Below are 51,163 nucleotides of genomic sequence, written 5' to 3' on the forward strand. Positions count from 1 at the left end.
CTCACGGGCAGGGATGAAGCGCGCGGGGGCCGGCAACCCCGAGCTGTGGAAGCGCACCGCCTGCCACAACGGCTCGGGGAGGACGTGAATGCCGTAGCGAGTCCTGTGGTGATTCGAGCAGAGGACTTCCAAATTGCCCGGCCCTTCGATCCAGCGTTGGAAGGCCTCGTCGTCCTCGAAATGCAGACCCAGCGCTCTCGCGACCTTGTCCGGGTCGGCACTGGCGGCCTCGGAGAATTCCACGTACGAGTGGTGAAGCTCGGGCTCGCCACCGCACAGCTCGTCGCTGATGACGCATCGCCACAGCCCCTGACGCTTCAAGCGCCTCTTGGCCTGTTCAAAAAGGTGGTAATGGGGGTCGTGTTCTCGCGGGGCGTGGGCTTCGACATGCTGTGAGAGATGTAGCGTCAGCATCTGGTCATGTGCGGCAACCAGATGCTGAGTGGAAGAAACACCATCAGGCATTCTGGAGCCTCCGGCGTGTCGACAATATGCGGACACCACCGTAGGGCTCGGAAAAGTTCGTCAATAATGACGTGATTGCGCCTGAACTGCACCCCGGCGAAAGCCGGAACGTGCGCGCCTACCGCCCGAGGACTGGCTGCATGTCGACCAGAAACTCGCCGTCGACCTGGGCGAAGTACCCGACGAAGGGGAACGGCTCGGTCACGCCCCAGAGCTCGCCGAGCTCCTTGAGTACGGCCTGCGCCCAGTCGAGCAGCTGGGGCGGTAGCCGGTACTGGCCGGTCGAGACGACGATGACCGCCAGGCGCCGGGCGGGCTCGTAGACGATGTCCTCGACCGTCGCCCGCCACCAGGCCGACTGAGGCGCGCTCTCGGACGTGATCTCGGGGACGCGGAAGACCTGGAGCCGCATCGCGTCGGTGAGGAATCGTTGGTAGTCGGCGCCTGAGCGCGGTATCGCCATCAGGAGAGGGCTTCGGTCGGGCAGCCGGCCTCGACCAGGCGGACGACGTCCCCGTGGCCGGCGAGGGCTTGGTCGCGGTCGCCGAAGTACTGCCGAACGATCCGGGGTTCACCCGACACAGGCATGTACACGGCCGTGTCGAAGTTCGGGTAGTCCGGAACCGGGACGGGGACCAGGGCCCCGGACTCGGAGCGTGCCATCGCGATGGCCATCGTGACGACCGCGCATTCGCCGAACTCGGGGTGGGGCACCACCGTCTCGGCCTGGACGTAGGGCGTGAAGTCGGGGTGATACATGCCGGTGATCCTAACGATGAGGGCGCCCCCTGCGAAGGCGGGTCGCAGGGGGCGCCGTGCGGGGTGCCGACTCCCGCTCCCAGGGCGTGACCCGGATCTCCCACCGCGCACCCATCGCGGTGCCTGGTCCCCGGGGCCGGCAGTGGCTGAGGCCGGCAACTCATGCCGATGAACCTACAAACCGCCCAAACGGCGCACAACGGGCAAGTAGCCCAAACGGGTGAAGTAGTAACTCGATTCACTCGAATGGCCGTACGCAAGACAGGCACCGGCGTGCGAGGCTGACACCCCGGCCGGTGTGACACGAAGATGACTCACCGTCAGGAAGTACAAGCACGGCCCGCGCTTGCCACCACCATCGGCGCGGTCCCAGTTAACTCTCAGGAAAGGGCGCTATTTACAAGAAACTCCCAGGGGAATCTACACGCATCAACCCCAAGAAGCCGAAAGCGAACTCTTTGTCGTGGCTTCGACACGCAGCCCCCCCGAGAGGTCCAGACCTTCGGAGGGTTGTAAAAATTGAAACCATTAACCCCTAGCGCCTTAGCTCTGCGTGAGTACGATCATGCTCTATGGCACCGCACCCCACGCTGCGCCTGCTCGTCAACGGTGCCCTCAAGACCGAAGATGACGGCTCCATCCTGCCCGTACTCACCCTCCGACCCGCCGCCCAGAGCGATGCCTACGACCACGAGACCGGCCGCTGGCACCGCGCACTGGCCCTCGACCAACTACTCCGCTCCGGCTGGCTCGCCGGCGACCAAGACGACGCCGCCCCCACCAGCCCCCACCAGCACCTATGGCAAGCCACCTGGACCCCGAACCGGTCCATCACCATCTTTCACCCACCACCGCTGACCACCCTCTACGAGGGCGCCGGCCCCGACGGCGGCGAAGACAGCGAATTGTGGTGGCACGCCATACAAGAAACCGAGCGACTCACCGCGATACTACTCACTACACCGGGGGACAGCCTTGACGACCAAGACGAAGTAATCAGCGAAATCCTCAGCGGGCAATTCATGTGCATTGATATGCCCCTGCTCCGAACCTGACGCCGACCCACACTCAGCGCCTTCGCACACGCGGAGGACGGGCAGCCACCACTGCCCACAGAACGTCGCTCAATCGGGAGGAAAGTCGTGCCCAACATCGAAAAGGTCGTCAACGGACGCCTCGTCATCACCACCCAGCGCCTCGCCACCGTACCCGTCACCTGGCGTTACGACAAAACCGACCCCCTCGCGGTCAGCATGGTCTTCTCCGCTGACACCACCGACCCGGTCGAAGCACCCGAAGACGACCCCGCGTGCCGCTGCGAGATCGTGTGGACCTTCAGCCGTGAACTCTTCGCCGCCGGCCTCGACATCGCCAGCGGCATCGGCGACGTCCGGATCCGACCCACCATGGGCGAATTCGTGATCATCGAGCTGCGCTCCCGCGACGACGGTACCGCTGTCCTCGTCTTCGAACGCTCCGAGCTCCGCCGATTCCTCTGGGCCAGCTACCAGGCCATCCCGGCCGGCGGCGAGCCCGTGGACATGGACCAGGCGGTCGCCGAACTCCTGCGGTACAGCAAGTGACCGGCAACCCGGCCTCCCCCTGCTGCATCTGCTTCCAGTCCAGGCAGCTCGTGAAGCACCCGACGATCCCCCGTGCCTGGCTGGACCTCTGCGAGGGCTGCCTCCTCACCGAGGCCCTGGTCATCCTGGCCGACCCGAAAGCCGGACGCCACCTCCGAGCAGTCTGAGCACGAGCCCGGCCGGCGTGGATCGCCTCCCCGCACCGCCGGCCGGGCTCGTGCTCAGCATCAACGCGCCAACCTGCGCGACCGCTGCTCGGTCTTCACCAACAACCGCCCCAGCACAAAGACCGCCAAGGCTGGCCACACCTCCACGTACAGCAAGCACAACGTGACGACAACAACCAGCAGCCGCCAACGCTCCGCCCGAGAGAGGCGAGGCCACCACCGAGCCGCGAACATCCGCCAGTTCCGCCGAGCACCCACGGTCCACGGCCAGAACACCGTGAACGCGGCCACCGGAGCACCACCCGCCCACCACACGGCCTCGGCTACCCCCGAGGTCACGCCCACTGCAAGCTCGCCTCCAGAAAGCCGCTGGGCGAAAGCCAGCTCCTAGGCACCCTCGGCCTCCCCGGCGATCGTCTGCGCCAGCCGCCGCGTGAACGCCACAGGGTCGTGGTCGGCGAGCGCCTCCTCCACCCATGTGCGCTCCTCTTCGAGCGCCTGGTGCACTGTGGGAAACGTCTGTGCGACCCGAGCGTCGAACTCGTCGTCGGACAGCTCGCCCAGCGAGGGGTCCCAATCGTTCTTGTTCATGACCGCAGGATTGCACAACTCCTGTCATCTGTGCGGCAGTTCATGGATGACGGCTCGGCTAGCGCTCTGACCCCGTCGGCTGGAGAGGAAGCCGTTGATACCTTGGTGCCGAGCGCCCGCGAGTAAGGAAGACAGCATGATCAAGTGGTACGACCGGCGGGGTCGCCTGGTCGATACGCTCACAGCCACCCGGCTCCTTGACGACCAGGGCTACAAGCGAGTCGCTCGTACGAAGATCACCTCGACGGTCGACTTGACAAGCTACGACGTCTCCACGGTCTGGGTCGGGCTGGACTACAACTGGCTCGGACACGGGGTACCGCTCATTTTCGAGACGATGGTTTTCGGAGGTACCCCGGACCAGGACACGTCGTGCTGGCGCTACGCGACCGAGGACGACGCCCGCGCCGGCCACGCGGAGGTTGTGGCCATGATCGCGGCAACAGTGACGGACGAGGTCGTGATCGAGCTGCCGTCCCCGGTGTGCCTGGTCAAGTCGACGCCTCCAGGGCCTTGAGCCAGGGGACACGGGCGTTCGGCAGCAAGCCGGCCTCGTTGGCCACCAGGTCCACGCCGGCGCCGGTGCGCACGATGTCGAAGAGGCGGCTCTCCCGTACACCAGCTGCCGGCCAGAACCAGGTGAGCTGGAGCGCCTCGCCGGCCATCTGGGGAGGCGCCAGTGGGTTGTCCGTGTCGTAGGCCCGATACGTCACCTCGGAGACGACCACTGCCGCCACCACGTCGAACTCGCGGATCAGCCGCTCGATGTGCGCGACCTCGTTCTGCAGCGGGACACCGTCGGAGGTCGTCACGATCTGGTAGTTGCCGCTGGCCTGCACCAGGGCGAGCAGCTGGGGAGCCTTCTGGTCAGCCGGCAGCTGGAGGCGAAGCTCGCGAGCCTCGCCCAGGAGGCCCCGGCCGAAGCTCCGGAACTCCTCAGCGGTCATCGGTGGGGCGGTCGTCACCGCTCGATGGTCACACACGCACGTCGATAGGATCCAGCTATGCCGCCGATCTTCTTCAGTCAGAAGGCCGTCTTCTTCCCCTTCGGCACGAACACAGAGGGCCGCGAACTGCCGTGGCTCCTCATCACCTTGGGACCGAAGGCCAGCGTGCGGACCGCCGTCGCGACCAGCGGCGTGCTGCTGAACGACGGCTGGCAGCCGGTTGCCCTGGGCGACACCCCGGAGATCGACACCTGGTGCGTGCGGATCGTGGACGATGCGGTCTACATCCGGCAGCGTGGTCTGGAGCCGTTGCACGTCCACCAGGACCAAGCGGCCTCCTGGCGAGCCCAGATCATGCGGCAGAAGTCGCTCAGTCTCGTCTACAACCCGGTGAGCCGGCTGGGAGGGCAGCCCGAGAGCAGCAGCCAGCTCTATGAGATCCTGACGCACAGGCAGGCGCTCTGTGCGCGCGTCCCGCTCTCGTAGCTGCCGGCCACTGCCAGGGCTGACACTGCCAGCCGGAAAATTCGAGCTGCGTGTCGCCGGCACCAGGGCCCGAATTGCCCAGAAAATGCAATTAAGGGTGGGTGGGGGCGGATATGCCCTAGTTCATTTGTGAAATGTGACCAAACTCACATTGGCACAATGTCCCTTTTGCCCCCTCGTACTGCCGATTAACTTCCTAATCGGCAGTACGGATCGGCCCAAAGTGGACATCCGGAGGACCTATTCCGGAAATCGTTACATTTTGGGTATTGACAAGAGGGGATCACACTCAGTGATTTAGCTTAAATCGGATATTACGGGGCGCTACTGCCCAAAATGGGTCAAATCTGATAAGCCCGGCGCCCCTGGCATACGCCTGATCTCGCCCATGGCGGACATACTCCGTGGCCTAGACCTCTCCGCGCACTCGTCTAGACCACGCACGCGCCCGGCATATACCTCTGCCCGATATTCGCGCTCACGCGCCCGTGCTCCGGCCGGGCGCCCCCGCCCCTGCCTGCTAGCGATTTCCTGCTAGCAAATGAATATCTCGGGGAAATTCACAAGCTCGCAAGGGGGCTGTGGCAGGCGCAGGGGCCGCATGGGTAGCGGGCAGCCGGAGCGCACGCCAGAGCCTCGCGGGGGCCGCGTAGGCGTGTCTGTGGCCTATAGGGGAGTGGAGGAGAGGTGGCCAATTGGAGCACCCCCGAATTTCGGCACCCGGGGACGGCATGGGGGCTGGCTGGGAGGGTGGCGGTGGGCGAGGGGTGTCGTCTATGCCCTGTATGACCTAGTAGCAAATCGCGCTAGCGGGCCCATTTTCAAGATTCTTTAGGGGAATTTTTAGGCCCCTGAGCAGGCAACTTCCCGGGATGTCCTTTTTGCCCCGATGGTAGCTCGGCTGCCAAAGGTGCAAAGTGGTGCCCGTTCCACCCCGCACCGAACGCCAGCAGCACCGGCGAACGGGGCGGGACCCGAGAGGGGGCCCCGGATACGGCGGGGGCCCGGCAGTCCTCTCCCACATAAGGCGCCACCCCCGGAAGGGTGGCCGGAATATCGCAACACCGCCCCTCACGGGAACGGCGCGATAGGCCGAACACACCAGTCCCAACGGCTTATGTAAGTGACGCGAATTGCCGTGCGGACCCCACGCGATTACCCCCGTGAAAACCGGCGCTGACCGGCACTGGCGGGCGTACGGGCAGGATGCGGGTTAGAGAGTCTCTCGCCCCCTTGCCTAGGAAAGTGACAGGGCCGTGCGACATGTGCTGAATGAGCCGGACACGCTCCACAAAGTGTCCCGTAGTCGTTGGGTGGCGCTGGAAAAACTGGGGTGAGTTGTGCCTAGCGAGCACGCCTCACCTGACGTCCCGAACGCGTAGCGAGAGGGACCGTACTACATGCCTAGGGGCGGGAAATGCCGGTAAGCGCGTGAAACATCGCGTTGACATTTCCCGCCCGTAAGGTCGATCACTTCGGCCCTAGGCGCTATGACCTAGCCGCGTACACCTAGGAGAGGAGGGGGCGGTATGACCTATGTCGACCCCGTCGATTTTCCGGCAAAGCCCCGGAGAAAGCAGTTTGCCGCCGTGCCCGTTGAGGAGCGAGTGCCGTTCGTCAGCAATGAGCCGAACTTACCGGTTGTCCGTCCCGACGGGCGCACGGTCAAGCCGCACCGCAACACGAATCCCCCGGGCGCCAATACGCCCGTGCGGGATTTTCGCCTGGCCGATAAGGCCTCGATTGACGACATGCGCAAGAGCATGCCGCGCAACACCCGCGCGACCCCGGATGACCCCTATGTGCACGGCAAGGGGGCCAAGCCATCGAAGGACCGGAGTGCGCCCCGTGGTTCCGTGCGCCCGAAATCCGTGGAAATCGCGTACGCCCGTGGTGCTGGGCTGACTGCGAAGAAAACCATGACGGTGCAGCGTCGTCGCGAAATCGAGCAGTCTTCGGCCAATGCGCACGTGGAGACGCTGCGCGAGCGCGACCGCAAGGCGCAGGAAAAGGCGGCTGCCACCCGCTCGAACGCGAAGGAACGGCTTTGCGACGCCATCGGTCGTGAGCGTGAGGCGCTCACACGAGGGGACAAGTCGGCGGCCGAACAGGCACGTGCCGATATCCGCAAGTTCCGCAAGCTCAGCAAGGGAGGAAAGTAATGCACAGGCTGAACCGGATGCTTCACCGAAAGCGCCGCACCGTGCACCTGTCGCGCATCAACGCGCACCACCGGCGCGGGCTCCTTACTGCCAAGGACGCAGAGTTTGAGCGGTTCCTGGTCACGGTTCGATGGGGCCGCGATATGCGTGCCGCTGGCTTAGGACGTGCTCGGTAATGGCGGGGCGACGTCGCAGGCCCAAAACGGCGCTCGTCGAGCGACTGCGCGAAGCGTTGGTCATCATCCGCTGGTCCATGTCAGAAATTACTGGAGTTGAAAATGCGCGTGTGCATCGCTGACGCGAAGTGCGGTGGCCCGTTGCTGTCCGTCGTGATCTGGGAGTACCGAGGGGACAGTAGCGACTGCTTCTACGCCGAGGTTTGCGCGATTCACGCCGTTTGGCTGAGCGATCTCGGTTACCGCACGTTCGCCATGTCGCCGTGGTCCGACATCACCCGCCTGATCCCGCGCGAGACGAAGTGGGAATTTGAGCACGACAGCCGGGTTACCGGAGCGGACTGGACCGAGGTTTTCGAGGTCGACCGCTCGATCTGCCGCTACGGCTGCAAGGTTTACGCCCGATGGTTGAGCTCGGGGCTGGCACCCTCCGGCCAGGCGCTCAGCTTCCGCGTCATCCACAGCCGCACCTACGGCTGCAAGGTCGGCTGACGCTCGATGTAGATGGCTTCGCTGATCGGCCGGCCAGAGGGTCGGGCGGTCGGCGTGGCTGTGCACCGTGCATAGCTGAAGGGAGGGAACACCACCATGGTCGCCCCGCGAGTGACCGGCAGGCACCTGATCGTCGAGAACCTCACGCCGATGGAGGAAATCCCCGAGCTGTGGTTCGAGATCATCGACTACCAGCCCGCACCCGTCCTGAACCCCCGGCACATGGTTGACGACCAGGGCCGGGCCTGGGTTACGGGCAGCAAGCTCGTTGATCCGCTGACTTATCACAACGTGGCGTGGCCGTCGCGCGTCGAGATGCTCGCTGCACGGATCCCAGTCATGGACGGCACCGAAACGTCCACGCGTCACGCTGGCTGAAAGGCGCGCAATGACGGACAAGCCCGAGTGTCCCGTGCACTCAATTTTCTATCTGGATGTCGTCTGCGTGGCCGGTCGACGTGGACTCGTGAGCGAAACCGACGACAGGGGTCGTCCGCGAATTCAGGTAGAGGCGTTCAATGCCGACGGCGGCGGCTGGTCCTGGTTCAGGCCGGAAGACGTGACGAAGCTCCAGATCGAGTTCATCGGCATGCCGAACGAGGACCACTCCCCCGAATACATGCACCCGATCGAGACGTGGCAGGGAATCCCGCACGTCTACGACGAGTACCTGACGTGGGGCATGGACGCCGGATGCATGTACTGCGGCGCCCCAGAAAACCACCCGGTCCACATCCCCGACGACCAGCAGTCCTGACGACCCCTGGGGAGTCGCGCGTGGCGTGGCTCCCCTTTCGCATGCCCGAAAACAATCAAGGAGAGCAACGCATGAGCATTCTGGACAAGTTCTGGGAGTACGTCGAAGCCCAGCTGGAGGAGCTGAAGTCGGCGAAGACGGCGGACGACGTGATCCGAATTCTCGCGTCCCCGGGATGCACGGGTGACGCGTTCTTCGGAGGCGGCGGCGGTGACGAGACGGTGTGGGACTCGCTGTACGAGGCCGGCTGGAAGCGGGTGTGGGCCGAGGCGGATTACTACTGGTGCTTCGAGGCCCCCGACGGCTCAATGATCACCTATGTCGAGGGCGACGTCTACCGGGGCAACTCGCGGGCGGAGCAGGGCTGATGAGCGACGCCTACCAGGAGATGATCGACAAGTACCACGACATGCTGAAGGCGGAGGGGATGAACTTCACCCCTCCGCCCGCGCCTCGACGCGGGGGCCCCAAGGTCGGCGATCGGGTGAGCGCGATGCCGGACGGTTACAGCCTCGACGCGGGCGTGGTGGTCGAGAGCGCGTGGAGGCAGCGCGACATGCAGTGCCCCGCCGACCACCCGGCCATCAAGGGCGACTCCGATCACCCGGGCTGGCACTGGGGCTGGTACGTCACGGTGCGCTTCCGGGGTGGCAAGACGCGGGTGGGCTGGTGGCACTCGGACTGGGCCTACAAGGACTCCAAGACGGGCGTCGACCTGGCCAAGTCGTTCGAGCCGTACTGGGAGCAGATCGAGGCCGAGATCAAGGCCGACACGCCGGTCAGGAACGAGGACAGGGCGCTCCCACTGGATCGCTAGGCCGTTCGAGTGAATCAGGGCGGCTCGACCTGGGTGTGGTCGGGCCGCCCTTCCGTTTATGTGACATACCGACAATCACAAAGGGGCAGATGTTGGACGAGGAACCCGCGAAGCCTGGCTACACCGTCGTCTATGAGCGCTACAGCCAGAGGCATGGCAAGAAGCCGAAGCTGATCAAGAAGACCACTACCGAGCACCGTTGGTCGGACGAGATCGCGCCGACGCTGGTGGACGAGATGAAGAACAGGCGCGATCGATTCTCCGGCATGGAGGAGTTCGGCCAGGGTTCCTGCGACGAGTGCGATGGCACGAAGGCGGGACGTCCGTGCTGCACGCGCGCCGAACTGGACTCGTGCCGGCAGTGGATCGAAGGACGACTCGATGAGCTCAAGGACGGGGAGTCGGAGGACTTCCACCTGACCGTGCCGAATGGCTGGCTCAGCTACACGGTCACCTATCACGCCTGACCGGCGACGAGAGCGCGCGGGGATGGCACCACAACCCGCGCGCTGTCACCACCTGGTAGTCATCAATTCAGCGAAGTGGGAGGGGACTTCATGACTGAGCGCGTCGATTTGAAGATCGGCCAACGTTTCAGGCACAAGCTGCCGTACTCCGAGGCGTGCATGCACATGCAGGTCGCCGGGATGGTGATGGAGGTCGAGATCCGGGAGAAGTGCGCACAGTTGTTCAAGGACGGCCGCGAATTCTCCTGGCCGATCACCTGGGGCGAGGCCGGGATCTTCGTGGACTGGGACAACGGCAAGACGCCGTACGTCTACGACGCCGAGATCGTGAACGAGGAGAAGTGAGCATGAGCGAGCCGACGGAGCAGGAGATCGCGGAAGCGCGGGAGGTCGGGATCTCGCGGGGCTGGAACCACGCGAACTACATCAACGCGTACGGGAAGGACGGCACCTCAAAGGGGCCCGACTACCCGGGGTGGCTGACCCTGAAGGAGGGTCCATACGGCTTCCTCGTAGAGGATGGCCGTCCTCCGATTTCCCACACTCTCGCGCTGCGGAAGGTGTTCGACGAGGCGTGGAAGGAAGGCATCAAGCTCTTCCGCTCGAACAAGTGGCAGGACGGCTCCCCGATGGACAAGGACTGACTATGGCACGCGGTCAGCTGTACGTGGAGCGCGTGTGGACGGTCGAGGTCGACGCCTACAACTCGCGTGCCTCCTGGGGCGGTGCGTGGTTCGTCTACGCCTGCTCGGGGTGGGACGAGACGGACGCGATCAACCGCATTCCGCGCTCGCACGCGGCGCCCGAGGGCGTTCGGGTGCGGGCGCGGGGCGGTGAGTGCCGACACGCGCAGCCGTGTTTCGCGAACCACGACCCTCGGCCGCACTTCCCGGAGTGGCGGATCGCCGAGACCCGGGTGATGACGCGGATGCGGTGGGAGCGCCCCGGTATCAAGCCGTACGGGCGGGGCTGGAAGAAGTGGCAGCGCCCGTACGGCGCTGAGCTCCTGGACTCCGGGTGGAACGGAAAGGACGGATGGTCGTGAGCTGGGTAATGCACGAGTCGGGCGTTCTGGATGACGAGGGCCAGCATGGGGATGAGCAGCGCGGGCCGGCGTGCTCAGCGCGGTTCGTCAACGCGGATCTGCCGGGTGCGGTGATCACGGTCTACGCCTACGCCCACGCGCCGGAGCGCGAGAACACGGTGCGGGAGGACGGCCTGGAGTACGCCGAGTACGGGCCCGATCTGGACTCCCTCGGCGTGGAGTCGCTGATCGAGTACGCGACCGGGTGGGACCTGAACGACCCGGACAGCCAGCCGGAGTGGACGCGCGAGGTCTACGACGGGCTCGACACCTGGCCGCTCAATGGCGATGTGGACAAGGCGACGACGGTGGCCCGCGTCTGGATTCGATCGCTGGACCCGCAGCGGGACCTGCACTGGAACGGAAAGGAATTCTGATGAGCGAGTGGTTCGACTCGACGGCCGGCGTCGTGCTGATGAACCCGTACGACATCAAGGTCGGGATGCGCCTGGCGGACTGGCGCATCGCCAACGAGCGCCAGGAGACCGTGCTGACGCCGCTGTGGACCAAGAGCTACGACGTCGGCCCGCAGGGCGGCCCGTGGGGTCGCACGTCCGACGGCCAGCACCACAGCTGGAAGTCGTTCGGCCTCGACAGCGGAGTGCTGGTGTGGGTGCACCCGGAGATCCGCGAGGAGTTCATGCCGCCCTACCCGGGCGATTGGATCACCAACACGCCACCATCTATGTACGCGATGGAGTACCTCGACGGCTCGCGTGTGCTGCGAACCGAGGTGATTGGCGACCGGACCTACACCTTGCGCCGTAAGGCTGAACGGAACTGGGGACGAGCATCCTGGGTGATCCGCGAGGAGAACGGTCAGACGTGGTGGTCGCCGAGCCGGGAGGCGCACGACCTGGCCGAAGCTCAGTTCGACGCCATCGTGTCCGGCAAGGGGTGGTGACATGGCAGTCGAGTTCGAGGCGAGCGCGCTAGTGCACAGCAGTCCGGCCGGCCTGGCCTATGTAGCCGCCGTGTACGAGGAGATGAGTGCCGAGGCCGAGTCGGAGCGAGACTGGGCGGACGAGGGGAAGCACGCTTACGCGATGGCAGCGTCCGAGTCGGCGTTCTGGGCGTACGAGGAGCTGCGCGAGGAGTCGTTGCGGGCGGGGATGCGGCTGTGACGACTACCGGGGACGCGACCGAGCACTCGTTCCGCCTCGTGGCCGAGGGGCATGACTGGCTGGACCGGCCAGTTGAGTTCATGGAGTGCGGCGACTGCGGCCTTACATGCACCGATATTCAGCATGAAACCCGCGACGGGTGGCCAACATGCGAGCAGGTAATCGCGGGCTGGCCCGTCACCGCCGAGTAGTTCGGCAGCCCGGCAAATTCGGAACGCAACATGGGGACACCCATGCCTGCGGGTGGGTTCGAATCCCGCGCCGGGCGCGCATGGACGGCACCACAACTCGTACCGTCCATCTAACGGAAGGAGTACAAATGAGCACGCTCGGAAGCTACGGGCCGCACGTGGTCAACGCTGAGTTCCGTCGCGCGGATTTCGGTGACAACGTCCGCATCATCATCGGGTGCGATCCGGAGCACGAGCTCGCGTGGGTCGTCTCCAACGGCATCCCCGAGCAGGATCGCTACGTGAAGAACCGCGAGGAGGCGGCGCTGTTCTTCGTGCAGCAGATCGCGTCGCTGTGCGGCCACCTGGTGGTCGGCCCGACGGGCTCGGTCATGGTCGAGCGCGCCGGCCAGGCCCTCCTGCTCAGCTCGGCTCGGCGCCTCCGCGAGGGCATCGAGGCGCACCGGGCCGGCCGGCCCGTCAGTAGCCGTGGTTACGACGAGGACGTGGCCACGGTCATGGTCGAAGCCGCCACCGTGTTGATCAACAAGCTCATGGGCCAGGGGCTGTTCAGCGCGCATCAGTTGATCGAGTCCGAGCCGGAAAACAACCCGACTCCGACCCTGATCCGCGTGGTCGACGCGCGGGCCGCGTCCTCGGCTGCGTTCGCCGAGCCCACGACGCCTCGGACTCCGGTGTCGAACGACCAGGTGAACGTCTTCCTGGACGACCTCATGGCCGGCGGCTCGACCAACATGATCGACGACAGGGAGAACTGACATGCAGCGCATGACGGCCGCCAACGGCTGGAAGATCATCCACCAGGCTCGGGTGAAGGACCCTCGAAGTGGGGAGCACGACGGCCAGTGGCTCGGCTGGGACGGCGAGACCGAGTGGATCGTCGGCCGCCAGTTCACCGGGAAGGAGCCGGACGGCTTCGATCGGAGCGGCGCCTGGTGGTACTCCCACTATTTCGTGGGTAAGCCCAGCGACCACCAGAACCGGGTGGGCGCCGTCGCGGACTACCTGGAGATGGCCGAGAAGACCACCCATGTGTGGACCAGCATCTTCGAGCAGCGTGTCCGGGAGACGATCGACCGGCACTTGGCCGGCCGTGTCCCGGTTGAGAGTACGGCGCTGCTTGCGGCCGGCTGGGCGGAGGGCCAGCGAGCCGGGGGCTCGGCCCTCGGTTCGACCGTTCCGCTGAAGCTGACCGACGCGAAGTACGAGCTGCTGGGCTACCTCCGCCGGACCGAGCACAGCGCTGCCCTCAGCATCACCCCGAACAGCATCACCTACGAGCAGGCTGAGGGGCTGATCGTCGCCGCCACCGGGCCGATCCGGTTCGAGTTCGGCAGGAACACCTACTGGCTGGGCGAGGGCTGATGCAGAACAACGTCCTCCTGCCCTGCGGCCTGACGACCGGATCCGGGCCGACTTACAACAGTGCCGGTCGGCCGGTCACATGTCAGCGCTACCTCTGCGACGCCGAGCCGACCGGCGTGCTGCTCATGCTCGGCAGCGAGGCTGTGGGCCGGGACGAGTGGATGTCCGGCGCCTTCTGCGACAAGCACGGCAAGAACCAGATCAAGCCAGCCGCCGAGATCGACGCGGTCTACGCGCGGGACCCGTTCCCGACTCTGTGGGAGCAGCTTCAGATGGGGCTGTCCGACAAGAGCTGGGTCTTCCGTCCGTTCAACGAGACCGAGCAGGCCGAGATCGACCAGATCATGCGCGGTGAGCTGGTCGAGACGTACATGACCCCCGGGGAGTTCGTCTGGGCGCCTCCGAACCAGCCGTACACCAGCTGACCGAGGCCGAAAAGGGCGCCCCGAGTGGGCGCCTTTCGCGTACGTGGGTGCGCCTGACGATGGCCGTCAGTGAGGAGAGAAAGGAAGTGTGGGCCCGTGAGGAGCGGAATGGTCAGTTATCACGGCCGGGAGGTTCCGGTGACAGAGCCGGTCTCGGAGCTCGCGCCTTACCTGGAGGAGGAGGGCATCGCGTTCACGTGGTCGGAGGACCGCACCGCTCTCCTGGTTGAGGGCGACGAAGGGGCACGCAAGCTCTGGCTGTTCTACGACGGGAGCATGTTCGTCTGTGCCTCCGAGCGCGGCGGGACGGGGTGGGGCATCACCAGTAGTCCGCACTACTTCGCCAGCCTCTTCGCGGGGCACTACCGCCAGATGATCCCCATCTGGAAGAAGTTGCGCCACGACCGGGCATGGGCTCAGCGTCTGACTGAGGCCGGCATCCAGTTCACCTGGGCCTACCAGGGTGAGCAGGAATGGCGTGAGCCTGGCTGGCCGGAAGTGCGGCATCGCTACCTGCTGGCTTTCGAGCGGTCCGGCGAGACCTGGCCGGGGCAGCCGAAGTTGCCGCTGGCAATGTCGTTCCTGTGGTGGGCCGTGCAGCATCAGCACGAGTTCATCGTGCGGCTGTCCGAGCGTGAAGAGCAGGGCAGGGAGCTCCTGGCCGTGATCATGGAACGGCTGCTCGCGTGGACGCGCACGCATCAAGGCATCGAGCAGAAGACGGCGTGGCGTCGTGAGCAGAACCAGCCAGAGCGAGAGGTCGACGCAGCCGCGTTCCGCCTGTGGCTGCGCAACCGGCACGTCGAGTGGGGAAAAGACTGGAGCCCCGTCGTCGACCTGGATCCGGACGTCGAACACCCAGTTCCAGGCGACCAGCTGTGGTGGTGGAACCAGTTCGATGCTGGGCGCCGCGCCGTTCGCGAATTCGGGATGGTCACGTGGCCGGAGCTGCTCGGCCAATGGCTCGCACTCGACAAAGACAAGTGGGGTACCGAGGCGCAGCAGCAGGACTAGCACGAAGGCCCCCGCCTGCACAGGGAGGGATCGCCGGTTCGACTCCGGCTCGGGGCGCGAGCGCCAAGGGATGGCGCCACAACAGAACATCGAAAGGCGGTCAGAAATGACGCTCATCTCCTTGCCGGGTCTGTTCTGCGCGTACTGGAACGGGTCCTCGGACGCCGAGGCGGATCCCGCCAGTCAAGACATCGCCTTCCGGGACTTCAGGGCCGCCTACGACACGGCGACGTTCGACACGTCCGGTGGCTGCCTGCTCGACCTCACGGCGCCGGCAATGCAGTACCTGCGCGACATGGCCGACGGGTTCGCGGGGGCGTGCGGCGGAGGCTCCGACCACACGGACGCCGAAGCGCGTGCCTCGGCCACCCTCATGAAGAACCTCGCCAACGTCCGCGAGGACATCAAGCGCCTGCGCAGTGACGAGGCGCTCGACCTCGCGGACGCGGCCGGCCGGATCGACTATTACGGCCGGGCGACGAGCGGCAAGAAGCCGACACCGAAGGGACGCCCCGCCCGTGTCGAGCTCTGCGCGCGAGGGGTCGTCAAGTGGTTCGACCTGAACAACCCCGCCGGCCGGCCGATGGACACCACTCGCACCGGCTCGCCGGTGTTCGTTGCCGCGTACGAGCTGGAGACCGTGAAGAAGGAGACCAGCTGATGGACAATCAGATGAAGCTCGCCGTCGTGTGCGCGGTGGGTTGGCGCCCGAAGCTCGGCAACGGCGCGTTCGGTGACGTCCAGGTCGAGGAGATGCAGCTCCTGGTCGAGCGGCACGCCGATGAGGTCGGCGACGACCCCTACACCAACCGCTACTACGACCTGTGGCGCGAGGCCATGGAGACCATCTCGGGGCGGCACGGCACACACCGAAACTTCTTCCAGATCGAGAAGATCGAGCCGATCTGCTCGTGTCTCGGGCCGTGCCGATACGCCGAGCGCACCAGGTTCTGGGTCAAGCCAGACGGGGCCGGGTTCTTCCCGGCGGGCCTGTTCGACCACGACCGAGAGTTCGAGCGCGATGGTACGCGGCTGAACGAACCGGCGGCGGCCGGCAGCGCGGAGGACATGACGCTGTTGCTGGAGCACCACCGTCGGACCAACCACCACCGGTAAGGGGAAACGCCATGCGTCACCAGCGGGTCGACTGGGAGGAGGCGTGGATGCACGCGGACCTCCATCACTGGGAGGAGACCGATGTCCGTGAGGGGGGCAATACCGCTGAGGTCCGCGAGCTCGCGTTGAAGCTCCTCGACCTGCGCGAGTCGGAGTTCTACGAGCAGGACGAGGAGAAGCTGTTCAAAGCGCTTGAATTCGCTGCCGAGCGGTGGCCGGAGGGCTTCACTCCCGAGCAACTCGGGAGCATGCACAACGAGGCGGTGCCGGACGAGCCCGAGCTGTGGCTCAGCACCGAGGCGTGGACGGAGGGGTACGAGACCGCCGAAGCCAACGAGTGGCAGCCGTTCCAAGCTCTCCTGGACGGGGGATACGAGGCGGCGATGATGGCCAACCTGTACAGCCGCCCGGAGATCGACAAGGACGCCGCCAAACTCGGCGCCGCGCTGTGGGCGCTGGGTGAGGTCGAGAGCAACTGGACGTTGCCCCAGTTGATCAAGGTGATCGAGTCCTGCCTGGGCAAGACCGAGACCGACGTGGACGCGCTGGTGGCTCAACACATCGACGAGAACTGGCCGGGCTTCCCGATGGAGTACATCGCCGGCACGGAGCAGTTCTTCAAGACGCACGTCCTCGGGGAGAACGAGGTGTGTCTGGAGGGCCCCCAGCCCGGCAACCTCTACTACTTCGACAAGACCCGCTGGTAGAGGGGCAGCCCCGTCGGGAGCAGGTAGCCGGTTCGAATCCGGCGCGGGGCGCGCAAGGACTGCACCACAACTAGACTCGCCTAACTCCGGGCGGGTCTTTGGCATTTCAGGAGGAACAATGAGTCTGCCAGCTGAGGCCCAGATGCGGCCGGACGACACCAGCCCGCCGTTCGCCGACGGCACACCCTGGCATCCGCACTACGAGAACCAGCTCCGGTTCCTCAACCTCACGCTGATCTCCAAGCCCGACGAGCGGTGCAGTCAGATCGGCTTCGTCATGTTCGACACCAGCGGTTTCGGCACGACGGCGGCCACGGTCTACTACAACCAGGACCGGGGGAAGTTCTGGGCCAACCTCTGGGACAACGGCAGCACCAGACTTCGCGAGAACGTGCAGCAGGTGCTGGAGGACGTCGCCCGGGTGTACCTGCTCGGCTCGCTCGGCGAGAAGCACCCGATCCTCGCGGCGGCCTACGCCCACGCGCGGCAGCGGAAGGAGGAGAGGCACCGCGCCCACGCCCAGGTGCCGGAAGGCAAGAACGCGCATCAGTACAAGAAGGTGCAGCTGGCCGACGCGGCCGAGCAGGAGGCCATGGACATGCTCGCGGTCGTGCTCGACGCGGCCGGCTACGACATGGCCGGCTACGACGGCCGACCCAGCGCTGACCTCGCCCGGCCGCAGCTGGACCGCTGGATCGAGCGCAAGGAGACGGCGGCCCTCCGGCGGGCTCTCGGCCAGGTGGATTCCAGCGGGTGACAAATCGCCGGTCAGCGTCACTCTCGTGGCCGGCAGACAGCGATTTTCCCAGCAAGTTGACTCGATCGGGAGCCCCAACTCGGGGCTCCCTTCAGTGTTTTGAGACAGGAGCGCGGTCGTGAACAAGTGCGACGAGGACCCGCTGTGCCAGGGCAACGAGGAGATCACTCTCTTCGCCTACGTCCGCCGGGACCAACACGGAGTGCTGTACCTGCACGAGCTGAACCCCCACGACGTGCAGAGCGTCGAGCACGACGTCGATGAGGACCACGCCCATGCTGTGACCGCCACGGTTGAGCAGCACGACCGCATGCTGCCCGAGCTGGAGGCGCTCGCCGAGCAGGTCGTGAAGCCGCGCCTGATCACCGTCACCGACCGGGACATGAACGGCGGTACGCACACCTCGATCTTCATCAACGGCATCGAGGTGGAGGAGCACGAGTACTACACCGTCGACCCCGGCGCCGACTTCTACACCAAGTCCCACATCACCCACGAGTGGGCGATGGAACAGCTTGACCGCGACGGCCTGCCGGCTGCGGTCCAGGCGAAGATCCGCGAGATCGTCACGAACTACCACGAGTGCTCCGACGCGTGCACCAACAACGAGACCAACGAGGAGAACTGACTATGAAGAAGTGCGGGCTGGGCCTGATCGTCACCAGCATCGAGAAGACCGGGTCCTGATGGCCGCGCCGGGGGCTTTCCGGGTAATTCTCTACCCGATGGGCGAGGACCCGGCCTGGGTCCGTCCACTGCTGTACAGCAGGTCCTGCTGCTGGGATCACGCTCAGCGGTGGAAGTGCATGGTCGGCCGGATGTACCCGGACCCCCAGACCGACGAGATGCGCCAGGTCGGGCTCGTCGAGCTCTGCGTCGTTAAGGACCAGAAGGTCGGACCGCTGCTCTTGTGGTCGGGCCGCGCCACCGACGTACCTCAGCAATAGCACCACAGCAGCACTCAACTGGGCGGCCTCGGCTGCCCTTTCGCATTTCCAGGGAGGGAACCATGGAACTCGCGCTCGTCTTCCAGTACCCGGATCTCTTGGCCAGAGGCGATGACACTCTCGTCATGGTCGTCGCTGACGGCGAGACGGAGCAGGAGGTGTACGCCAGGGCCTGGACGGCCGCATGGGCGCAGATGGCTCGCGCACCGCAGCCTCTTCCGGTCCAGCCCAGGGGCGTGCCGGCCGCCAACTTCGACCGGCCGTATGTCGACATCCGGGGCAAGGATTGGTACCAGGACGGCCGTGTGCACTGGGGTGTTCTACTGCCGAGCTATTACCGGCTGCTGGAGCGCGTCAATTTCCATCCGGGGCGCCGCTTGGCGTATACCCCGGTCGGCATCGGCCAGGAGAAGTCCCTGTGGCTCGTGGATCGGCTCGGCGGCCGGTGGCCCGAATATCTGATCTTCCCGGCCGACTCGCGGTCTTTCAGCCGGGAGGAGGCGATCGAGAACGTGAAGGGGCCGGCTGACCGACTCCGGGCGCGCTTGTTGGAGATGGGCTGCGTTCTGAGTCCCCACGAGAAGCAGCAGCTGCACGAGATCCGCGACCAGTTGCGCAAGTGACCTAACGGATTCGACGGCGCCCGGAGCCCCGTGTGGGTGTTCGGGCGCCGGCGTGTCCGGAGGTACGGAAGATGCGACACACGAGAGGAGGCCGGCCCCGACCCGTACCAGTTCGAACGCTACCCAAGAAATCGTCCAAGTAAGGAGTCCTCGTGCCCGCCAAGAAGACCGACACCTACAGCACCCTCAACCGGAACGGCCTGGTCGTTTCCGGCAGCGTGCTGGAGCTGCACGTCGATGTCTTTCCCGCCGTCCACCGGCCGGCCATCAAGGCCTGGCTCGCGGAGATGCCACCGTCAGCCCGCTTCGCCGGCTGGGTCGATGAGCGCTACGTCCTCAACCGCCATCAGCTGCGCTGGGCCTTCGACGGCTCGAAGTACACCGCCGCCGGCCTCGTCGCCCACATCGTGCACCGTGCACTCGGCCCCAACCAGGAGATCACCATCTCCGGTTGGCACCTCTGGATCACCAGTGGCGGCACGAGTCTGTTCGAGTTGGCGCACCAGCGACCCAAGAACTGACACACACCCCGCCGATACCTAACCAAGAAAGAGAGCGCATCGTGGCGTACCACAAGACCCCCAGGCCGGCCGGCGAGTACTTCCGGTTCGGCGCCCTGTGCTTCGACGTCGACAAGGCCCAGCAGATCATCGCCCGCAAGCCTCGCGAGGCGGTCGAGCAGCCTGTGGCCGAGTGGGCGAAGGCCTACCACATCAAGAGTCTCCTGCCTGACGCCGAGCCTGACCACCGCGTCATCGTGCTCGGCCCCGATCCGCGCACGTTCAATCGCGCGTACGCGATCACGACCGACCTGGAGCTGCCCGTCATCATCGCTATTCACGAGAAGCAGCGCCTGCTGGTCGACGGCTGCAACCGGCTCTACAAGCACTACGTCGGCGGCAGCACCACCATGTCGGCCTTCATCCTCACCGAGGCCGAGACCAGGGCTATCCGCATCTCCTAGACCACCGTCCGAGGACAGCACCAGAACAGGAAACGCAGTGGTAGGAACCAAGCACACGCTGGTCGAGCACGAGGCCCTGGATGGGGTCGTCGTGACCGCCTGCGTGTCCGACACCAAGCTGTTCGACAAGATCGAGGCCCACGGCGGCGCGCTCTACGACACCATGCAGGAAGCCGATGCGGTGGCTGACCGGATCAACGAGAAGTACGCGGCCGACGGCGGCATCGTCCCCGACCTCCTCAACGGCGCCCACATGTCCGGATTCACCAAAAAGGTACGCGTTAGTGGCCAGCGCCTGTACATCCCGATCAGGACAGGGCCGGGCACCTCCTGATGAACCTCGCCGGTGCGCCGGCGGGGGGTGGGTACCGCGCAGCACCTGGGACACGGACAATGATCCGTATGACCAGGACCCCGAAGGACATCGCGAACCAGCGCTACGACCGTCGGTACAGCTACCTTGACGACACCGGAGAGCTCCGCCGGATCTCTGAGTCGGCCGTCAAGCGACTCGCAGTCGTGGCAGCGAACGCGCCGGTCGGCCACACCGACGGCTACTCCTGGAACAGCGCTCAGGTGCGCAACGCTGAGGAAGCTGGCCTGTGGACAGTCGAGTGGACTGGGCCCAGGGCCTGGAAGATTACGGAGCTGACCGCGCTCGGCACTCGCGTCCTATCCGATATCACCGGGCAACCTTGACCCCTGAAGAATCTCGAAAGCCCTCGCGCTCTTCGGTGAGCACGGGGGCTTTCGCATGCGATCACTTCCAAGAGCCCGCAATTCCGCGCTCCTTATTTCACGGAAGGAAAACTCTATGGCACAGCGCGTGCAGATCATCCTTGAGGATGACCTCGACGGGGGCTTGGCGGACGAGACGGTCCTGTTCGGCCTTGACGGGGTGCCCTACGAGATCGATCTCAACAAGGGCAACGCGCAGAAACTGCGCGAGCTGCTCGCCCCGTACGTGAAGAAGGGGCGGAAGCCCACGCGACAAGGCACAGCATCGTCACGTCCGCCTCGATCGTCCGGTCAGCCCAAGGTCATGCGGGACTGGGCGAAGGCCAACGGTCTCAGCGTCGAGGGCCGGGGCCGCATCCCTGGGCCAATCAAGGAGGCGTTCGACGCGTACCAGCAGGGTGACGAGTCCCGCTTGGAGGAGCTCAAGAAGATGCCGCTCTACTCGGACACGGCGCTGCTCGCCGGCCAGGACGAGGAAGACCCCGGGGCGCCGGAGCAGACCGATGCCCCCGCTGAACCGGATACCCAGGCCCCGGGGCTCGCACCGGTCGACATCAGCGATGAGGAGAGGCAGCACGCTGCCGAACTCTTCAAGCGGAAGAAGGTGAGCGAGCGGCAGCTTGACTGTCTGCGAGCGGCCCGGGACAACGGGGGCGAGTTCGTGCGGCAGGGCTCCTCGGTGGCGGCCGTCATCAAGGCGCTTGAGAGGAGCAAGCTGGGCACTGACGGCCGCATCAACGGGGCCGGCCTGGCCTACTTGGAACTGGTCGAGGCCGCACAGTTGGCCGACGCCTGAAGCACGCTGTGCGGCCCCGGGTGCACTGGGCGCCGGGGCCGCTCTGGCCTAACCTCTCTCGGCGTCCAAGAGAGCCAACGCGGCGAGACCTGCCCCCGTGATACGCCCTCCAGCCGCGAAGCCCTTGCGTTCAAGCCCTGCGATGCTGGCTTGGGTCTTGGGATTCGGATCCGGTGGGAAAGGCCCACTGTTCTTCGCGGCCTCGCTCAGGTTCTTGATGGCTGCCGGCGAGAGCTTTCCGTAGAAGCGGTGGGCCGTGTCCAAGTCATCCTGTGTGACCTCCGGCAGCTCGGATCCACCGGCTTCCTGGAGAATTTCGATTTCCCCATCCGAATGCTCAGCCAACCGTTCCGGGCCGGGCTGGAATTCTCGCTCGAACTGATCCCGGATGTGCTGGGGGATCTTGCCGCGAGCTGGCACATGAAGCCTGCGTTCGCGAGCCCATGCGCGGATATCACTCGGAGCTACGTGGTGTGCCTCGGTGCCTACTTCGCGAGCAGCCGCCACATAGGGGGCCATCTGCTCCTCGAATTTCGCCAGGTTGTCCGATGACAGATCAATCTCGTAATTCTTGCCGCCCCAGCCGAAACGTACGGGCTGCGCGGGGGATGACTGGTCGAGGTCGTCTTGCCGAACGAGGTTCAGTGCCATGACTCTCCAGTCCTATGAGCTGCCCGGGCTGCCAGGCATGGTAGTCGAACCTGGGAAGGATGTAACGAAGCGAGCGGAGGCGGTCCTAGTCTCCGAGCCATGCCGGCTACCCAAAGTGCCCCCCCTGTTACTCATGGCATCTGATGGCATGTCATAGACAAAGCCGCAGGTCAAGCACCATGTACGACGCTGTGTCAAGAGCTGATGGGCCATCTGAGTGAATCGATGAGTTCGACAAGTTGGTTATCTTTTTTTGACCTTTTGGCCCCTCATGGGATGTATGGTCCTGGCACCAAGATCCTCCAGCGAGGGAGCGAGAACCATGCGCCCGTCCCTGTCTGCGTCCACCAAGGCTGCCATCCGCGAGTTCATCAACACCAACCCCACCTTCGCGGACTGCCGTCGAGAGAAGCGCCACGTGTTCCCTAAGGGCGCTGCGACCGCCATGACCATCCCGAAGAACGAGGGCGGCGGCTGGCTGGTCACTGAGGAGTGTGACCGCTGCGGAACCTTCCGTCGCGTGACGTGGGACCAGTACGGCCGTCGCACCAGCGGCCTGCGCTACGAGTGGCCCGATGGGTACCGCGAGGACTTCCAGTGCTTCATCGGCGACGACGACGCCGCCGCAGCGCTGAACCTTCACTGGATCAAGGGGCTCCCGAAGCTCAAGGCGCCGGCCACCGTCCATCAGCTGCCGGTGCGAAAGGTCGCCTAGCCAGTGAGCCGGTTCCTCATACCCGCGTGTGCGCTGTGCCGGTACTTCGGCGATCCGGCGTATCCCGCTGCGGTCCACCGCACCATCGCTCGCGACGGCGGCCCGTTCATGAGCACGGACCTCTGCAAGCCCCATGACACCCTTCTGATGGGGTTGTTGGGCGGTGCTCTGTACGACGAAGGAGAGTACGCCGAACCCGCAGCTTCGGCGCCTCAGGTCAGCCACGAGGAGAGCGGTGCTCCGATACCCATTGGGGACGTGCTCCGCACAATTCAGCAGGCGCCCCAGGAGCCGCTCCCGCTTGACGGGTTGGCGTTGCCGGCTGAGGAAGCTCCGGTGGAACCGGAGCCCTTGTCTGTCCTGTGCAAGGACTGCGAGCCGGCGGCCAGGGTGGAGTACAGCCGTCGCGTCGACCACGCCCGCCACGTCCACAAGACGAGCGTAAGTAGGGTCATCTGGACGACGGTCGACGCTGATCCGCTGCCCTTCCCCTGCGAAGAGCATGATCAGTGCGAGCAGACCGGGTTCGGCTACTACTCGGAGCGTGGCCTGCTCAACCACATCAAGGGCATCGCGCCGCCGTCGCGGGCGCTCCATAAGAAGAGCGCCGCCGCACCCAAAGCGGCAGCGGCCAAGCCCAAGGTGAAGCCCGCGAAGCGCGGGGCCCGGAAGGATGAGCCCCAGGTCGTCTGTCCGGAGGAGCACGGTGCCGGCTCGGAGGTGCCGTTCCACGTCAGCCTCCGGAATCGGCAGAGCCACGCCCGTAGCCGGCACGGAGTCGACGCCCCGTACATCGCGTGGGAAAACCCGCACGGAGTCGAGCTGCCGGTCCTGTGCTTCGAGCACAAGTCCTGCGCGGACGCGGGAGGCTTCGGTTTCCCGTCCGCACTGTCGCGCCAGACCCATTCCACTAAGAGCCGGGGCTGGGCGAAAGCCGAGAGTAAGGACGAGGAGCCCGTAGCACCTGCACAAGCCGCCTGACACACGAGAGCCCCGATGGTAGCCGCTCGCCGTTCGGGGCTCTCGTATGTGCAGATGCAGTTAGCTGTGTGCCGGTCCGCGCGCGGGGGCGACAGGCGCTCCCGGAGCGGAGTAGTCGTAGCGGTCGCGCATCACATCTCTGAACCACCCGGACGGCTCCGCAACAAGGGGCTCCCAATCGCGAAGAGCCCGAAAGGTCGCAGGCCCTCGCTGGAAGCACCAAGCGCCGACCACATCCCACCTGAACGCCTGCTCCAGTGGCCCGAGCAGGAGGGTAAGGCGCTCGTTGTAAAGCATGGGCGAGACGAATGCCGTGTAGCTCTCTTCGGTGCGCCATAGCCACGCATGGTGCTCTTCCAGCCACGGATACCTCACGCCGTCGACTTCGGCGTCTTCGCCGTGCTTCATGTAGTCCACGGCGGCATCGTAGCGACTCGTCCGAAACTGACCTAAGGTCAGAAGGATTTTCGCTTCACCTGTTCGGCGCATGTGCGTGATTTTTCAGCCCGGTATACCTGTAGCTACCGCTTCGTGCCGGCTGATACAGGGGTGGAAATGGCCGCTGGTGGATCGAATCGACTGCTGACGCCTGACGAGGTTGCCGAGCAACTGAACATTACAAAGCGCGTCCTCATGGCGGAATACCGTCGATGGGGCCTCAAGCCCACGCGAGTCGGCCGGCACGTCCGATTCCGTGAACGCCACGTAGAAGCGTGGATCGAAAATAACACTGAGCGGTAAGGAGGGGCTTTGGCGTCCATCAATAAGGAAGACTGCGATTGTCCGCGCAGGGAGAAGTCCTACTGTGCCCACAAGCCGTACGTGGTCACCTACAGGACACCTGGGGGGAGGGAATCGGGGCGGCAACTTGAGCAGCGCTTCAAGACCTTCAAGGCGGCTGAAGCATTCGCCATCAAGGTTGAGCGCGACAAGGACCTCGGCGTATTTGTGGACCCGCGCAAGGCCAAGATGCTCTTCTCCGAGCTGTGGGCCGAATGGGTGAGCATCGGAAAGCTGGAGCCCAGCACGCTCGTCAACTACGCCAGCGTGTACAAAAATCACTTCGAGGCCCGGTTTGGGGTCATGCAGATTGGCAACGTCTCAAAGGAGGACATCAACGACTGGGAGAAGTGGCAGAACGCCGAGGGCTACAAGCCTTACGGGATTCAGGTCCGCCGAAACCTGCTGTCCAGTGTCTTCGGATTCGCGGTAGCGGCCGAGTACATCGGGCGAAACCCGTGCAAGAAAGCGAACCCCCGGAAGACGTCGGGCAAGAGCGCCTACAAGCCAGTGCGGGACGAGGACATCCCAACTGTCGAGGAAATGCTGGGCCACATTGCGGAGCAGTCGATGATTCTTCGCTCTGTGCACTGGGGTATGGCCGCCAGCGGTATGCGGCCGGGTGAGGCGTTGGCTATCGCGGATCCTGCCATTCTGTGGGAGGACAAGAAGATCCTCGTCAGTCATCAGGTGACAGGCCACGGCGTTCGTGAGGTGACGGGCAGCAGTCGTGGTACGAAACGCGGTACTGCGGTGAAAAAGGGGACGAAGCACCGGGAATTCGAGGATGCCCGGCACACGCCGGCTCCGCAGGAGGTTCTCAATGCCTACGACCGCCACATCGAGCATTTCGGCACCTGGGGTGATGAGAAATGGCTCTACGAGTCCCCGCGCGTACCCCAGCAGCACCCCTCCTATGACTGGCTCCTGCGCGAGTATCACCGCGCTGGCGAGAAGGCGGGAATTTCGCCGGAGAAGAATATCCCCAAGGCGGCTCGGCACTTCTTCGTGAAGCAGTGCATTGCCGCTGGTGTCCACTTGTACGAAATCGCCATGTGGGTTGGGCATCGTGATTCGAGAACTACGGAGGTCGTGTACGGGCACCTCACGAAGAACTCGTACCGTCGTGGTGCAAGCGCACTTGAGCTCCGACTGCGCACTGACCTCGCCGATATGCGAGGGACGATTGAGGCCCGCGAACTGTTCGAAGTCAAGCGGGATGAGGACGAGGAGGGCGAGGAGGACGGCTAGGCGGCCGTTGTGTAGGCGTGCTGGCGATGTGCTGGCTTTTTCATGATCGCTAGGACGTCCTGGCAGGTCGCAGCTTCCTGATCGTTGTGCTGGAAGTTGTACCTCTGCATGTCGATCGACCACGAACGGTCCCCGACGATGTAGAGGCCGTTGTCCACTCCGGCGAAGAGCTCCTCGGTGGCCGGGCCGTTCGGGGCCGGCTGGAGCGAGACGTTGGCCATCCGCTGCACCGGGACGTGCGCGGGGGAGTCGGCGTAGGCGCACCCGTTGGAGCGGCCCAGACCCTTCAGCCTGGCCATCCGGCGGTCCAGCTGGTAGCCGGTCAGGATGCCGTCGGTGACCAGGTCCCAGGACTGGGTGGCGACGCCCTCGTCGTCGTAACCGATGGTGGCCAGGCCGTGCTCGGCGGTGCGGTCGCCGGTCACGTGCATCAGCTCGGACCCGTAGCGCAGCGTGCCGAGTCGGTCGAAGGTGGCGAACGAGGTGCCGGCGTAGGCCGCCTCGTAGCCGAGCGCGCGGTCCAGCTCGGTGGCGTGGCCGATCGACTCGTGGATCGTCAGCCAGAGGTTGGTCGGGTCGATCACCAGGTCGTAGACGCCGGCCTCGACGCTGGGGGCCTTGACCTTCTCGGCCAGGTACTCGGGCAGCCGGGCCAGTTCGCCCGCCCAGTCCCAGCCGGTGCCCCGCAGGTACTCCCAGCCCCGGCCGGCCGGCGGCGCGACGGTGCGCATCGACTCGAAGGCGCCGGTCCGCTCGTCGACCGAGGTGGCCTCCAGGTCCGGGTGCAGCCGGATCCGCTGCTGGGTGGTGACGGTGCCCGCGGTGTCCGCGTAGAACTTGTTCTCCTGCACGGTCAGCAGGGAGGCCTCGACGTGCGAGACGCCCTCGGCGGCCAGCAGCCGGCTGCTCCAGTCGGCCAACAGCGCGGTCTTCTCGGCGTCCGGGACGTCGAAGGGGTTGATCTCGTACGCGGAGACCCAGGTCACGTCGGGGTGCACCGGCTCGTCGGCCAGCTCGACCCGGTCGCCGCCACCGGCCGCGCGGCTGACCTCGGCGGAGAGCCGGGCCACCGCGACCGCCTGCTCGGCGACCCTGGCGGCGGAGTCCGTGGTGAGGTCCACGCCGGCCGCGAAGCCCCATGCGCCGTCCAGCAGGACCCGTACCGCGAAACCCAGTTGGACCGTGTCGGTGGTGCCGGCCGGGCGCGCGTCGCGCAGTCGCCAGGAGGCGCTGCGGACCCGTTCGAGTCGGAAGTCGGCGTGGCTGACACCGAGTTGGCGGGCTCGGTCGAGCGCGGCGGCGGCCAGCGGGCGCAGCGGCAGGGCGAGGAACTGTGGATCGACGGCCTGGCCGTCGCGGTGGGCGCTGCGCGGTGTCGGCGGCATCGGACTCCCTGAGCTGCGGGCGGCGCACCGCCGGCGGGGGATCGTGACGGCGGTGCGGGCGTCCCGGGCAAGGGCACCCGCACCGCATCATGTCCTGTCACCGGGTTGTTCGGCCAGGCGATTTCGCGGTCGGCGTGGCGGACCGGACGCTCAGGCCAGGCCCTCCCACCAGTGGTCCAGCTCCGGCGGGTCGGCCACGTCCACCCGCTCGCCGGGGCGCGGCACCACGAGCGGGACGCCCTGCGCCTTGGCCTCCCCGACCAGCCGCTCGATCGGCTCGGACCACCGGTGCAGGCCGAGGTTGAAGGTGCACCAGTGGACCGGCACCAGCAGGCCGCCGTCGAGGTCCCGGTGCGCCAGCACGGCGTCCTCCGGGGTCATGTGGATGTCGGCCCAGGCCGCGTCGTACGCGCCGATCTGCACCAGCGAGGCGTCGAAGGGGCCGTGCTCGGCACCGATCGCCGCATAGCCCTCGAAGTAGCCGGAGTCGCCGGTGTAGAAGACCTTGCGGGTCGGTCCGGCGATCACCCAGGAGCCCCAGAGCGTGGTGTTGCGGGTCAGTGAGCGGCCGGAGAAGTGGTGCGCCGAGGTGAGCGTGACGGTGAGCTCGCCCAGCGTGCAGGTCTCGTTCCAGTCCAGCTCGATGATCCGGTGCTCGGGTACGCCCCAGCGGCGCAGGTGGCCACCGATGCCGAGCGGCACGGCGAACGGCGCGGACTGGCTGCGCACCAGCCGCTTGACGGTCGGCATGTCCAGGTGGTCGTAGTGGTCGTGCGAGATGAGCACCACGTCGACCGCCGGCAGCTCCTCCAGCTCGACCGGGACCGGGTGCAACCGCTTGGGGCCCAGGTGTTCCGAGGGGGAGCAGCGGTCGCTCCAGATCGGGTCCAACAGCACCCGGGCGCCCTCCAGCTCGACCAGTGCGGAGGCGTGGCCGTACCAGACGATCTCCACGCCCTCGGCCGGCGGGCGCCCCTCGCCGTCCGGCCGGACGGTCGGCACCGGGAGCACGGGGGTGCGGCCGGCCCGCTCGAAGAGCATCCGCCGCACGGTGGCCCGGTCGACGGTGGGGCCCTCGGCGGCCCGGGCCAGCGTGGAGGGGGTGTTGTGGAAGGTGCCGTTCGCGAACTGCGGGGAGTTCCGGATCCGGGCGTCCCGCTCGGGGTCGGGCCGGCGGCCGAACGCGGCCGGGACATCGCGCAGGGCCCAGGCCGCGGCTCCCGCCGCGGCGGCCAGCGCGGTGAGGGCCAGCAGCCGGCCCCGGTGCCTGGAGATCGTGGGGTCTGCCTCGGTCATCGGGGCTCCGTCCTGGTCGCTCTCGGTGCGGAGGTGCCGCGCACCGTGAGGGCAACGGGCCTGGCGGCCCGGTTGTTCCCGATCACTAGGATGGATCCGTCCGTGGTCCGGGGCGTGGCCGGATGGTTGTCGGAAGGTGACAGTTCCGCAGCTCATGACCTGTCGAGGCTCGATGCGCCGAGGCCCGGAGCCGACCGATAGCGTCACATTGCGTACGTTCTCCACGTACCGAAACGAACGTACCGACCACGAACTAGGAGAGGTGACACCGTTGAGCCGCTCGGTTCTCGTCACCGGAGGTAACCGGGGCATCGGCCTCGCCATCGCCCAGGCCTTCGCCGAGGCGGGCGACAAGGTCGCCATCACCAGCCGTTCCGGGGAGGTCCCCGAGCAGCTCGCGAAGTACGACGTGCTCGCGGTCCGCTGCGACATCACCGACGCCGCCCAGGTCGACGCCGCCTTCACCGAGATCGAGGGGAAGAACGGTCCGGTCGAGGTGCTGGTCGCCAACGCGGGCATCACCAAGGACGTCCTGATGCTGCGGATGACCGAGGACGACTTCACCCAGGTGCTGGACACCAACCTCACCGGTGCCTTCCGGGTGGTCAAGCGCGCCTCCGCGAAGATGCTGCGGGCCCGTCGCGGCCGGGTGGTGCTGGTCTCCTCGGTGGTCGGGCTGACCGGCTCGCCGGGCCAGGCCAACTATGCCGCCTCCAAGGCCGGCCTGGTCGGCTTCGCCCGTTCGCTGGCGCGCGAGTTCGGCCCGCGCGGCGTCACCGTCAACGTGGTCTCGCCCGGCTTCGTGGACACCGACATGACCGCGGTGCTCAGCGAGGAGCGCCGCCAGGAGATCGTCGCTGGGGTGCCGCTGGCCCGTTACGCGGCGCCGGCCGAGATCGCCGCAACCGTGCGGTTCCTCGCCTCCGACGAGGCCGCGTACATCACCGGAGCCGTCATTCCCGTGGACGGCGGATTGGGCATGGGTCACTGATCACATGAGCGGAATTCTTGAGGGCAAGAGGATCCTGGTCACCGGTGTGCTGATGGAGTCCTCCATCGCCTTCCACACCGCCAAGCTGGCCCAGGAGCAGGGTGCCCAGATCATCCTGACCGCCTTCCCCCGGCCCAGCCTGACCGAGCGGATCGCCAAGAAGCTGCCGGCCCCGGCCAAGGTGCTGGAGCTGGACGTCACCAACACCGAGCACCTGGCCGGCCTGGCCGACCAGGTCCGCGCCGAGCTCGGCGGCCTGGACGGCGTGGTGCACTCGATCGGCTTCGCACCGCAGGACGCGCTCGGCGGCAACTTCCTGAACACCCCGTGGGAGTCGGTCGCCACCGCGATGCACGTCTCGGCGTACTCGCTGAAGTCGCTGACCATGGCCTGCCTGCCGCTCATGGAGGGCGGCGGCTCGGTGGTCGGCCTGACCTTCGACGCCCAGCTGGCCTGGCCGCAGTACGACTGGATGGGCCCGGCCAAGGCCGCGCTGGAGGCCACCTCCCGCTACCTGGCCCGTGACCTGGGCAAGCAGAACGTCCGCTGCAACCTGGTCTCGGCCGGCCCGATCAAGTCGATGGCGGCCAAGTCGATCCCCGGCTTCGACCAGCTGGCCGACACCTGGAACCACCGCTCGCCGCTGGAGTGGGACGTCACCGACCCCGAGCCGGCCGGCCGCGGCGTGGTCGCCATGCTCTCGGACTGGTTCCCGAAGACCACCGGCGAGATCGTCCACGTGGACGGCGGGCTGCACGCGATCGGCGCCTGACACCCCCCGGTACGCCGCTGCCCCGGGCACCCTCGGTGTCCGGGGCAGCGCGGTGTCCGGGGTGGGTCAGCCGCGATCGGCCCGTTCGCACGCGCCGATCACGTTCGACGACTCCATCGAGGCCGCCACCGCGTCGCCGGCCCGGATCGCGGCCAGGATCCGGTCGTGCCCGACGTACCGCTCGGGGGAGAGCACCGGCCCGACGTCCTGCCGCAGGTGCGCCCGCAGCACCTCGCCCAGGTCCGCGTAGAGCGCGGCCAGCACGTCGTTGTGGGCGGCGGCCACCACGCTCTGGTGGAAGGCCGCGTCCGTCTGCACGAAGCACTCCGGGTCGCCGCCGAACCAGGCCTCCTCCCGCCGGGCCAGCGCGTTCTCCATCAGCACCAGGTCCCGCTCGGTGCGCCGGGCGGCGGCCAGCGCCGCGGCCGAGGCCTCCAACGCCGAGCGCAGCTCGGCCACCTGCGCCTGGTCGGCGTCGGAGAAGCGCCGGTGCATCACCCCGGCCAGCTCGCTGGTGGCCAGCACGTAGGTGCCGGAACCCTGCCGGATGTCCAGCAGCCCGTTGTGCGCCAGTGCCCGGACCGCCTCGCGCACGGTGTTGCGCGCCACCCCGAGCTGCTCGACCAGGGCGGCCTCGGTCGGGATGCGCGAGCCGACCGGCCACTCGCCCGAGGTGATCTGGGCCCGCAGCTGGGCGATCACCTGGTCGGCCAGCGGGGTGCGCCGGGGCGAGGACAGCGTCATGGGACTCCTTGGTCGGGCGAAGGGCTGAAGGGCTGCGGTGCCTTTGGCACCATCTTCTCTCTCCCGCGCTTCGCTAATTCATCCCATCATTCTATGATGCTCTTCATGTCCAGCGCAGCAGAGACCACCCTCGCGGCCCGCACCGGCGAGCAGCCGCCCCCCGACCGGCCTCGGGCCCGCCTGCTCGGCGGGCTGCTCGCGACCGCCGTCGCGGTGGCCGCCTTCAACCTGCGGCCGGTGGTGACCAGCCTCGGGCCGCTGCTCGAGGAGGTCCGCACCAGCCTCGGGATGAGCCCGACGGTGGCCGGGCTGCTCACCGCCGTGCCGTCGATCTGCTTCGCGCTGTTCGGCTTCGCCGCGCCCGGGCTGGCCCGCCGCTTCGGCCCGACGCTGGTGGTCACCGCCGGCATGGGCGCCATCACGCTCGGGGTGGCGGCCCGCTCGTTCGCCGGCGGGACGGCGCCCTTCCTGCTGCTCACCGCCGTCGCACTGGCCGGGGTCGCGGTCTCCAACGTGCTGATCCCGGTCGTCATCAAGCGGTACTTCCCGGACCGGGTCGGCCCGATGATCGGCCTCTACTCGATGGCGCTCTCCGGCGGCACCGCGCTGGCCGCCGCCGTCACCGTGCCGCTGACCGACGCGCTCGGCGGCAGCTGGCGGCTCGGCCTGGGCATCTGGGCGGTGGCCGGCGGGGTCGCGCTGCTGCTCTGGCTGCTCACCGTGGCGCTGCGCCGGGACGGCCGCGCGGCGGCCGACGGCCGGAGCCGGAGCGCCGACCGGCTGCCGATCCTGCGCAGCCCCACCGCCTGGGCGCTGGGCCTCTTCTTCGGCCTGCAGGCCACCAACGCCTACGCCACCATGGGCTGGCTGCCGCAGATCTACCAGGACGCCGGAATCTCCGCCGGCACCTCCGGGCTGCTGCTCGCGGCCACCATGGCGATCGGCGTGCCGGTCTCCTTCCTCCTCCCCAACTGGGCCGCCCGCCGCGCCGACCAGCGGGTCTTCGTGGTGGCGCTGGCCTGCTGCGGGATCGCCGGCTACCTGGGCCTGGCCCTCGCCCCGGCGGCCGGCGCCTGGCTCTGGGCGCTGCTGGCGGGCCTGTCCAACTGCGCCTTCGGGCTCACCCTGACGATGATCGGTCTGCGCGCCCGGACCAGCGGCGGGGTGGCCCAGCTCTCCGCCTTCGCCCAGGGCGTCGGCTACCTGATCTCCATCCCCGGGCCGATCCTGGTCGGCCGGCTCTACCAGGGCACCCACGGCTGGCAGGTCCCGCTCGGCTTCCTGGTCGCGCTGCTCGTCCCGCAGCTGCTGATCGGCCTGCGGGCCGCCCGGGCCCGGCACATCGAGGACGAGGTCGGCTGAGCCGCCCGCCGGGCCGGAAGGTTCAAGCGCAGGTCAAGCAGTGCACCCCGGGAGCCGGGGGAGCGGCGCCCGGGTGCCACACTCGTACCCATGCCTGTCCTCGATCCCAACCCCCAGAACAGCCAGAAGAAGCTCCTCGGGCTGTTCGGCATCATCTTCGGCCTGCTCGTGGTGGTCTCCATCGTGGCGACCATCGCGCAGTCGATGGGCTGACGTCCGGTCACCCCACCACCCCCGCGGGTGGCGGGGTCCGGGAGCGCCGCGCCCCGGTCGGGCTTTTCTGCCAAGCTGGCGGAATGAGCGTCGACACGTCCCGCAGGATCATCGTGCTTCGGCACGCGAAGGCCGACTGGCCGCAGGTGGCCGACCACGAGCGCCCGCTCGCCGACCGCGGTCGGCAGCAGGCGCCGGTCGCCGGTCGCTGGCTGGCCGACTCCCGGATCAACCCCGACTACGTGCTCTGCTCCAGCTCGGTGCGGACCCGGGAGACCTGGAAGCTGGCCAGCCACGAGCTGCCCAAGCGGGCCCGCCGGACGGTCTTCGAGGAGCGCATCTACGACGCGACCGCCGGCGAGATCATCGAGGTGCTCAAGGAGACCCCCCAGGACGTCCACGACCTGTTGCTGGTCGGCCACAACCCCGGCGTGCAGAACCTCACCGAGGTGCTGGCCGGGGGCGAGAGCATCGGCGGCACGCTGGCCGAGCTGCGCCAGCGGGGCTTCCCGACCGCGGCCGTCGCCGTGCTGGCCTTCGACGGCTCCTGGAAGACGGTGGAGCCGGGCATCGCCAAGCTGGTCTCGTTCTTCGTGCCGGACTGACCGGACCGGGGGGTGCGGGAGCGCCCCCGCACCCCTGCTCGGGCGGTGACTACTCGGACGGGGTGCCGTGCAGCTCGTCGGCCGCCTCGACCTCCTCACGGGTGATCCCGAGCAGGTAGAGGACGGTGTCCAGGAACGGCACGTTGACCGCGGTGTCGGCGGCCTCGCGGACCACCGGCTTGGCGTTGAAGGCCACGCCCAGGCCGGCCGTGTTCAGCATGTCCAGGTCGTTGGCGCCGTCACCGATCGCCACCGTCTGCTCCAACGGCACCCGGGCCTGCGCGGCGAACCGGGTCAGCCAGCGGGCCTTGCCGGCGCGGTCGACGATCTCCCCGGTGACCCGGCCGGTGAACCGGCCGTTCTCGACCTCCAGGGTGTTGGCGGCGGCGAAGTCCAGCCCGAGCAACTCCACCAGGTAGTCGGTGACCTGGGTGAACCCGCCGGAGACCACGGCCACCTGGTACCCCAGCCGCTGGAGGGTGCGGATCAGGGTGCGCGCCCCCGGCGTGAGCCGGACCTCGGTGCGCACCTTCTCCACCACCCCGGCGTCCAGCCCGGCCAGCAGCGCCACCCGGGCCCGCAACGACTCCGCGAAGTCCAGCTCGCCCCGCATCGCCGCGGCCGTCACCTGGGCCACCTCGGCCTCGCAGCCCGCGTGCGCGGCGAAGAGCTCGATCACCTCGTCCTGGATCAGCGTGGAGTCGACGTCCATCACCACCAGCCGCTTGGCCCGGCGCTCCAGGCCCGCCGAGACCACCGCGACGTCCACCCGCTGGACGGCCGCCTCGCGGGCCAGTTCCGCCCGCAGCAGCTCGGGGGCCACCCCGGAGACCGCCAGCTCGACCGCCGTCACCGGGTACTTGGCCAGCCGGAACACCCGGTCGATGTTGCCGCCCGCCTCGGCGACCCGGGCGGTCAGCGCGGAGACGGCCGCCGCGGTGAGCGGATGGCCGAGCACGGTGACGTGCGAACGGCCCTCCCGGCGTGGCCGGTTGTCACCGGTGCCGGAGATGATCTCGGCCTGCAGCTTCTGCTCCTCGGCCCACCGGTGCACGGTGGAGCGCAGGCCGCCCTCCGCCCCCGGGGCGCCGCCGGCCGGCGGCGTGACCAGTGCGCAGAGCGTTATCCGGCCACGCGTGACGACCTGCTCGATGTCGATCACGTCGACGTCGAAGGCCGCCAGGGTGGCGAAGAGGCCGGTGGTGATACCAGGACGGTCCTTGCCGAACACCTTGACCAGCAGGGTGCGCTCGTCTTCGGCGGTCCGGGGCTGCGGTGGCATGGGATTCATGGTGTGCCCCACGCTACCTGGCGGGGCGGACGGATTCCGGGACCGTCCGTCACGTGGACCGTGACATGGTTTCCGCCAGGTCACAGTCGGCGGGGGCGACTTTCCGCCGTCCTGGCCGAGCTGGAATGATTACCCCCCGTCAGAAGCGATAATTCACCACTCTCCCCTCGGGGAGGACCACGGGTCTCCCCTCGGGGAGAACCACGGGGGACCGAGAGAGCGGGGCAGGCGGAACAGTGCCGCAACTCGTACTTGAGATCAACGGGCAGTACCGGACACTCCAACCGGGGGAGCCTTACACCATCGGGAGGGACCCGCAGTCGAGCTTCCCGTTCGACGACGCCCGGGTCTCGTGGCGGCACGCCACCATCTCCTACGACGGTGGTGGCTGGCTGTTGGAGGACCACGGCAGCACCAACGGTACCTACCTGGGCGGGGCGCGGACCCAGCAGACCCGGCTCGCACCCGGAACGGTGATCAACCTCGGCAACGCCGAGAACGGGCCGCGGCTCAGCTTCAGCGCCCCGGCCGCCGCGCCCGCGCCGGCCGCGACGGCGCCCGCCGGCGCGGGCGTCGGACAGGCCTGGCAGCAGCCGGCGCCGGCGTACGACCAACAGCCCTGGCAGCAGCCGGCGCCGGCGTACGACCAACAGCCCTGGCAGCAGCAGGTCCAGCCGGGCCAGCCGGCAGCGCAGGCCGTTCCGCCGCAGGCCGCCCAGCAGTGGGCCCCGCCGCCGGCGCAGCAGCAGCCGGCGCAGTCCGGGCCGGGCGTCCAGCCGCGGCAGGCCGTTCCGCCGCAGGCCGCCCAGCAGTGGGCCCCGCCGCCGGCGCAGCAGCAGCCGGCGCGGTCCGGGCCGGGCGTCCAGCCGCGGCAGGCCGTTCCGCCGCAGGCCGCCGCCCCGGTGGCCGGCGAGCGCAACCCGACGATGATCCGCAGCCTGACGGCCGGGATGCGAGTGATCCGGATCGGCCGCGCGCTCGACAACGACATCGTGGTCTCCGACCTCCAGGTCTCCCGCCACCACGCCGAGCTGCGCCAACTGCCCGACGGCCGCTACGAGATCGTCGACCTCGGCTCGCACAACCGGATCTACGTCAACGGTCAGCCGGTGCAGCGCCAGCTGCTCGGCCCGCAGGACCGCCTGACGGTCGGCCACTCCTCGTTCCAGCTGGTCGGCGACCAGCTGCAGGAGTTCATCGACAACGGCCCGGTCTCCTTCTCCGCCCACCACCTGACCGTCGAGGTCGAGCACAAGGGCGCCAAGAAGGTGCTGCTCAACGACGTCAGCTTCGGCGTGCCGGAGAAGTCGCTGGTCGCCGTGATCGGCCCGTCCGGCTCCGGCAAGTCCACCCTGCTGCGCGCGCTCACCGGCTACCGCCCGGCCGACCGCGGCGAGGTGCTGTACGACGGCCGCAACCTCTACAAGCAGTTCGCCGAACTGCGCCAGCGGATCGGCCTGGTGCCGCAGTCGGAGATCCTGCACAAGGAGCTGACCGTCCGCACCGGCCTCAAGTACGCGGCCCGGCTGCGCTTCCCCGGCGACACCGAGCCGGCCGAGCGCGCCCGCCGGATCGACGAGGTGCTCTACGAGCTGCGCCTGGACAAGCGCGCCGACAACCGGATCACCGCGCTCTCCGGCGGCCAGCAGAAGCGCGTCTCGGTCGCCCTGGAACTGCTCACCAAGCCCTCGCTGATCTTCCTGGACGAGCCCACCTCGGGTCTCGACCCGGGCATGGACCGCGAGGTCATGCAGATGCTGCGCGGCCTGGCCGACGACGGTCGGACGATCCTGGTGGTCACCCACTCGGTGGCCGAACTCGCGCTCTGCGACCGGCTCCTGGTGATGGCCCCGGGCGGCTCGGTGGCCTACTTCGGCCCGCCGGACGAGGCCCTGCACTTCTTCGGCTACGAGACCTGGGCGGACGTCTTCCAGGCCTTCGAGAACTACCCGGACCACGACTGGGCCGGCCGCTACCGCAGTTCGGTGCACTACCAGCAGTACTCCGCGGACGTCGACGCGGTGGCCGTGCAGCAGCACCAGTCGGCGCCGATCGCCCAGCAGCAGATCCACCCGCCGAAGCCGCAGAGTTACGGCTCCCAGCTGTGGACGCTGATCCGCCGGTACTGCTCGGTGATCGCCTCCGACAAGGGCTTCCTGGCGCTGTCGGTGCTGCTGCCGGCGGTGCTCGGGGTGGTCAGTACCGTCGTCCCGGCCACCTACGGGCTGCAACCCAACCCACGCGGCTCCAACAACGCGGCCGGCACCATCATGCTGGTGCTGGCGATCGGGGCCTGCTTCTCCGGCGCGGCCAACTCGGTCCGTGAGCTGATCAAGGAGCGGGCGATCTACGAACGGGAACGCGCCACCGGCCTGTCCAGGTCGGCGTACCTGATGTCGAAGATCATCGTGCTGGGCTTCTTCAGCATCCTGCAGGGCACGATCATCGCGGCGGTCGGCTTCTCCACCCGCAAGCTGCCCACCGAGGGCCTGATCTTCAAGAACGCCCCGGCCGTCGAGATGGCCATCGGCATCATCCTGCTCAGCTTCGCCTCGATGATGTTCGGCCTGGTGATCTCCTCGCTGGTGAAGACCGCCGAGAAGACCATGCCGCTGCTGGTGATGTTCGCCATCGTCCAGGTGGTCTTCACCGGCTGCCTGTTCCAGCTCTTCGACAAGGCCGGGCTGGCCCAGTTCGCCTGGCTGATGCCGGCCCGCTGGGGCGTCGCCGTGGTCGGCACCACGCTGGACCTCGGTCACCTGATGGTGCTCGACCCCACGCACCTGAACGAGCATGACGGCCTGTGGAAGCACAGCGCCCTGCAGTGGTCCGTCGACTCGCTCGCGCTGGTGGCCATCTCCACCGCGCTGGCCTTCCTGGTGCTGCGTCTGTTGCGCCGGCACGAGCCGGAGGTCATGCAGCAGGGCTGACCGCGCCTCAAGCACCCATGACCTGGGCGGTTCCCCGAACGGGGGTACCGCCCAGGCCCATATCTCATTCATGAGATATCGTCGCCGCATGGCAGACGACTACCTCGCCCGCATCGGCCGGCTCATCCGTGACGCCCGTAAGCACCGTGGCTGGACGCAGGCCGAACTCGGAGCGGCGCTGGGCACCAGCCAGAGCGCCGTCAACCGGATCGAGAACGGCGGGCAGAACATCAGCCTTGAGATGATCGCACGGATCTCCGAGGCGCTGGACAGCGAGATCGTCTCGCTCGGCTACGCCGGCCCGATGCACCTGCGGGTGGTCGGCGGGCGCCGGCTCTCCGGCGGCATCGACGTCAAGACCAGCAAGAACGCCTGCGTCGCGCTGCTCTGTGCCTCGCTGCTCACCACCGGCCGCACCACGCTGCGCCGGGTGGCCCGGATCGAGGAGGTCTACCGCCTCCTCGAGGTGCTCAACAGCATCGGCGTGAAGACCCGCTGGATCAACGACGGCGCCGACCTGGAGATCACCCCGCCGGCCGAGCTCGACCTGGCCGCGATGGACGCCGACGCCGCCCGCCGGACCCGGTCCATCATCATGTTCCTCGGGCCGCTGATGCACCGGGTGGACCACTTCAAGCTGCCCTACGCCGGCGGCTGCGACCTGGGCACCCGCACCGTGGAGCCGCACATGGCCGCGCTGCGCCGGTTCGGCCTGGAGGTCGCCGCCACCACCGGCCTGTACCACGCCACGGTGGACCGCACGGTCAGCCCGGACCGCCCGATCGTGCTGACCGAGCGCGGCGACACGGTGACCGAGAACGCCCTGCTGGCCGCCGCCCGGCACGACGGCGTGAGCGTGATCCGCAACGCCAGCCCCAACTACATGGTCCAGGACCTCTGCTTCTTCCTGGAGCGCCTCGGCGTCAGGATCGAGGGCATCGGCACCACCACCCTCACCGTGCACGGCCTCCCCGAGATCACCTGTGACGTCGACTACGCCCCCTCCGAGGACCCGGTCGAGGCGATGAGCCTGATCGCCGCCGCCGTGGTGACCTCCTCCGAACTGACCGTCCGCCGGGCGCCCGTGGAGTTCCTCGAGATCGAGCTCGCGGTGCTGGAGGAGATGGGCCTGGACTACGACCGCAGCCCGGAGTACGTGGCGGACAACGGCCGCACCCGGCTGGTCGACCTCACCGTCCGCCCGTCCAAGCTGCGTTCGCCGATCGACAAGATCCACCCGATGCCGTTCCCCGGCATCAACATCGACAACGTGCCCTTCTTCGCCGCCATCGCGGCCACCGCGCAGGGCTCCACGCTGATCCACGACTGGGTCTACGACAACCGCGCGATCTACCTCACCGAGCTCACCCGGCTCGGCGCCAACGTCCAACTCATGGACCCGCACCGGGTCCTGGTCGAGGGCCCCACCCGCTGGCGCGCCGCCGAGATGGTCTGCCCCCCGGCGCTGCGCCCGGCCGTGGTCGTCCTGCTCGCCATGCTCGCCGCCGAGGGCACCTCGGTGCTGCGCAACGTCTACGTCATCAACCGCGGCTACGAGGACCTCGCCGAGCGCCTCAACTCGATCGGCGCCCAGATCGAGACCTTCCGCGACATCTGAGCCGCGTCGGCCGAGCGGGACCGTCCGGACGTAGGGCCCGAGGCCTACGTCCGGACGGTCCCGGGCCCGAGGTGCCGCCGCCCGGCCCGGCGGTACGGTGAGCGCATGGGGATGACCGAGGACCCGTGCCTGGGCGGGCTGGAGGCCGTGAGCGCGGCGGTGCTGGCGATGAGCGGGCACCTGGAGGTGCGCGAGGTGCTGCGCCGGATCACCGCGTCCGCCCGCAGCCTGCTCGGGGCCGAGTACGCGGCGCTCGGGGTGCCGGACGACCACGGCGGGTTCGCGCAGTTCGTGGTGGACGGGGTGACCGACGAGCAGTGGCGGGCGATCGGGCCGCTGCCGCGCCAGCACGGGGTGCTCGCCACCATGCTGCACGAGCTGGAGCCGACCCGGCTGACCGACGTCCGCCGGGCGCCCGCCTTCGAGGGCTGGCCGGAAGCCCACCCCGACCTGCAGGACTTCCTCGGGATGCCGATCCTGGACGGCGAGGAGATCCTGGGCGCGATCTTCCTGGCGAACAAGGACGGCGGGTTCACCGACCACGACGAGCAGCTGCTCCGGATGCTCGCCGCGCACGCCTCGATAGCGCTGCGCAACGCCCAGCTCTACGAGCGCAGCCGGGAGCTGACGCTGGCCGGTGAGCGGGCCCGGATCGCGCACGACCTGCACGACGCCGTCTCGCAGAAGCTCTTCTCGCTGCGGCTCACCGCCAAGGCCGCCGCCACCCTGCTGGAGCGCGACCCGGCCCGGGCCCGCGCCGAACTCGCCGAGGTGGCCCGGCTGGCCGCCGAGGCGGCCGACGAACTGCGGGACGTGGTGGTCGAGTTGCGCCCGGCCGCGCTCGACGAGGACGGCCTGGTGGCCACCTTGGCCTCACAGGTGCAGGTGTTGGACCGGGCGCACGTGGCGGCCGTCCGGTTCGACGCCGACGGCGTGCGCACCCTGCCGCCGGCCCAGGAGGCGGCCGTGCTGCGGGTCGCCCAGGAGGCGCTGCACAACGCGCTGCGGCACGCCGAGGCCAACGAGGTGCGGGTGCTGCTGCGCGGCACCCGGGGCCGCGGCGCGCTGCTCCGGGTCGCCGACGACGGCCACGGCTTCGACCCCGAGCGGGTCCGCCGGGCCGGCCGGCACCTCGGGCTGGTCTCGATGCGGGACCGCGCCCAGGCGGTCGGCGGCCGGCTCACCCTGACATCGGCCCCCGGCCAGGGGACCGTCATCGAGCTGGAGGTCCCCGGTGCCTGAGGAGCGTTCCCACCCGATCCGGGTGCTGCTGGTCGACGACCACCAGGTGGTCCGCCGCGGCCTGCGCACCTTCCTGGAGGTGCAGGACGACATCGAGGTGGTCGGCGAGGCCGCGGACGGCGCCGAGGGCGTGGCGAAGGTCCGGGAGGTGGCACCGGACGTCGTCCTGATGGACGTCAAGATGCCGGGCGTGGACGGCATCGAGGCGCTGCGCCGGCTCAAGGAGGAGGGCAGCCGGGCCCGGGTGCTGATCGTCACCAGCTTCACCGAGCACCGCACGGTGGTCCCGGCGCTGCGGGCCGGCGCCGCCGGGTACGTCTACAAGGACGTCGACCCGGAGGCGCTGGCCGGAGCGATCCGCTCGGTGCACGCCGGGCACGTGCTGCTCCAGCCCGAGCTGGCCGGCGCGCTGCTCGCCGACGACGGCCCGCGCCCGCCGCAGGGCCGCGGCGGAACGCTGACCGAGCGCGAGCGCGAGGTGCTCGGCCACATCGCGGACGGCCGCTCCAACCGGGAGATCGCCCGCACCCTGAACCTCTCCGAGAAGACGGTGAAGACCCACGTCTCCAACATCCTGATGAAGCTGGACCTCGCCGACCGCACCCAGGCCGCGCTCTGGGCGGTCCGCAACGGCGCCGCCTAGCCGCTCAGCCCCGCTCGTCCACCAGCGCGTTGTACGCCGCCACCTGGGCCCGGCGCGCCGTGCGCCGCAGCGGCGCCAGCACCGCCGCCCGGGCGGCCATCTCCCCGGCGCTCACCGCCGCGCCGTGCGACTCGGCGGCGATCGCCAGCAGCGCGGAGACCTGCCGCGCCGACTCCAGCACCCGTACCGCTCGCGGCGGGTAGCCGGGCGCCAGCAACTCGCTGTGCCCGCGCCGCCGGTACTGCTCCAGCGCCCGTAGCGCCTGCGGTCCGGCCCCGGCCACGTCGAGGCGGGTCAGCAGCACGGTCGCCTCGCGCAGCCCGTCCGCCAGCTCCCGTTCGGCCTCGTAGAGCGAGGGGACGTCGGCCGGCGGCGCGTCGCGCACCTCGTGGCAGCGCCAGAGCACCGTCGCCGACTGGTCCCCGGGCGGCCCGTACACCTCCACCTCCGGCACGAACCCCAGCGGCACCCCGACCGCGAGCGCCGCCTCGCCGGCCGCCATCGCCAGCCCGTTGAAGCCGGCCGGCCCGGTCAGCCCGAGCGGATGCCCCTCCGCGGGCAGCGCCAGCCGCAGCCCGGTGACCCCGAGCACCCGCAGCCGCCCGAGCGCCCAGCTGAGCCCGTGCAGCTCGCCCTCGGCGTCCCCGGGCAGCCCGGCGACCCGGTGCCGCTCGTCCGACCCGACCACCTCCTCCACCACGTGGTCGGGCGGCGCGAAGCCGCCCAGCATCGAGTTGCCCCAGGCGGTCAGCCGGGCGGAACGGGGTTCGGAACAAGGATTCTCGGCAGGAGTCGACTGCATCCCGCCAGCCTACGGACAAGCACGCCACCCGGGTGGCGTAGGTTTGGCCTGTGCTGCGCGCGAAAGGCCGCACTCCCTCCCTGCCTACCCGGCCGGCGGAGTAGGCTGCCCGCCCGCACCGACTTGTCGACACGTGGACCGCACCCCGAGGACCCGACGCGCCGGACCTCGGACGGGCCGAACATTCTGCATTGGGGAAGGCTGGGCATGAGCGACGTGCTGGAGCTGGTTGACGTATCCGTGATCCGGGAAGGGCGCGCACTGATCAGCCAGGTTTCCTGGTCGGTCGCGGAGGGTGAGCGCTGGGTGATCCTGGGGCCCAACGGCGCTGGCAAGACCACCCTCCTCCAGGTCGCCGCCAGCTACCTCCACCCGACCAGCGGCACCGTCGCGGTCCTCGGCGAGAAGCTCGGCTCGGTGGACGTCTTCGAGCTGCGCCAGCGGATCGGCCTGGCCGGCGCCTCGATGCTGGACCGGATCCCGCGCGAGCAGACCGTGCTGCAGACCGTGCTCACTGCCGCCTACGGCATGACCGCCACCTGGCAGGAGACCTACGAGACCACCGACGAGTCGCGTGCGCTGGCCCTGCTCGACCGGCTCGGCATGGCCGGCTACGAGCAGCGCAAGTTCGGCACCCTCTCCGAGGGCGAGCGCAAGCGCACCCTGATCGCCCGCGGCCTGATGACCGACCCCGAGCTGCTGCTGCTCGACGAGCCCGCGGCCGGCCTCGACCTGGGCGGCCGGGAGGACCTGGTGCGCCGGCTCGGCGCGCTCGCCCAGGACGCCTACGCGCCCTCGATGGCGATGGTCACCCACCACGTCGAGGAGATCGCCCCCGGCTTCACCCACGTGCTGATGATCCGTCAGGGCAAGGTGCTCACCGCCGGCCCGATCGACACCGAGCTGACCGCCCGCAACCTCTCGCTCTGCTTCGGCCTGCCGCTGACCCTGGAGCGGCACGGCGACCGCTGGTCGGCCCAGGGCCTGCCGCTGGGCTGAGCCCGCGCCCGACCGCCGGTTTCCGCCTGTCCACCTGCGGGAAGCCACCACATCTGACGCCGTTTCGTCCCTAGGATGGGTCCGTGGACAGCTGGGTGTGGTGGCTCCTGATCGCCGCAGTGCTGGGGGTGCCGCTGGCGATCACGGGGCTCCCGGAGTTCGGCATGTTCGCGATCGGGGCCGCGGTCGCCGCACTGCTGGCGGGGATCGGTGCCGGGGTGGTCTGGCAGTTCCTGCTCTTCGTGGTGGTCTCGGTCGCCACGCTGGTCGTCCTCCGGCCGATCGCCTACCGGCACCTCCGGAAGGGCCCGGAGGTCCGGATGGGGATCGACGCGCTGCGCGGCGCGACCGCGCTGGTGCAGGAGCGGGTGGACGGGCACGGCGGCCGGATCAAGCTCAACGGCGAGATCTGGTCGGCCCGGTCGCTGCACCCGGACCGGGTGTTCGAACCGGGGCAACAGGTGGATGTCGTCGAAATCCAGGGCGCGACCGCCCTGGTCGTCTAGGGGAGAGACCGTGGAACCCGTCCTCATCGTGCTGGTCGTTCTGGTCGTGGTGGCCTTCATCGCACTGATCCGGACCATCCAGGTGATCCCACAGGCCAGCGCGGCGATCGTGGAGCGCTTCGGCCGCTACACCCGCACCCTGAACGCGGGCCTGAACATCGTGGTGCCGTTCATCGACACCATCCGCAACCGGATCGACCTGCGCGAGCAGGTCGTCCCGTTCCCGCCGCAGCCGGTGATCACCCAGGACAACCTGGTGGTGAACATCGACACCGTCATCTACTACCAGGTGACCGACGCCCGGGCCGCGACCTACGAGGTGGCCAGCTACATCCAGGCGATCGAGCAGCTCACCGTCACCACGCTGCGCAACATCATCGGTTCGATGGACCTGGAGTCCACCCTGACCTCGCGCGAGGTGATCAACGCCGGCCTGCGCGGTGTGCTCGACGAGGCGACCGGCAAGTGGGGCATCCGGGTCAACCGGGTCGAGCTCAAGGCGATCGAGCCGCCGACCTCCATCCAGGACTCGATGGAGAAGCAGATGCGCGCCGACCGGGACAAGCGCGCCGCCGTGCTCACCGCCGAGGGTGCCCGGCAGGCGGCGATCCTGCGTGCCGAGGGTGAGAAGCAGGCCGAGGTGCTGAAGGCCGAGGGTGAGGCGCAGGCCGCGGTGCTGCGCGCGGACGGTGAGGCGGCGGCGATCCGGACCGTCTTCGAGGCCATCCACGACGGCGACGCCGACCAGAAGCTGCTCGCCTACCAGTACCTGCAGACCCTGCCCGAGCTGGCCAAGGGTGACGCCAACAAGCTCTGGATCATCCCCAGCGAGGTCGGCGACGCGCTCAAGGGCCTGGGCGGCGCGTTCAACGGGATGACCGGTGGTGGGGCCCCGAACGGCTCGGCCGCCGCCGGGCCCAGCCTGCAGAAGCAGCCGGTGCCGGTGGAGGGCGACGGCGGCCGGCCGCCGGTCGGCCCGGCGAACGGGCCCCGCCCGCTGGACACTGAGGACAAGGGCGCGGCGCGGCCGCGGGTGAACCCGAGCCGGGAGTACCCGACGATCGATCCGGAGTGACCTGACCCGACCCGTACCCGACGCCCGGCGCGCACCCGCGTGCCGGGCGTCGGGGCGTGTCGGGGGACGTGTCGCGGCCTTGACGTCTCGTGTCCTGAAACACACTGGGCGGCCCGGGCGCGGTCCGGCATGATCGCGATCGCCGCTACCCGGACGGGAGTGGACAAGCGACAGGCAAGGACAGAACTCATGACTCCCTGGGAAGGGCTGGCGGTCTTCGCGGCCGGCGCCGGCGCGGGCACCATCAACGTGATCGTCGGGTCGGGCACCCTGCTCACCTTTCCGGTGCTGCTCGCGCTCGGGCTGCCACCGGTGACCGCGAACGTCTCGAACACGCTGGGCCTGGTGCCCGGCTCGTTCAGCGGGGTGCTCGGCTACCGGCGTGAGCTGGTCGGCCAACGGTCCCGGCTGCTGCGCCTCGGCACCGCCTCGCTGCTCGGTGGGCTGCTCGGCGCGGTGCTGCTCACCCGGCTGCCCGGCAGTGCCTTCGCCGCGATAGTGCCGGCGCTGATCCTGATCGCGCTGGTGCTGGTGGTGCTGCAGCCGCGGGTGGCCCGGGCGGTGGCGGCCCGCAAGGGCGCCGACCACCAGCCGACGGTCGGCCCGCTGCTGCTGGGCTCGGTCTTCCTCACCGGCGTCTACGGCGGCTACTTCGGCGCCGCCCAGGGAGTGCTGCTGCTGGCCCTGATGGGCATGCTGCTCCGCGACGACCTGCAGCGGATGAACGCGGTGAAGAACGTGCTCGCGCTGCTGGTGAACGGGGTGGCCGCGGTCTTCTTCCTGTTCACCACGTCGATCAACTGGTCGGCGGTGCTGCTGATCGCGGTCGGTTCGGCGTTCGGCGGCGTGCTGGGCGCCCGGGTCGGCCGTCGGCTGCCGCCGATCGCACTGCGCACGCTGATCGTGCTGGTCGGTCTGGTCGCGGTGATCAAGCTGCTGCTCGGCTGAGGCGGCCGACACCCGGACCGGACGGCCGGGTGACGAACCGTCCGCGACCTATGCTCGGACGACTGCACCATTTGTCGGGTTTGCGCCCATGTTCGGGCGACTCCCTCCTGATCTGGAGTGACGCGATGAGCAATGACACCCTGCTGACCGAGGAAGAGATCGCGGACGGGCTGAGGCGGCTGCCGAACTGGACCCGCGACGGCAAAGCCATCCGGCGGACCGCCGAGGCCCGCAACTTCATGGCGGGGATCCGGGTGGTGGACACCGTCGCCGAGGCCGCCGAGGTGCTGGACCACCACCCGGACATCGACATCCGGTGGACCACCCTCACCTTCGTCTGCACCACCTACAGCACGGGCGGCATCACCAGCCTGGACTTCCAGCTGGCGGCCCGGATCGACGAGGTGCTGGCGGACGAGGCCTGACGGTGCGTCGGCGGCCCGGTCCGGGATCCCGGGCCGGGCCGCCCGGGCGTCATGAGATGCTGGCCGTCGCAGCAAGCAGCAGGGACGGACGGAACGCATGGCTCAGGACCCGCCCCCAGGCTTCGGCCGGGAGTACCCCCACGGCAGCGACGGGCACGAGCCGGTCGGCTACGACTACCAGCAGGCGTGGTACCCCGCGGCGCCGCTCGGGGAGGAACAGCCGCCGGTCTACGGCACGACGGCACCGCCGTACGACGAGGGCGCGCAGCAGCCCTGGCAGTGGCAGGAGCAGCAGGCCGGGCAGGCCTACTCGGCGGAGGCGGCCTACGGCTACGCCGAGACCGGCACCGCCCAGCCGGAGATACCGGGGTACGACGCCGCGACCGGGTACGACGCCTCGGCCACCGGCCATGACGCCTCGGCCACCGGCTACGACGCCGCGACGGCCGGTTACGACGCCTCGGCCACCGGTTACGACCCGACGGCGGCCTACGACCCCGCGGCCATCGCCGAGTACGACACCGTGATCGGTCAGCAGCCGGTGCCCGGCCTCGAGGAGCCGGCCGAGCCCGCGGGTGAGCCGGACCCCGCGGCCGACGCGGCCGAACCCGCCGCCCCCCGGGCCGGCCGCTCCCGCGCCGGCGCCTCCTCGACCTCGCTGGTCGACCGGGTCCGCGCGGCCGCCGGCGGCCTGCTCGCCGACACCCAGGGCCCGGGCCGCCGCACCCTGCTGATCCGGACCGGCGCCGGCCTCGGCGCCCTCGTCGTGCTGCTGACGGCCGGCGTGATCGCCACCAGCCACAGCGGTGGCTCCGGCAGCTCGGCCGCCGCGCCGCCCTCCTCCGACACCGGCTTCGCGACCTCGCACAACAAGATCTGGACCGCCCAACCGGCCTCCGCGCCGCAGCCCGGCACCGACGACACCCTGGTCGGCAGCTGGCTGCTGTCCAGTGCCATAGTGCGGGCGGACGGCAGCGGGGTGAACGCCTACGACCTCGGCAGCGGCAAGCAGCTCTGGAGCGTGGCCGCCCCCGCCCAGGGCGCCGTCCCGTGCGGGCTGTCCCCGACCGTCAACCAGTCCGGCCTCGGTGCCGCGCTCTTCCGCACCCAGGCCAACCCGCAGAGCCCGTGCAGCCTGTTGGCCGCGGTGGACACCAAGACGGGCAAGACGGTCTGGACCAAGACCCTCTCCAACACCACCAACAGCTACTCGGCGCACGTCGCGGTCACCAACGACCGGGTGATCGTGGTCGCCGACGACAAGGCCGCGGCCTGGAACGCCGCCGACGGGAACGACGCCTGGCAGTACGGAGGCCCGGGCAAGTTCTGCAACCTCTCCGGCAGCGCCTCCGGCGGCACCGTGCTGCTGCACAGCTACTGCGTCGACACCACCCCGAACGACCAGGCCGTCGCGCTCTCCACCGAGGACGGTCATCTGCTCTGGTGGCGCGGGCTGAACAACCAGCCCAAGTCGGTCACCGTGCTGTCGGCCGAGCCCGCCGTCGTGCTCACCACCGGCGACCAGCCGACCGACTCCCAGGTCTTCGCCTTCGGGTCGACCGGTGACCCGACCGTGCAGATCGCGGTCAACACGCCGGCCGGCCAGCTGGACGTCACGCACGGCGGCTTCGACCCGGTGCCCGGGGTGTTCTTCCAGGGGCACACCATGGTCACCACGCTCGTCCCCTCCACCGGGGGCACCGCCTCGACCACCGTGGTGGGCTACGACCTCGGCACCGGCAAGGCGATCTGGCAGAGCAAGGCGACCGAGAAGGGCCCGGTGGCCGCCGTCGGGCTGGACAACGGCAGCCTGGTGCTGGCCGCCGACGAGCGGGTGCTGGAGCCCGCGCACCTCAGCCGGTTCAACCTGGCCAACGGGCAGGAGTCGGTCGGCGGCGGGTTCCCCAAGGGCACCGGCTCGCTGCTCAGTTCGGGCCTGGTGCTGATCGGTGAGGACAAGGACATCGTGGTGCCGCAGCACTCGGGCACCTTCGGCATCGCCACCGCCTTCCAGGCCGCGAGCAACTGAGTACCCGGTGGGCCGGCCCGTCCCCCGATCGGGCCGGCCCACCGGAAGTCGCTCGGTGGACGCGGAGTTCAGGCGGCGACGGCCGCCGGTCGTGGCAGCCACGGCGCCAACTCCGCGGCCTCGCCGGCCCGCAGGCCCAGCGCCAGCATCAACGAGGCCTCCGGAGTGGGCTCGAACGGGCGACGGAGCAGGGTCATCCCGGCCTGCTCCGGCGTGCGGTCCGCCTTGCGCTGGTTGTCCTCCGCGCAGGCGGCCACCGTGTTCAGCCAACTGTCCTCGCCACCACGTGACTTGGGCTGAAGGTGATCGACCGTGCTGGCCCGCCGGCCGCAGTAGGCGCACAGATGCTGGTCGCGGACCAGGACACCCCGCCGTGACCAGGGCGCCCGTTGTCGGAACGGCACTCTGACGTACCGCCGCAGTCTGATCACCCGGGGCACCGGCAGGGCCAGCCCGGTCGAGCGCACCCGGGCCAGCGGATGGGCCTGCTCCAGCACGGCCTTGTCCTGGAGCACCAGCACCACCGCACGCTGTAGCGACACGGTGGACAAGGGCTCGTAGCTCGCGTTCAGAACCAGTGTGTCGCGCATCCCGGCCACCTCCCAGACCACTCCCGCCCCGGTGGCGGACGGGTCCACTCTGAACGCCGAACCCGCCACCGGACAACGGAATTTCGCTGACCCGGACGGCCGTCTCCCTACCGTGCGGCTACCCTCGCGGTGTGTCCGACGACCCGCTGCCGCACTCGTTCTTCGCCCGCCCCGCCCCCGAGGTGGCCCCCGACCTGCTCGGCCGGGTGCTCCGCTGCACGCTGCCGGCCGGCACGGTGGAGCTGCGGCTCACCGAGGTCGAGGCGTACCAGGGCCCGGACGACCCCGCCTCGCACGCCCACCGCGGCCCGACCGCGCGCAACGCCGTGATGTTCGGGCCGCCCGGCTACGCGTACGTGTACTTCACCTACGGCATGCACTTCTGCGTGAACCTGGTCTGCGGGCCCGGTGGCGTCCCCGGGGCGGTGCTGTTGCGGGCCGGCGAGGTCGTCGCCGGGCTGGAGCTGGCCCGGGGCCGCCGGACCACCAGCCGCCGGGACACCGACCTGGCCCAGGGACCGGCCCGGCTCACCACGGCGCTCGGGATCGACCGCAGCCACGACGGAGCCGACCTCGACGGGCCGGTGCTGCGGTTGTTCCCCGGCACCCCGCCGCCCGCCGAACGGATCCGCTCGGGCCCGCGCACCGGGATCGCGCAGGCCGCCGAGACGCCTTGGCGGTTCTGGACCGAGGGCGAGCCGACGGTCAGCCCGTACCGCGCCCACACGCCACGCCGAAGGTAAACCGCTGGCGCGGACCGCGTACCCTCGGACACGCTGGATCACCACCGTCGGACCCGCCGACCAGGGGACCGACCGGACCGAGGAGAAGCGTGACCGTGACCGACATCGTCGACGAGCTGCGGTGGCGTGGGCTGATCGCCCTGTCCACCGACGAGGACGCATTGCGCAAGGCGTTCGCGGACGGCCCGGTCACGTTCTATTGCGGCTTCGACCCGACCGCGCCGAGCCTGCACCTGGGCAACCTGGTCCAGCTGCTCACCATGCGCCGGATCCAGCAGGCCGGGAACCTGCCGCTGGGCCTGGTCGGCGGCGCGACCGGCCTGATCGGTGACCCCAAGCCCACCGCCGAGCGGGTGCTCAACGACCCGGAGACGGTGGCCGGCTGGGTGGACCGGCTGCGCGGCCAGATCGAGAAGTTCCTGGACTTCGAGGGTGAGTACGCCGCCCGCATGGTCAACAACCTGGACTGGACGTCCGGGATGTCGGCGATCAGCCTGCTGCGCGACGTGGGCAAGTACTTCCGGGTCAACAGCATGATCGCCAAGGAGGCGGTGTCCCGCCGGCTCAACTCGGACGCGGGCATCAGCTACACCGAGTTCAGCTACCAGATCCTGCAGGGCATGGACTTCCTGGAGCTGAACCGGCGCTACGGCTGCACCCTGCAGACCGGCGGCAGCGACCAGTGGGGCAACCTCACGGCCGGCACCGACCTGCTCCGCAAGGCCGACGGCAAGTCGGTGCACGCGCTGGCCACCCCGCTGATCGTCAAGGCGGACGGCACCAAGTTCGGCAAGACCGAGTCCGGGACGGTCTGGCTCGACCCCGAGCTGACCACCCCGTACGCCTTCTACCAGTTCTGGCTCAACTCGGACGACCGGGACGTCTCCAACTTCCTGCGGATCTTCAGCTTCCGCTCGAAGGAGGAGATCGAGGAGCTGGAGCGGGAGACCGCGGAGCGCCCGCAGGCCCGGCTCGCCCAGCGCGCGCTGGCCGAGGAGCTGACCACGCTGGTGCACGGTGCCGAGCAGTACGAGCGCGCGGTCGCCGCGTCCAAGGCGCTGTTCGGCCAGGGTGACCTCGGCGAGCTGGAGTCGGCCACGCTGGCCTCGGCGCTCGCCGAGCTGCCCAGGGCGGAGGTGGCCGAGCTGGCGCCGATCGCCGACCTGCTGGTCGCGGTCGGCCTGGCACCGAGCCGCTCGGCCGCCCGGCGCACGCTCAAGGAGGGCGGCGCGTACCTCAACAACGCCAAGCTCACCGACGAGGACGCGGTGCCCGTGGCGGAGGACCTGCTGCACGGCCGCTGGCTGGTGCTGCGCCGCGGCAAGCGCAACCTGGCCGCGGTCGAACTGGTCGCGAACTGACGCGACGTCGGCCGGGCCGTGGCGGTGGCGACCGCCGTCAGGTGGCCTGAAACAGACGCCGGTTGAGCTGTGGGAACACCACCGAGGGACCAGATCTGGTCAGATCTGGTCCCTCGGTGTTTGACGGGGCCGCACGACTGGCCTAGTGTTGGACGAGTCGCCTGAACCGGACGGACAAGTCGGACAGCCGAGAGGCCGGCCGATCATCTCGGTCCAACCGGAGCGACCAATACCCCACCGAATGACCAGCGCTCGTCGTTTTCAATGCCGAGTTTCGTTGGTACGGACCTGGTCCGGAAATACGGTAGAGTAGCGGTCGCCGCGGAAGGGGAAAGCGGCCCCGGCCAGCACGGGATCGGAAAGCGCCGAAAAGCGGATCTGATAAGCTGGAGACACGAAAGAACGAAACGCCCGGAGGGCCTGCGAGAGCGGCCTGAAGGAAGTGTCCGTTCCTTGAGAACTCAACAGCGTGCCAAAAGTCAACGCCAGATATGT

At 68.6% G+C, this 51,163-nt stretch carries 68 protein-coding genes and 1 pseudogene (1 of these 69 only partly in view); 55 read left to right on the forward strand and 14 right to left on the reverse strand.

What is annotated here, in order from left to right; all coding sequences use genetic code 11:
- The 3 genes from ACIGXM_RS14495 to ACIGXM_RS14505 all read right to left on the reverse strand — a co-directional run.
- A protein-coding gene (locus ACIGXM_RS14495) for a hypothetical protein (protein WP_396560559.1) crosses the window boundary here: on the reverse strand, window positions 1–465 show its 5' portion. The gene continues 12 nt to the left of window position 1, outside the view; only the first 465 of its 477 coding nucleotides appear in the window; its start codon is at window positions 463–465; its stop codon lies off the left edge, out of view.
- Window positions 466–583: 118 nt separating this feature from the next.
- Entirely contained in the window at window positions 584–928 is a 345-nt protein-coding gene (locus tag ACIGXM_RS14500; protein ID WP_396560561.1) for a hypothetical protein, read from the reverse strand.
- Complete coding sequence (locus tag ACIGXM_RS14505; RefSeq protein ID WP_396560564.1) at window positions 928–1,224, reverse strand: hypothetical protein; 297 nt, start codon at window positions 1,222–1,224, stop codon at window positions 928–930. Before ACIGXM_RS14505 ends, ACIGXM_RS14500 begins: the two co-directional genes overlap by 1 nt.
- A 572-nt stretch (window positions 1,225–1,796) precedes the next feature.
- On the opposite strand from ACIGXM_RS14505, the gene ACIGXM_RS14510 reads away from it, so the two are divergent.
- From ACIGXM_RS14510 to ACIGXM_RS14520, 3 genes are all read left to right on the forward strand, one after another.
- Entirely contained in the window at window positions 1,797–2,279 is a 483-nt protein-coding gene (locus ACIGXM_RS14510; protein ID WP_396560566.1) for a hypothetical protein, read from the forward strand.
- An 87-nt stretch (window positions 2,280–2,366) separates the two neighbouring features.
- Window positions 2,367–2,807 (forward strand): SsgA family sporulation/cell division regulator, encoded by a 441-nt coding sequence (locus ACIGXM_RS14515; protein ID WP_396560568.1) that lies wholly within the window; start codon window positions 2,367–2,369, stop codon window positions 2,805–2,807.
- Window positions 2,804–2,974 carry a hypothetical protein gene (locus ACIGXM_RS14520; protein ID WP_396560570.1) on the forward strand — a complete coding sequence of 57 codons (171 nt, stop codon included), beginning with the start codon at window positions 2,804–2,806 and terminating at the stop codon, window positions 2,972–2,974. The genes ACIGXM_RS14515 and ACIGXM_RS14520 overlap by 4 nt, the downstream gene beginning before the upstream one ends.
- Before the next feature lie 387 nt (window positions 2,975–3,361).
- On the opposite strand, the gene ACIGXM_RS14525 is transcribed toward ACIGXM_RS14520, so the two are convergent.
- On the reverse strand, window positions 3,362–3,565 hold the full coding sequence (locus ACIGXM_RS14525) for a hypothetical protein (RefSeq protein ID WP_396560572.1): 204 nt from the start codon (window positions 3,563–3,565) through the stop codon (window positions 3,362–3,364).
- Window positions 3,566–3,701: 136 nt separating this feature from the next.
- Between ACIGXM_RS14525 and ACIGXM_RS14530 the strand changes: the two genes are divergently transcribed.
- Window positions 3,702–4,082, forward strand: coding sequence for a hypothetical protein (locus ACIGXM_RS14530; protein ID WP_396560574.1), 381 nt, complete (start codon window positions 3,702–3,704; stop codon window positions 4,080–4,082).
- Here ACIGXM_RS14530 and ACIGXM_RS14535 read toward each other — a convergent pair.
- Window positions 4,057–4,530 (reverse strand): hypothetical protein, encoded by a 474-nt coding sequence (locus ACIGXM_RS14535; protein WP_396560576.1) that lies wholly within the window; start codon window positions 4,528–4,530, stop codon window positions 4,057–4,059. The two genes, ACIGXM_RS14530 and ACIGXM_RS14535, sit on opposite strands and share 26 nt — an antisense overlap.
- Window positions 4,531–4,569: 39 nt before the next feature.
- Here ACIGXM_RS14535 and ACIGXM_RS14540 point away from each other — a divergent pair, with 39 nt between their 5' ends.
- The 30 genes from ACIGXM_RS14540 (at window position 4,570) to ACIGXM_RS14685 (ending at window position 21,720) form a co-directional block, all read left to right on the forward strand.
- Complete coding sequence (locus ACIGXM_RS14540) at window positions 4,570–4,998, forward strand: hypothetical protein (protein ID WP_396560578.1); 429 nt, start codon at window positions 4,570–4,572, stop codon at window positions 4,996–4,998.
- Between the two features lie 1,529 nt (window positions 4,999–6,527).
- Complete coding sequence (locus ACIGXM_RS14545) at window positions 6,528–7,160, forward strand: hypothetical protein (RefSeq protein WP_396560580.1); 633 nt, start codon at window positions 6,528–6,530, stop codon at window positions 7,158–7,160.
- A gap of 278 nt (window positions 7,161–7,438) precedes the next feature.
- Window positions 7,439–7,828, forward strand: coding sequence for a hypothetical protein (locus tag ACIGXM_RS14550; RefSeq protein WP_396560582.1), 390 nt, complete (start codon window positions 7,439–7,441; stop codon window positions 7,826–7,828).
- 96 nt (window positions 7,829–7,924) lie between these two features.
- On the forward strand, window positions 7,925–8,206 hold the full coding sequence (locus tag ACIGXM_RS14555; RefSeq protein WP_396560584.1) for a hypothetical protein: 282 nt from the start codon (window positions 7,925–7,927) through the stop codon (window positions 8,204–8,206).
- Between the two features lie 10 nt (window positions 8,207–8,216).
- Entirely contained in the window at window positions 8,217–8,585 is a 369-nt protein-coding gene (locus tag ACIGXM_RS14560) for a hypothetical protein (RefSeq protein ID WP_396560586.1), read from the forward strand.
- A 71-nt stretch (window positions 8,586–8,656) separates the two neighbouring features.
- On the forward strand, window positions 8,657–8,953 hold the full coding sequence (locus ACIGXM_RS14565) for a hypothetical protein (protein ID WP_396560588.1): 297 nt from the start codon (window positions 8,657–8,659) through the stop codon (window positions 8,951–8,953).
- Window positions 8,953–9,402 (forward strand): hypothetical protein, encoded by a 450-nt coding sequence (locus ACIGXM_RS14570; protein ID WP_396560589.1) that lies wholly within the window; start codon window positions 8,953–8,955, stop codon window positions 9,400–9,402. The genes ACIGXM_RS14565 and ACIGXM_RS14570 overlap by 1 nt, the downstream gene beginning before the upstream one ends.
- 89 nt (window positions 9,403–9,491) lie before the next feature.
- Window positions 9,492–9,869 (forward strand): hypothetical protein, encoded by a 378-nt coding sequence (locus ACIGXM_RS14575; RefSeq protein WP_396560591.1) that lies wholly within the window; start codon window positions 9,492–9,494, stop codon window positions 9,867–9,869.
- A gap of 90 nt (window positions 9,870–9,959) precedes the next feature.
- Entirely contained in the window at window positions 9,960–10,214 is a 255-nt protein-coding gene (locus ACIGXM_RS14580) for a hypothetical protein (protein ID WP_396560593.1), read from the forward strand.
- Window positions 10,215–10,216: 2 nt separating this feature from the next.
- The gene (locus tag ACIGXM_RS14585) at window positions 10,217–10,513 is read left to right on the forward strand and encodes a hypothetical protein (protein ID WP_396560595.1); all 297 of its coding nucleotides are present in this window, start codon (window positions 10,217–10,219) and stop codon (window positions 10,511–10,513) included.
- A gap of 2 nt (window positions 10,514–10,515) precedes the next feature.
- A complete protein-coding gene (locus ACIGXM_RS14590) occupies window positions 10,516–10,914 on the forward strand; it encodes a hypothetical protein (RefSeq protein WP_396560597.1) in 399 nt (132 codons plus the stop codon).
- Window positions 10,905–11,330, forward strand: a complete 426-nt coding sequence (locus tag ACIGXM_RS14595; protein WP_396560598.1) for a hypothetical protein — start codon at window positions 10,905–10,907, stop codon at window positions 11,328–11,330. The genes ACIGXM_RS14590 and ACIGXM_RS14595 overlap by 10 nt, the downstream gene beginning before the upstream one ends.
- Entirely contained in the window at window positions 11,330–11,857 is a 528-nt protein-coding gene (locus ACIGXM_RS14600) for a hypothetical protein (RefSeq protein WP_396560600.1), read from the forward strand. Before ACIGXM_RS14595 ends, ACIGXM_RS14600 begins: the two co-directional genes overlap by 1 nt.
- Before the next feature lies 1 nt (window position 11,858).
- Entirely contained in the window at window positions 11,859–12,077 is a 219-nt protein-coding gene (locus tag ACIGXM_RS14605; RefSeq protein ID WP_396560602.1) for a hypothetical protein, read from the forward strand.
- Between the two features lie 319 nt (window positions 12,078–12,396).
- A complete protein-coding gene (locus tag ACIGXM_RS14610) occupies window positions 12,397–13,026 on the forward strand; it encodes a hypothetical protein (protein WP_396560604.1) in 630 nt (209 codons plus the stop codon).
- Window position 13,027: 1 nt separating this feature from the next.
- Window positions 13,028–13,633, forward strand: a complete 606-nt coding sequence (locus ACIGXM_RS14615) for a hypothetical protein (RefSeq protein ID WP_396560606.1) — start codon at window positions 13,028–13,030, stop codon at window positions 13,631–13,633.
- Window positions 13,633–14,058, forward strand: coding sequence for a hypothetical protein (locus ACIGXM_RS14620; RefSeq protein WP_396560607.1), 426 nt, complete (start codon window positions 13,633–13,635; stop codon window positions 14,056–14,058). Before ACIGXM_RS14615 ends, ACIGXM_RS14620 begins: the two co-directional genes overlap by 1 nt.
- Window positions 14,059–14,166: 108 nt before the next feature.
- A complete protein-coding gene (locus ACIGXM_RS14625) occupies window positions 14,167–15,072 on the forward strand; it encodes a hypothetical protein (RefSeq protein ID WP_396560609.1) in 906 nt (301 codons plus the stop codon).
- A 70-nt stretch (window positions 15,073–15,142) separates the two neighbouring features.
- A complete protein-coding gene (locus ACIGXM_RS14630; protein WP_396560611.1) occupies window positions 15,143–15,733 on the forward strand; it encodes a hypothetical protein in 591 nt (196 codons plus the stop codon).
- A complete protein-coding gene (locus ACIGXM_RS14635; RefSeq protein WP_396560613.1) occupies window positions 15,733–16,188 on the forward strand; it encodes a hypothetical protein in 456 nt (151 codons plus the stop codon). The genes ACIGXM_RS14630 and ACIGXM_RS14635 overlap by 1 nt, the downstream gene beginning before the upstream one ends.
- A gap of 11 nt (window positions 16,189–16,199) precedes the next feature.
- A complete protein-coding gene (locus ACIGXM_RS14640; RefSeq protein ID WP_396560615.1) occupies window positions 16,200–16,895 on the forward strand; it encodes a hypothetical protein in 696 nt (231 codons plus the stop codon).
- 118 nt (window positions 16,896–17,013) lie between these two features.
- A complete protein-coding gene (locus ACIGXM_RS14645; protein ID WP_396560617.1) occupies window positions 17,014–17,652 on the forward strand; it encodes a hypothetical protein in 639 nt (212 codons plus the stop codon).
- A gap of 118 nt (window positions 17,653–17,770) precedes the next feature.
- Window positions 17,771–18,280, forward strand: coding sequence for a hypothetical protein (locus ACIGXM_RS14650; protein WP_396560619.1), 510 nt, complete (start codon window positions 17,771–17,773; stop codon window positions 18,278–18,280).
- 97 nt (window positions 18,281–18,377) lie between these two features.
- Window positions 18,378–18,599 carry a hypothetical protein gene (locus ACIGXM_RS14655; RefSeq protein WP_396560621.1) on the forward strand — a complete coding sequence of 74 codons (222 nt, stop codon included), beginning with the start codon at window positions 18,378–18,380 and terminating at the stop codon, window positions 18,597–18,599.
- 62 nt (window positions 18,600–18,661) lie between these two features.
- Entirely contained in the window at window positions 18,662–19,222 is a 561-nt protein-coding gene (locus ACIGXM_RS14660; protein WP_396560623.1) for a hypothetical protein, read from the forward strand.
- Window positions 19,223–19,374: 152 nt separating this feature from the next.
- The gene (locus ACIGXM_RS14665; RefSeq protein ID WP_396560625.1) at window positions 19,375–19,743 is read left to right on the forward strand and encodes a hypothetical protein; all 369 of its coding nucleotides are present in this window, start codon (window positions 19,375–19,377) and stop codon (window positions 19,741–19,743) included.
- A 41-nt stretch (window positions 19,744–19,784) separates the two neighbouring features.
- On the forward strand, window positions 19,785–20,186 hold the full coding sequence (locus tag ACIGXM_RS14670; protein ID WP_396560627.1) for a hypothetical protein: 402 nt from the start codon (window positions 19,785–19,787) through the stop codon (window positions 20,184–20,186).
- A gap of 37 nt (window positions 20,187–20,223) precedes the next feature.
- Window positions 20,224–20,520 carry a hypothetical protein gene (locus ACIGXM_RS14675; protein ID WP_396560629.1) on the forward strand — a complete coding sequence of 99 codons (297 nt, stop codon included), beginning with the start codon at window positions 20,224–20,226 and terminating at the stop codon, window positions 20,518–20,520.
- A gap of 68 nt (window positions 20,521–20,588) precedes the next feature.
- The gene (locus tag ACIGXM_RS14680) at window positions 20,589–20,885 is read left to right on the forward strand and encodes a hypothetical protein (protein ID WP_396560631.1); all 297 of its coding nucleotides are present in this window, start codon (window positions 20,589–20,591) and stop codon (window positions 20,883–20,885) included.
- Window positions 20,886–21,000: 115 nt separating this feature from the next.
- Window positions 21,001–21,720 (forward strand): Lsr2 family protein, encoded by a 720-nt coding sequence (locus tag ACIGXM_RS14685; protein WP_396560633.1) that lies wholly within the window; start codon window positions 21,001–21,003, stop codon window positions 21,718–21,720.
- Window positions 21,721–21,768: 48 nt separating this feature from the next.
- On the opposite strand, the gene ACIGXM_RS14690 is transcribed toward ACIGXM_RS14685, so the two are convergent.
- Window positions 21,769–22,371 (reverse strand): Lsr2 family protein, encoded by a 603-nt coding sequence (locus tag ACIGXM_RS14690; RefSeq protein WP_396560635.1) that lies wholly within the window; start codon window positions 22,369–22,371, stop codon window positions 21,769–21,771.
- Between the two features lie 322 nt (window positions 22,372–22,693).
- Between ACIGXM_RS14690 and ACIGXM_RS14695 the strand changes: the two genes are divergently transcribed.
- Entirely contained in the window at window positions 22,694–23,086 is a 393-nt protein-coding gene (locus tag ACIGXM_RS14695; RefSeq protein ID WP_396560637.1) for a hypothetical protein, read from the forward strand.
- A 3-nt stretch (window positions 23,087–23,089) separates the two neighbouring features.
- Window positions 23,090–24,067 carry a hypothetical protein gene (locus ACIGXM_RS14700; protein WP_396560638.1) on the forward strand — a complete coding sequence of 326 codons (978 nt, stop codon included), beginning with the start codon at window positions 23,090–23,092 and terminating at the stop codon, window positions 24,065–24,067.
- A 60-nt stretch (window positions 24,068–24,127) separates the two neighbouring features.
- On the opposite strand, the gene ACIGXM_RS14705 is transcribed toward ACIGXM_RS14700, so the two are convergent.
- Window positions 24,128–24,484 carry a hypothetical protein gene (locus tag ACIGXM_RS14705; protein WP_396560640.1) on the reverse strand — a complete coding sequence of 119 codons (357 nt, stop codon included), beginning with the start codon at window positions 24,482–24,484 and terminating at the stop codon, window positions 24,128–24,130.
- A 138-nt stretch (window positions 24,485–24,622) separates the two neighbouring features.
- Between ACIGXM_RS14705 and ACIGXM_RS14710 the strand changes: the two genes are divergently transcribed.
- Window positions 24,623–24,808 carry a helix-turn-helix domain-containing protein gene (locus ACIGXM_RS14710; RefSeq protein ID WP_396560642.1) on the forward strand — a complete coding sequence of 62 codons (186 nt, stop codon included), beginning with the start codon at window positions 24,623–24,625 and terminating at the stop codon, window positions 24,806–24,808.
- A 9-nt stretch (window positions 24,809–24,817) separates the two neighbouring features.
- Entirely contained in the window at window positions 24,818–26,098 is a 1,281-nt protein-coding gene (locus ACIGXM_RS14715; RefSeq protein WP_396560643.1) for a tyrosine-type recombinase/integrase, read from the forward strand.
- Between the two features lie 77 nt (window positions 26,099–26,175).
- On the opposite strand, the pseudogene ACIGXM_RS14720 reads toward ACIGXM_RS14715, so the two are convergent.
- Window positions 26,176–27,483 (reverse strand): annotated as a pseudogene (locus ACIGXM_RS14720) (TldD/PmbA family protein); the annotation flags it as partial.
- Between the two features lie 150 nt (window positions 27,484–27,633).
- Window positions 27,634–28,779, reverse strand: coding sequence for an MBL fold metallo-hydrolase (locus ACIGXM_RS14725; RefSeq protein WP_396560644.1), 1,146 nt, complete (start codon window positions 28,777–28,779; stop codon window positions 27,634–27,636).
- Between the two features lie 271 nt (window positions 28,780–29,050).
- Here ACIGXM_RS14725 and fabG point away from each other — a divergent pair, with 271 nt between their 5' ends.
- Complete coding sequence (gene fabG / locus ACIGXM_RS14730) at window positions 29,051–29,770, forward strand: 3-oxoacyl-[acyl-carrier-protein] reductase (RefSeq protein ID WP_396560645.1); 720 nt, start codon at window positions 29,051–29,053, stop codon at window positions 29,768–29,770.
- 4 nt (window positions 29,771–29,774) lie between these two features.
- Window positions 29,775–30,542, forward strand: coding sequence for an enoyl-ACP reductase FabI (fabI, locus tag ACIGXM_RS14735; RefSeq protein ID WP_396560647.1), 768 nt, complete (start codon window positions 29,775–29,777; stop codon window positions 30,540–30,542).
- A 66-nt stretch (window positions 30,543–30,608) separates the two neighbouring features.
- On the opposite strand, the gene ACIGXM_RS14740 is transcribed toward fabI, so the two are convergent.
- On the reverse strand, window positions 30,609–31,286 hold the full coding sequence (locus ACIGXM_RS14740) for a FadR/GntR family transcriptional regulator (RefSeq protein ID WP_396560648.1): 678 nt from the start codon (window positions 31,284–31,286) through the stop codon (window positions 30,609–30,611).
- A 105-nt stretch (window positions 31,287–31,391) separates the two neighbouring features.
- On the opposite strand from ACIGXM_RS14740, the gene ACIGXM_RS14745 reads away from it, so the two are divergent.
- The 3 genes from ACIGXM_RS14745 to ACIGXM_RS14755 all read left to right on the forward strand — a co-directional run bounded on the left by ACIGXM_RS14745 (window position 31,392) and on the right by ACIGXM_RS14755 (window position 33,466).
- Window positions 31,392–32,648, forward strand: coding sequence for a CynX/NimT family MFS transporter (locus tag ACIGXM_RS14745; protein ID WP_396560650.1), 1,257 nt, complete (start codon window positions 31,392–31,394; stop codon window positions 32,646–32,648).
- A 90-nt stretch (window positions 32,649–32,738) separates the two neighbouring features.
- A complete protein-coding gene (locus ACIGXM_RS14750; RefSeq protein ID WP_396560652.1) occupies window positions 32,739–32,861 on the forward strand; it encodes an SGM_5486 family transporter-associated protein in 123 nt (40 codons plus the stop codon).
- Between the two features lie 83 nt (window positions 32,862–32,944).
- The gene (locus tag ACIGXM_RS14755; RefSeq protein ID WP_396560654.1) at window positions 32,945–33,466 is read left to right on the forward strand and encodes a SixA phosphatase family protein; all 522 of its coding nucleotides are present in this window, start codon (window positions 32,945–32,947) and stop codon (window positions 33,464–33,466) included.
- 49 nt (window positions 33,467–33,515) lie between these two features.
- Here ACIGXM_RS14755 and serB read toward each other — a convergent pair whose 3' ends face one another.
- Window positions 33,516–34,757 (reverse strand): phosphoserine phosphatase SerB, encoded by a 1,242-nt coding sequence (serB, locus tag ACIGXM_RS14760; RefSeq protein ID WP_396560656.1) that lies wholly within the window; start codon window positions 34,755–34,757, stop codon window positions 33,516–33,518.
- 236 nt (window positions 34,758–34,993) lie between these two features.
- Between serB and ACIGXM_RS14765 the strand changes: the two genes are divergently transcribed.
- The 4 genes from ACIGXM_RS14765 to ACIGXM_RS14780 all read left to right on the forward strand — a co-directional run bounded on the left by ACIGXM_RS14765 (window position 34,994) and on the right by ACIGXM_RS14780 (window position 41,190).
- Window positions 34,994–37,687 carry an FHA domain-containing protein gene (locus ACIGXM_RS14765; RefSeq protein ID WP_396560658.1) on the forward strand — a complete coding sequence of 898 codons (2,694 nt, stop codon included), beginning with the start codon at window positions 34,994–34,996 and terminating at the stop codon, window positions 37,685–37,687.
- 88 nt (window positions 37,688–37,775) lie between these two features.
- Window positions 37,776–39,305: a helix-turn-helix domain-containing protein gene (locus ACIGXM_RS14770; protein ID WP_396560660.1), complete on the forward strand. Its 1,530-nt coding sequence runs from the start codon at window positions 37,776–37,778 to the stop codon at window positions 39,303–39,305.
- 111 nt (window positions 39,306–39,416) lie between these two features.
- A complete protein-coding gene (locus ACIGXM_RS14775; protein WP_396560719.1) occupies window positions 39,417–40,547 on the forward strand; it encodes a GAF domain-containing sensor histidine kinase in 1,131 nt (376 codons plus the stop codon).
- Window positions 40,540–41,190: a response regulator gene (locus ACIGXM_RS14780; RefSeq protein ID WP_396560662.1), complete on the forward strand. Its 651-nt coding sequence runs from the start codon at window positions 40,540–40,542 to the stop codon at window positions 41,188–41,190. The genes ACIGXM_RS14775 and ACIGXM_RS14780 overlap by 8 nt, the downstream gene beginning before the upstream one ends.
- Before the next feature lie 4 nt (window positions 41,191–41,194).
- Here the strand turns inward: ACIGXM_RS14780 and ACIGXM_RS14785 are convergent, their stop codons facing one another.
- Window positions 41,195–41,992, reverse strand: a complete 798-nt coding sequence (locus tag ACIGXM_RS14785) for a hypothetical protein (protein ID WP_396560664.1) — start codon at window positions 41,990–41,992, stop codon at window positions 41,195–41,197.
- 207 nt (window positions 41,993–42,199) lie between these two features.
- On the opposite strand from ACIGXM_RS14785, the gene ACIGXM_RS14790 reads away from it, so the two are divergent.
- The 6 genes from ACIGXM_RS14790 (at window position 42,200) to ACIGXM_RS14815 (ending at window position 47,974) form a co-directional block, all read left to right on the forward strand.
- Window positions 42,200–42,991 (forward strand): ABC transporter ATP-binding protein, encoded by a 792-nt coding sequence (locus tag ACIGXM_RS14790; protein ID WP_396560665.1) that lies wholly within the window; start codon window positions 42,200–42,202, stop codon window positions 42,989–42,991.
- An 83-nt stretch (window positions 42,992–43,074) separates the two neighbouring features.
- On the forward strand, window positions 43,075–43,497 hold the full coding sequence (locus tag ACIGXM_RS14795; RefSeq protein WP_396560667.1) for an NfeD family protein: 423 nt from the start codon (window positions 43,075–43,077) through the stop codon (window positions 43,495–43,497).
- A 10-nt stretch (window positions 43,498–43,507) separates the two neighbouring features.
- Window positions 43,508–44,572, forward strand: coding sequence for an SPFH domain-containing protein (locus tag ACIGXM_RS14800; protein WP_396560669.1), 1,065 nt, complete (start codon window positions 43,508–43,510; stop codon window positions 44,570–44,572).
- Window positions 44,573–44,761: 189 nt separating this feature from the next.
- Entirely contained in the window at window positions 44,762–45,520 is a 759-nt protein-coding gene (locus ACIGXM_RS14805; RefSeq protein ID WP_396560671.1) for a sulfite exporter TauE/SafE family protein, read from the forward strand.
- Window positions 45,521–45,645: 125 nt separating this feature from the next.
- On the forward strand, window positions 45,646–45,945 hold the full coding sequence (locus ACIGXM_RS14810; protein ID WP_396560673.1) for a 4a-hydroxytetrahydrobiopterin dehydratase: 300 nt from the start codon (window positions 45,646–45,648) through the stop codon (window positions 45,943–45,945).
- A 97-nt stretch (window positions 45,946–46,042) separates the two neighbouring features.
- A complete protein-coding gene (locus ACIGXM_RS14815) occupies window positions 46,043–47,974 on the forward strand; it encodes a PQQ-binding-like beta-propeller repeat protein (protein ID WP_396560675.1) in 1,932 nt (643 codons plus the stop codon).
- Window positions 47,975–48,042: 68 nt separating this feature from the next.
- Here the strand turns inward: ACIGXM_RS14815 and ACIGXM_RS14820 are convergent, their stop codons facing one another.
- Window positions 48,043–48,564: an HNH endonuclease gene (locus ACIGXM_RS14820; protein ID WP_396560677.1), complete on the reverse strand. Its 522-nt coding sequence runs from the start codon at window positions 48,562–48,564 to the stop codon at window positions 48,043–48,045.
- A 131-nt stretch (window positions 48,565–48,695) separates the two neighbouring features.
- Between ACIGXM_RS14820 and ACIGXM_RS14825 the strand changes: the two genes are divergently transcribed.
- Window positions 48,696–49,307: a DNA-3-methyladenine glycosylase gene (locus tag ACIGXM_RS14825; RefSeq protein WP_396560679.1), complete on the forward strand. Its 612-nt coding sequence runs from the start codon at window positions 48,696–48,698 to the stop codon at window positions 49,305–49,307.
- Window positions 49,308–49,402: 95 nt separating this feature from the next.
- On the forward strand, window positions 49,403–50,668 hold the full coding sequence (gene tyrS / locus ACIGXM_RS14830) for a tyrosine--tRNA ligase (protein ID WP_396560721.1): 1,266 nt from the start codon (window positions 49,403–49,405) through the stop codon (window positions 50,666–50,668).
- Window positions 50,669–50,929: 261 nt separating this feature from the next.
- Here the strand turns inward: tyrS and ACIGXM_RS14835 are convergent.
- Window positions 50,930–51,163, reverse strand: a 234-nt coding sequence (locus ACIGXM_RS14835) for a hypothetical protein (protein ID WP_396560681.1), incomplete at its 5' end; no start/stop codon positions are given.

This window comes from Kitasatospora sp. NPDC052896 (assembly GCF_044547075.1).
Classification (GTDB): domain Bacteria; phylum Actinomycetota; class Actinomycetes; order Streptomycetales; family Streptomycetaceae; genus Kitasatospora.

What these genes read in the sequence shown, in the direction of transcription:
- ACIGXM_RS14680 (WP_396560631.1), top strand. Translation starts at nt 20,589, where the DNA reads ATGACCAGGACCCCGAAGGACATCGCGAACCAGCGCTACGACCGTCGG.
- serB (WP_396560656.1), bottom strand. Translation starts at nt 34,757, where the DNA reads ATGAATCCCATGCCACCGCAGCCCCGGACCGCCGAAGACGAGCGCACC.
- ACIGXM_RS14755 (WP_396560654.1), top strand. Translation starts at nt 32,945, where the DNA reads ATGAGCGTCGACACGTCCCGCAGGATCATCGTGCTTCGGCACGCGAAG.
- ACIGXM_RS14695 (WP_396560637.1), top strand. Translation starts at nt 22,694, where the DNA reads ATGCGCCCGTCCCTGTCTGCGTCCACCAAGGCTGCCATCCGCGAGTTC.
- ACIGXM_RS14545 (WP_396560580.1), top strand. Translation starts at nt 6,528, where the DNA reads ATGACCTATGTCGACCCCGTCGATTTTCCGGCAAAGCCCCGGAGAAAG.
- ACIGXM_RS14565 (WP_396560588.1), top strand. Translation starts at nt 8,657, where the DNA reads ATGAGCATTCTGGACAAGTTCTGGGAGTACGTCGAAGCCCAGCTGGAG.
- ACIGXM_RS14660 (WP_396560623.1), top strand. Translation starts at nt 18,662, where the DNA reads ATGGAACTCGCGCTCGTCTTCCAGTACCCGGATCTCTTGGCCAGAGGC.
- ACIGXM_RS14685 (WP_396560633.1), top strand. Translation starts at nt 21,001, where the DNA reads ATGGCACAGCGCGTGCAGATCATCCTTGAGGATGACCTCGACGGGGGC.
- ACIGXM_RS14645 (WP_396560617.1), top strand. Translation starts at nt 17,014, where the DNA reads ATGAGTCTGCCAGCTGAGGCCCAGATGCGGCCGGACGACACCAGCCCG.
- ACIGXM_RS14625 (WP_396560609.1), top strand. Translation starts at nt 14,167, where the DNA reads ATGGTCAGTTATCACGGCCGGGAGGTTCCGGTGACAGAGCCGGTCTCG.
- ACIGXM_RS14620 (WP_396560607.1), top strand. Translation starts at nt 13,633, where the DNA reads ATGCAGAACAACGTCCTCCTGCCCTGCGGCCTGACGACCGGATCCGGG.
- ACIGXM_RS14540 (WP_396560578.1), top strand. Translation starts at nt 4,570, where the DNA reads ATGCCGCCGATCTTCTTCAGTCAGAAGGCCGTCTTCTTCCCCTTCGGC.
- ACIGXM_RS14525 (WP_396560572.1), bottom strand. Translation starts at nt 3,565, where the DNA reads ATGAACAAGAACGATTGGGACCCCTCGCTGGGCGAGCTGTCCGACGAC.
- ACIGXM_RS14725 (WP_396560644.1), bottom strand. Translation starts at nt 28,779, where the DNA reads ATGACCGAGGCAGACCCCACGATCTCCAGGCACCGGGGCCGGCTGCTG.
- ACIGXM_RS14630 (WP_396560611.1), top strand. Translation starts at nt 15,143, where the DNA reads ATGGCGCCACAACAGAACATCGAAAGGCGGTCAGAAATGACGCTCATC.
- ACIGXM_RS14575 (WP_396560591.1), top strand. Translation starts at nt 9,492, where the DNA reads ATGTTGGACGAGGAACCCGCGAAGCCTGGCTACACCGTCGTCTATGAG.
- ACIGXM_RS14655 (WP_396560621.1), top strand. Translation starts at nt 18,378, where the DNA reads ATGGGCGAGGACCCGGCCTGGGTCCGTCCACTGCTGTACAGCAGGTCC.
- ACIGXM_RS14635 (WP_396560613.1), top strand. Translation starts at nt 15,733, where the DNA reads ATGGACAATCAGATGAAGCTCGCCGTCGTGTGCGCGGTGGGTTGGCGC.
- ACIGXM_RS14790 (WP_396560665.1), top strand. Translation starts at nt 42,200, where the DNA reads ATGAGCGACGTGCTGGAGCTGGTTGACGTATCCGTGATCCGGGAAGGG.
- ACIGXM_RS14530 (WP_396560574.1), top strand. Translation starts at nt 3,702, where the DNA reads ATGATCAAGTGGTACGACCGGCGGGGTCGCCTGGTCGATACGCTCACA.
- ACIGXM_RS14785 (WP_396560664.1), bottom strand. Translation starts at nt 41,992, where the DNA reads ATGCAGTCGACTCCTGCCGAGAATCCTTGTTCCGAACCCCGTTCCGCC.
- ACIGXM_RS14500 (WP_396560561.1), bottom strand. Translation starts at nt 928, where the DNA reads ATGGCGATACCGCGCTCAGGCGCCGACTACCAACGATTCCTCACCGAC.
- ACIGXM_RS14560 (WP_396560586.1), top strand. Translation starts at nt 8,217, where the DNA reads ATGACGGACAAGCCCGAGTGTCCCGTGCACTCAATTTTCTATCTGGAT.
- ACIGXM_RS14770 (WP_396560660.1), top strand. Translation starts at nt 37,776, where the DNA reads ATGGCAGACGACTACCTCGCCCGCATCGGCCGGCTCATCCGTGACGCC.
- ACIGXM_RS14550 (WP_396560582.1), top strand. Translation starts at nt 7,439, where the DNA reads ATGCGCGTGTGCATCGCTGACGCGAAGTGCGGTGGCCCGTTGCTGTCC.
- ACIGXM_RS14570 (WP_396560589.1), top strand. Translation starts at nt 8,953, where the DNA reads ATGAGCGACGCCTACCAGGAGATGATCGACAAGTACCACGACATGCTG.
- ACIGXM_RS14600 (WP_396560600.1), top strand. Translation starts at nt 11,330, where the DNA reads ATGAGCGAGTGGTTCGACTCGACGGCCGGCGTCGTGCTGATGAACCCG.
- ACIGXM_RS14775 (WP_396560719.1), top strand. Translation starts at nt 39,417, where the DNA reads ATGACCGAGGACCCGTGCCTGGGCGGGCTGGAGGCCGTGAGCGCGGCG.
- ACIGXM_RS14710 (WP_396560642.1), top strand. Translation starts at nt 24,623, where the DNA reads ATGGCCGCTGGTGGATCGAATCGACTGCTGACGCCTGACGAGGTTGCC.
- ACIGXM_RS14595 (WP_396560598.1), top strand. Translation starts at nt 10,905, where the DNA reads ATGGTCGTGAGCTGGGTAATGCACGAGTCGGGCGTTCTGGATGACGAG.
- ACIGXM_RS14820 (WP_396560677.1), bottom strand. Translation starts at nt 48,564, where the DNA reads ATGCGCGACACACTGGTTCTGAACGCGAGCTACGAGCCCTTGTCCACC.
- ACIGXM_RS14585 (WP_396560595.1), top strand. Translation starts at nt 10,217, where the DNA reads ATGAGCGAGCCGACGGAGCAGGAGATCGCGGAAGCGCGGGAGGTCGGG.
- ACIGXM_RS14605 (WP_396560602.1), top strand. Translation starts at nt 11,859, where the DNA reads ATGGCAGTCGAGTTCGAGGCGAGCGCGCTAGTGCACAGCAGTCCGGCC.
- ACIGXM_RS14805 (WP_396560671.1), top strand. Translation starts at nt 44,762, where the DNA reads ATGACTCCCTGGGAAGGGCTGGCGGTCTTCGCGGCCGGCGCCGGCGCG.
- ACIGXM_RS14750 (WP_396560652.1), top strand. Translation starts at nt 32,739, where the DNA reads ATGCCTGTCCTCGATCCCAACCCCCAGAACAGCCAGAAGAAGCTCCTC.
- ACIGXM_RS14505 (WP_396560564.1), bottom strand. Translation starts at nt 1,224, where the DNA reads ATGTATCACCCCGACTTCACGCCCTACGTCCAGGCCGAGACGGTGGTG.
- ACIGXM_RS14610 (WP_396560604.1), top strand. Translation starts at nt 12,397, where the DNA reads ATGAGCACGCTCGGAAGCTACGGGCCGCACGTGGTCAACGCTGAGTTC.
- ACIGXM_RS14510 (WP_396560566.1), top strand. Translation starts at nt 1,797, where the DNA reads ATGGCACCGCACCCCACGCTGCGCCTGCTCGTCAACGGTGCCCTCAAG.
- ACIGXM_RS14740 (WP_396560648.1), bottom strand. Translation starts at nt 31,286, where the DNA reads ATGACGCTGTCCTCGCCCCGGCGCACCCCGCTGGCCGACCAGGTGATC.
- ACIGXM_RS14590 (WP_396560597.1), top strand. Translation starts at nt 10,516, where the DNA reads ATGGCACGCGGTCAGCTGTACGTGGAGCGCGTGTGGACGGTCGAGGTC.
- ACIGXM_RS14555 (WP_396560584.1), top strand. Translation starts at nt 7,925, where the DNA reads ATGGTCGCCCCGCGAGTGACCGGCAGGCACCTGATCGTCGAGAACCTC.
- ACIGXM_RS14815 (WP_396560675.1), top strand. Translation starts at nt 46,043, where the DNA reads ATGGCTCAGGACCCGCCCCCAGGCTTCGGCCGGGAGTACCCCCACGGC.
- ACIGXM_RS14745 (WP_396560650.1), top strand. Translation starts at nt 31,392, where the DNA reads ATGTCCAGCGCAGCAGAGACCACCCTCGCGGCCCGCACCGGCGAGCAG.
- ACIGXM_RS14690 (WP_396560635.1), bottom strand. Translation starts at nt 22,371, where the DNA reads ATGGCACTGAACCTCGTTCGGCAAGACGACCTCGACCAGTCATCCCCC.
- ACIGXM_RS14615 (WP_396560606.1), top strand. Translation starts at nt 13,028, where the DNA reads ATGCAGCGCATGACGGCCGCCAACGGCTGGAAGATCATCCACCAGGCT.
- ACIGXM_RS14640 (WP_396560615.1), top strand. Translation starts at nt 16,200, where the DNA reads ATGCGTCACCAGCGGGTCGACTGGGAGGAGGCGTGGATGCACGCGGAC.
- ACIGXM_RS14580 (WP_396560593.1), top strand. Translation starts at nt 9,960, where the DNA reads ATGACTGAGCGCGTCGATTTGAAGATCGGCCAACGTTTCAGGCACAAG.
- fabI (WP_396560647.1), top strand. Translation starts at nt 29,775, where the DNA reads ATGAGCGGAATTCTTGAGGGCAAGAGGATCCTGGTCACCGGTGTGCTG.
- ACIGXM_RS14810 (WP_396560673.1), top strand. Translation starts at nt 45,646, where the DNA reads ATGAGCAATGACACCCTGCTGACCGAGGAAGAGATCGCGGACGGGCTG.